This is a genomic window from Finegoldia sp. (genome assembly GCF_046991905.1).
Taxonomy (GTDB): Bacteria; Bacillota; Clostridia; order Tissierellales; family Peptoniphilaceae; genus Finegoldia.
This window is the reverse complement of record NZ_JBKWZF010000020.1, coordinates 1-43842: the sequence shown is the minus strand read 5'-3', so window position 1 is coordinate 43842 and position 43842 is coordinate 1. Positions and strand designations below refer to the sequence as shown.

47 protein-coding genes are annotated in these 43842 nt (G+C 32.9%); 43 read left to right on the top strand and 4 right to left on the bottom strand.

The window, feature by feature from the left end:
• Positions 1-135 precede the first annotated feature (135 nt).
• The 15 genes from ACLUJM_RS08665 (at position 136) to ACLUJM_RS08595 (ending at position 11230) form a co-directional block, all read left to right on the top strand.
• Complete coding sequence (locus ACLUJM_RS08665; protein WP_412412637.1) at positions 136-744, top strand: class I SAM-dependent methyltransferase; 609 nt, start codon at positions 136-138, stop codon at positions 742-744.
• Positions 745-771: 27 nt separating this feature from the next.
• A complete protein-coding gene (locus tag ACLUJM_RS08660; protein ID WP_094223797.1) occupies positions 772-1398 on the top strand; it encodes an L-2-amino-thiazoline-4-carboxylic acid hydrolase in 627 nt (208 codons plus the stop codon).
• A 68-nt stretch (positions 1399-1466) separates the two neighbouring features.
• Positions 1467-2405, top strand: coding sequence for an alpha/beta hydrolase (locus ACLUJM_RS08655; protein ID WP_094225121.1), 939 nt, complete (start codon positions 1467-1469; stop codon positions 2403-2405).
• 13 nt (positions 2406-2418) lie between these two features.
• Complete coding sequence (locus tag ACLUJM_RS08650) at positions 2419-2910, top strand: methyltransferase family protein (protein ID WP_412412636.1); 492 nt, start codon at positions 2419-2421, stop codon at positions 2908-2910.
• Positions 2911-3893: 983 nt separating this feature from the next.
• Positions 3894-5432, top strand: coding sequence for a HEPN domain-containing protein (locus ACLUJM_RS08645; protein ID WP_412412635.1), 1539 nt, complete (start codon positions 3894-3896; stop codon positions 5430-5432).
• Between the two features lie 196 nt (positions 5433-5628).
• Positions 5629-6018: an MgtC/SapB family protein gene (locus ACLUJM_RS08640; protein ID WP_412412634.1), complete on the top strand. Its 390-nt coding sequence runs from the start codon at positions 5629-5631 to the stop codon at positions 6016-6018.
• 4 nt (positions 6019-6022) lie between these two features.
• Positions 6023-6283 carry a hypothetical protein gene (locus tag ACLUJM_RS08635; RefSeq protein WP_242430164.1) on the top strand — a complete coding sequence of 87 codons (261 nt, stop codon included), beginning with the start codon at positions 6023-6025 and terminating at the stop codon, positions 6281-6283.
• A 5-nt stretch (positions 6284-6288) separates the two neighbouring features.
• Entirely contained in the window at positions 6289-6597 is a 309-nt protein-coding gene (locus tag ACLUJM_RS08630) for a hypothetical protein (protein ID WP_094206217.1), read from the top strand.
• A gap of 300 nt (positions 6598-6897) precedes the next feature.
• Positions 6898-7188, top strand: coding sequence for a hypothetical protein (locus ACLUJM_RS08625; RefSeq protein WP_242430163.1), 291 nt, complete (start codon positions 6898-6900; stop codon positions 7186-7188).
• On the top strand, positions 7185-7478 hold the full coding sequence (locus tag ACLUJM_RS08620; RefSeq protein ID WP_242430162.1) for a hypothetical protein: 294 nt from the start codon (positions 7185-7187) through the stop codon (positions 7476-7478). The genes ACLUJM_RS08625 and ACLUJM_RS08620 overlap by 4 nt, the downstream gene beginning before the upstream one ends.
• A 106-nt stretch (positions 7479-7584) precedes the next feature.
• A complete protein-coding gene (locus ACLUJM_RS08615; protein ID WP_412412633.1) occupies positions 7585-8568 on the top strand; it encodes an aromatic acid exporter family protein in 984 nt (327 codons plus the stop codon).
• A 4-nt stretch (positions 8569-8572) separates the two neighbouring features.
• Positions 8573-9052, top strand: a complete 480-nt coding sequence (locus tag ACLUJM_RS08610) for an NAD(P)H-dependent oxidoreductase subunit E (protein WP_412412632.1) — start codon at positions 8573-8575, stop codon at positions 9050-9052.
• Between the two features lie 118 nt (positions 9053-9170).
• Entirely contained in the window at positions 9171-10163 is a 993-nt protein-coding gene (locus ACLUJM_RS08605) for an NADH:flavin oxidoreductase (RefSeq protein ID WP_094206214.1), read from the top strand.
• Between the two features lie 9 nt (positions 10164-10172).
• Positions 10173-10586, top strand: coding sequence for a MarR family winged helix-turn-helix transcriptional regulator (locus ACLUJM_RS08600; RefSeq protein WP_094206213.1), 414 nt, complete (start codon positions 10173-10175; stop codon positions 10584-10586).
• A 20-nt stretch (positions 10587-10606) separates the two neighbouring features.
• Positions 10607-11230 (top strand): nitroreductase family protein, encoded by a 624-nt coding sequence (locus tag ACLUJM_RS08595; protein WP_094206212.1) that lies wholly within the window; start codon positions 10607-10609, stop codon positions 11228-11230.
• A gap of 85 nt (positions 11231-11315) precedes the next feature.
• Here ACLUJM_RS08595 and ACLUJM_RS08590 read toward each other — a convergent pair whose 3' ends face one another.
• A complete protein-coding gene (locus ACLUJM_RS08590; protein WP_094206211.1) occupies positions 11316-12323 on the bottom strand; it encodes a potassium channel family protein in 1008 nt (335 codons plus the stop codon).
• A 126-nt stretch (positions 12324-12449) separates the two neighbouring features.
• On the opposite strand from ACLUJM_RS08590, the gene proC reads away from it, so the two are divergent.
• The 8 genes from proC (at position 12450) to ACLUJM_RS08550 (ending at position 24785) form a co-directional block, all read left to right on the top strand.
• Positions 12450-13256, top strand: coding sequence for a pyrroline-5-carboxylate reductase (proC, locus tag ACLUJM_RS08585; protein ID WP_094206210.1), 807 nt, complete (start codon positions 12450-12452; stop codon positions 13254-13256).
• 323 nt (positions 13257-13579) lie between these two features.
• Positions 13580-14278, top strand: coding sequence for a phosphoribosylaminoimidazolesuccinocarboxamide synthase (gene purC, locus ACLUJM_RS08580; protein WP_094206209.1), 699 nt, complete (start codon positions 13580-13582; stop codon positions 14276-14278).
• A 1-nt stretch (position 14279) separates the two neighbouring features.
• Positions 14280-15626 (top strand): amidophosphoribosyltransferase, encoded by a 1347-nt coding sequence (gene purF / locus ACLUJM_RS08575; RefSeq protein ID WP_094206208.1) that lies wholly within the window; start codon positions 14280-14282, stop codon positions 15624-15626.
• An 8-nt stretch (positions 15627-15634) separates the two neighbouring features.
• The gene (locus tag ACLUJM_RS08570; RefSeq protein WP_094206207.1) at positions 15635-16189 is read left to right on the top strand and encodes a phosphoribosylglycinamide formyltransferase; all 555 of its coding nucleotides are present in this window, start codon (positions 15635-15637) and stop codon (positions 16187-16189) included.
• Complete coding sequence (gene purH / locus ACLUJM_RS08565) at positions 16177-17682, top strand: bifunctional phosphoribosylaminoimidazolecarboxamide formyltransferase/IMP cyclohydrolase (protein WP_094206206.1); 1506 nt, start codon at positions 16177-16179, stop codon at positions 17680-17682. Before ACLUJM_RS08570 ends, purH begins: the two co-directional genes overlap by 13 nt.
• A 15-nt stretch (positions 17683-17697) precedes the next feature.
• Positions 17698-22590: a phosphoribosylformylglycinamidine synthase gene (locus ACLUJM_RS08560; RefSeq protein ID WP_412412631.1), complete on the top strand. Its 4893-nt coding sequence runs from the start codon at positions 17698-17700 to the stop codon at positions 22588-22590.
• A complete protein-coding gene (gene purB, locus ACLUJM_RS08555) occupies positions 22590-24017 on the top strand; it encodes an adenylosuccinate lyase (protein WP_306479227.1) in 1428 nt (475 codons plus the stop codon). Before ACLUJM_RS08560 ends, purB begins: the two co-directional genes overlap by 1 nt.
• A gap of 105 nt (positions 24018-24122) precedes the next feature.
• On the top strand, positions 24123-24785 hold the full coding sequence (locus tag ACLUJM_RS08550) for a TVP38/TMEM64 family protein (protein ID WP_102164341.1): 663 nt from the start codon (positions 24123-24125) through the stop codon (positions 24783-24785).
• A 313-nt stretch (positions 24786-25098) separates the two neighbouring features.
• Here ACLUJM_RS08550 and ACLUJM_RS08545 read toward each other — a convergent pair whose 3' ends face one another.
• Positions 25099-25998 (bottom strand): selenium metabolism-associated LysR family transcriptional regulator, encoded by a 900-nt coding sequence (locus ACLUJM_RS08545; protein ID WP_304065756.1) that lies wholly within the window; start codon positions 25996-25998, stop codon positions 25099-25101.
• A 350-nt stretch (positions 25999-26348) separates the two neighbouring features.
• Between ACLUJM_RS08545 and ACLUJM_RS08540 the strand changes: the two genes are divergently transcribed.
• The 11 genes from ACLUJM_RS08540 to ACLUJM_RS08490 all read left to right on the top strand — a co-directional run bounded on the left by ACLUJM_RS08540 (position 26349) and on the right by ACLUJM_RS08490 (position 37876).
• A complete protein-coding gene (locus ACLUJM_RS08540) occupies positions 26349-27410 on the top strand; it encodes an ABC transporter substrate-binding protein (protein WP_294685946.1) in 1062 nt (353 codons plus the stop codon).
• 73 nt (positions 27411-27483) lie between these two features.
• A complete protein-coding gene (locus tag ACLUJM_RS08535; RefSeq protein WP_308580765.1) occupies positions 27484-28506 on the top strand; it encodes an ABC transporter permease in 1023 nt (340 codons plus the stop codon).
• Complete coding sequence (locus ACLUJM_RS08530; RefSeq protein WP_304065761.1) at positions 28485-29246, top strand: ABC transporter ATP-binding protein; 762 nt, start codon at positions 28485-28487, stop codon at positions 29244-29246. The genes ACLUJM_RS08535 and ACLUJM_RS08530 overlap by 22 nt, the downstream gene beginning before the upstream one ends.
• 11 nt (positions 29247-29257) lie before the next feature.
• A complete protein-coding gene (locus ACLUJM_RS08525) occupies positions 29258-29659 on the top strand; it encodes a DUF4418 family protein (RefSeq protein WP_316095040.1) in 402 nt (133 codons plus the stop codon).
• Entirely contained in the window at positions 29649-30836 is a 1188-nt protein-coding gene (locus ACLUJM_RS08520; RefSeq protein WP_304065767.1) for an ABC transporter permease, read from the top strand. Before ACLUJM_RS08525 ends, ACLUJM_RS08520 begins: the two co-directional genes overlap by 11 nt.
• Complete coding sequence (locus tag ACLUJM_RS08515; RefSeq protein WP_304065771.1) at positions 30837-31496, top strand: ABC transporter ATP-binding protein; 660 nt, start codon at positions 30837-30839, stop codon at positions 31494-31496.
• Between the two features lie 285 nt (positions 31497-31781).
• A complete protein-coding gene (locus tag ACLUJM_RS08510) occupies positions 31782-32024 on the top strand; it encodes a DUF2700 domain-containing protein (protein WP_294685954.1) in 243 nt (80 codons plus the stop codon).
• A gap of 178 nt (positions 32025-32202) precedes the next feature.
• Entirely contained in the window at positions 32203-33153 is a 951-nt protein-coding gene (locus tag ACLUJM_RS08505) for a DUF3137 domain-containing protein (protein ID WP_294685956.1), read from the top strand.
• A 9-nt stretch (positions 33154-33162) separates the two neighbouring features.
• Complete coding sequence (locus ACLUJM_RS08500) at positions 33163-33741, top strand: LemA family protein (RefSeq protein WP_412412630.1); 579 nt, start codon at positions 33163-33165, stop codon at positions 33739-33741.
• Between the two features lie 182 nt (positions 33742-33923).
• Positions 33924-35816 (top strand): cell wall-binding repeat-containing protein, encoded by a 1893-nt coding sequence (locus ACLUJM_RS08495; protein ID WP_412412629.1) that lies wholly within the window; start codon positions 33924-33926, stop codon positions 35814-35816.
• A 170-nt stretch (positions 35817-35986) separates the two neighbouring features.
• Positions 35987-37876, top strand: a complete 1890-nt coding sequence (locus tag ACLUJM_RS08490) for a cell wall-binding repeat-containing protein (protein WP_304067367.1) — start codon at positions 35987-35989, stop codon at positions 37874-37876.
• A 124-nt stretch (positions 37877-38000) separates the two neighbouring features.
• On the opposite strand, the gene ACLUJM_RS08485 is transcribed toward ACLUJM_RS08490, so the two are convergent.
• On the bottom strand, positions 38001-38909 hold the full coding sequence (locus ACLUJM_RS08485; protein ID WP_412412628.1) for a diacylglycerol/lipid kinase family protein: 909 nt from the start codon (positions 38907-38909) through the stop codon (positions 38001-38003).
• Between the two features lie 70 nt (positions 38910-38979).
• On the opposite strand from ACLUJM_RS08485, the gene ACLUJM_RS08480 reads away from it, so the two are divergent.
• From ACLUJM_RS08480 to ACLUJM_RS08445, 8 genes are all read left to right on the top strand, one after another.
• A complete protein-coding gene (locus ACLUJM_RS08480) occupies positions 38980-39285 on the top strand; it encodes a hypothetical protein (RefSeq protein ID WP_412412627.1) in 306 nt (101 codons plus the stop codon).
• Complete coding sequence (locus ACLUJM_RS08475) at positions 39272-39949, top strand: DNA alkylation repair protein (protein WP_002834739.1); 678 nt, start codon at positions 39272-39274, stop codon at positions 39947-39949. Before ACLUJM_RS08480 ends, ACLUJM_RS08475 begins: the two co-directional genes overlap by 14 nt.
• A gap of 1 nt (position 39950) precedes the next feature.
• Positions 39951-40430, top strand: a complete 480-nt coding sequence (locus ACLUJM_RS08470; RefSeq protein WP_294684977.1) for a pyridoxamine 5'-phosphate oxidase family protein — start codon at positions 39951-39953, stop codon at positions 40428-40430.
• A gap of 197 nt (positions 40431-40627) precedes the next feature.
• A complete protein-coding gene (locus ACLUJM_RS08465; RefSeq protein ID WP_035108999.1) occupies positions 40628-40828 on the top strand; it encodes a cold-shock protein in 201 nt (66 codons plus the stop codon).
• A 99-nt stretch (positions 40829-40927) separates the two neighbouring features.
• Positions 40928-41155, top strand: a complete 228-nt coding sequence (locus ACLUJM_RS08460) for a hypothetical protein (protein WP_294684970.1) — start codon at positions 40928-40930, stop codon at positions 41153-41155.
• Positions 41156-41269: 114 nt separating this feature from the next.
• Entirely contained in the window at positions 41270-41782 is a 513-nt protein-coding gene (locus ACLUJM_RS08455) for a nitroreductase family protein (protein WP_294684969.1), read from the top strand.
• 23 nt (positions 41783-41805) lie between these two features.
• A complete protein-coding gene (locus ACLUJM_RS08450) occupies positions 41806-42348 on the top strand; it encodes a GNAT family N-acetyltransferase (protein WP_294684968.1) in 543 nt (180 codons plus the stop codon).
• The gene (locus ACLUJM_RS08445; protein ID WP_094210347.1) at positions 42348-42890 is read left to right on the top strand and encodes a flavin reductase family protein; all 543 of its coding nucleotides are present in this window, start codon (positions 42348-42350) and stop codon (positions 42888-42890) included. The genes ACLUJM_RS08450 and ACLUJM_RS08445 overlap by 1 nt, the downstream gene beginning before the upstream one ends.
• A gap of 25 nt (positions 42891-42915) precedes the next feature.
• On the opposite strand, the gene ACLUJM_RS08440 is transcribed toward ACLUJM_RS08445, so the two are convergent.
• The gene (locus ACLUJM_RS08440) at positions 42916-43461 is read right to left on the bottom strand and encodes a TetR/AcrR family transcriptional regulator (protein WP_294684966.1); all 546 of its coding nucleotides are present in this window, start codon (positions 43459-43461) and stop codon (positions 42916-42918) included.
• Between the two features lie 111 nt (positions 43462-43572).
• On the opposite strand from ACLUJM_RS08440, the gene ACLUJM_RS08435 reads away from it, so the two are divergent.
• Positions 43573-43842, top strand: a 270-nt coding sequence (locus ACLUJM_RS08435; RefSeq protein ID WP_412412626.1) for an ATP-binding cassette domain-containing protein, incomplete at its 3' end; no start/stop codon positions are given.

Sequence of the window (43842 nt, the reverse complement as noted above, 5' to 3'; positions counted from 1 at the left end):
AAAAAAAGTAATATGAAATTTGTTGTGGAAGTCTTAATCTATCGTCAACACCAGTTTGTTTTGCATAAAATCTTAAATCAAAATGAGAAAAAGTGGTATAATATAGGTGAGAACAGATATCAATAGGAGGGAGAAATGTTTAAGCGTTTTTTTGAAAATTTTAGAAAACCGAAAGACAATTTTGGTGGCAGATTTATGTTAAAAAGCATGAATAAAGGACATGAAAAATTAGCAAGTTGGGGAAGGTCTTACATAAATATTGAAAACGATTATATTGTCCTAGATTTGGGCTGCGGCGGGGGTCGTAACATAGAATATTTTTTAACTAAAGCAAAAAAAGTTTACGGAATTGACCACTCAGAAACAAGTGTAAAGATGGCTAGTGAGATAAACAAAGAAGCGATTGAGGCTGGAAGATGCGAGATTTCGCTGAGAGACGTAAGAAGCCTTCCTTTTGAAGATGAATCCATAGATGTCGTAACAGCTTTTGAAACTATTTATTTTTGGAATGACATAAAAGAATGTTTCAAAGAAATTTATCGTGTGCTTAAAAAGGGCGGACAATTTTTAATATGCAATGAAGTATCATCTATGAAAAGAAGAGATGTAAAAAAATTAGCGCATATGATAGAAATGGAAGTATACACACCCGACGACTTAACAAAAATGCTTGGAAAATTGGGATTTAATTTTGAATATCATTTAGATAGAAAACAACAAGTCGTATTTATCGCAAGAAAATAGATAAGATAAAGAAAGGCAAGGATAAAAATGAAATATCACAGTTTTTATTTCTATCAGTTTCAACATCCTATGAAAAAAGTTTTGGTGGAAAAATATGGAAGAAAGTATGCAAGGGATATCCTCAAAAAAAGCAAAAAAATTTATCGAAAACTAGTAGAAGAAGCAGATGATATCGGAGATGATAATCCCATGGCATACAATGAGATGTTCGCTCTTGTATTTGTTGCACCATATTTAGCAAGCGAAAAAGAAATTCCGCCAGAGACTATCCAGGAAATGATGCGTCGCTCTCTGTATTTTGTCAAATGGTTTTTTTCATTAACTAATCTAAATACTAAGAGGGGGAAAGAAGCCAATAAGAAAAATATAGTTAAGTATTATAAATGGTATACAGAAGAAAAAGAAAAGCTCTATCCCACATCATTTAAGGTCGATTTTGAGGGAGAACCATATGAGGGCGCTTGTTATTATAGAATTACTCGCTGCCCTATTTGCACATACACTAAAAAGCTTGGGGTACATGAATTAATGCCGCTATTCTGTGAATTGGATGAGGTTATGATAAGTCTTCAACATGGAGTTTTACATAGAAAAGGCACGATAGCAAATGGGGCAGATTGTTGTGATTATTTTATCACAGGTGATAGAGAATGAACCAATGTTATATGAATAAGAAATTGGTAAAGTTTGTGATTAATTTATTATTATTGGAGTAGACTAAAATGAGCTTAACTTATAAAATTGCATCGACAATTGTAAGACTTATCGGAGTCAAAAAAATGTTTTTAAAGAACAAAGAAGAGATGCTTGAGTATGCAAAAGGTGAAAATGCAAAAATAGTATTTGATTTAGAAAAGGCAAAGAAAAGAGCCGAGAGAAAAAATTACTATCTTTATGACAGAGATGTTATGGGTTACAGACTGATTTCATATCAAAAAAATCAAATTCCTTCCGAAGGCGCAGTTCTTTATCTATTTGGCGGAGGAATGATAACACAACCGGACAAATTGGACTTTGCTTTGTCGGAAAGAATAATGCAACAAACCGGAAAAGATGTATGGTTTTTATTTTATCCTCTTTGTTCAGAAAATGTAAAGATAGATAAGACATATGAAGTATCATTTGAAGCCTATAGGCTGATGACCGAAAGTTACAAGTCAGAAAACATCAGCGTCCTTGGATTTTCATCAGGAGCTTGTCTATCACTAGGGATTTTTTTGCATAACAACGCCATAGGAAGACCACTTCCAATGCCAGGCAAGATTATTTCAGTTTCTCCAGGAGGAATTCCAGATGTAACTGTCGATGAAAATAAAGAAATTTGGGAGAAATTAAAAGAACTTAACCACAAGGATGTAATGATTGATCCGACGTACATTAAAACAGCAAGAGAAATCGCAAAAGGAGATGAAGACATACCTGAATATATGTTAGATGGAACTGTAGGAGATTTTACCGATTTTCCGAAAACATATTTTTATTACGGCGAAAATGAATGCCTCTATGCCTTTGCGCAAACCTTTAAAAAAGCAATGGAAAAATACCACGTACCATACGAAATTATTGTTGGAAAAGGAATGTGCCACTGCTATCCATTGGTGAGATTTTTTAAAGAAGGAAGAGAAGCACAAGATGAAATTATTGAATTGTTAGGACAATAATTGAGGACAGGCAATGAAATCAGAAGAATTTAAAATGCCGATATTCGGTGTCGGGCCAATATATGTAATAACATGTCTAATCCTTACAATAGCTGGGATATGGCTTCATCTCAATGGATGCATTTATCAAGGGAAAATCATTAAAGGCAAAATGTTTTTTATTATAGCAGCAATATTCATGATCCTTTTAGGAATATATTTATGGATACAAGCAGTAATAGTTCAGAAAATAAATAAAAAAGTTACAGAAAAAAAGTTGATAACAACAGGAGTATACAGTATAGTAAGAAATCCTATTTATTCAGCATTTATATTTATATTCACAGGTCTACTTTTATTTACAGCAAACTATATTTTATTAATACTTCCATTTGTATTTTGGGCTTTTTTAACAATATTAATGAAAAACACAGAAGAAAAATGGTTAAAAAATGAATTTGGAGAAGAATATGAAATATATTTAAAACAAGTAAATCGAGTAATTCCACGGATCAGAAGAAAATAAAATTAATCTTATGCAAGCATCTACAGTTGTAGGTGCTTTTTTATGGATAATTTTAGGAAGAGGTAGTAAATACAGAAAAATATAAAGCTGAATCGTCAAATACATGAATGAAAACACGTCAAATACTTGAATTAAAACACGTCAAATACATGAATGAAAAACCGTCAAATACATGAATAAAAAACCGCCAAATACATGAATAAAAAACCGCCAAATACATGAATGAATATCTACTAAAGCAATGTGCATGGGAATAAATTATTCAAAAGTATCCAATATTAGATAAAGATAATAAATAAAAGGTAAAAATATTACGCATAAATGTTGCCTTAAATTAACATAAATTGCTATTTATGGCGAAATACAAATTACCTTTAAGAAAACTAAGTGAATGCATCGAGAAAAAAGTAGACATAATCCTTGTTGAATTTAAGTCAGGAATAAAAATAGAAGTTGAATTGACTAAAGGCTCTGTGTGAGCTGAACACAAAAATCCGGAATGCGGATGGAAGTGGGGATGCCAAAATACACAAAAGTAGAATTTGAATTTTAATGTGATAATAACAAGCATAACCAACATATTTGGTATAATATTATCAAAAGTAATCGAAAATAATCGTGAGTTAACCGTGTGAAATCAAACTTTTCAATTAATACAAATGGCTTTAAATAGCTAAAAAACAATAATGATCGTGAACTAATCGTGCGAATCTAAAAATGGAGGATTAATATGAACTTAAATAAACTCCTTGAAATAAAAGAAGGAAGTAATATAGAACTTAAAAAAGCTAAAAATCATATTAATTAAATTCATAAATGCTAGGCAAATTATAAGGGTTTTATCTTCTCCATACAGTATTCTGAAAACATGTTAAATAAATGATTATTTTAAGAAATAAAAGAAGATTTAAATTTAGAATATTTATTATTTCAAAAAATGAAAAAATAATTTAAAAAGTTGTTTATATTTATCGAGGTTTTAAATGGGAAATATTAATAATTTTAGATTAAATAACAATTACAAGACTAATGGAATGTGGGCATTGAAATTAGAAGATTTATTTGAAAAGAACAGTATGAATATTTCAGACAAAGTAATACCAGGTACTATAGAAATTTCAGAAGGAAGAATTAATTTAGATTTAAATGGTAGCTTTAATAAATTTGGATCTAATTTTAGAACTAATATATATCGTATTTACGGATATTTAAGCTCAGGATTGTTTGTCATTTTAGAAAATTGCTTTATTTGTAACCATAATTTTAATGTTCCAGGTTATGTGGTAGAAAAATATTTTGCGAACATAGGTTATGTAATGGATAAGAACCCAGTACATAATAATTTTAAACTCGAAGAGAAAATTATGGCTACTAAAGTAAATTTTGGAATAGATTACTTGGATAGCTGGTACGATATTGATTTACCGTGGTGCGAAAAATCAGGTGATTTAAAGGATATCACTATACACTATAACAATGATTTTTTTGAGAATAATAAATATGAAATATTAGATGGGAAATTTATTTTAAGTTTAAAGAACGATCAAAATATAAATAGAAGAATTTATGAAGGAGCACAGGTAAATGTTAAACCTTATATATCAATTTACACAAAGAACTACAATGAAGTAGAAATTAAAAGTTTTTTTGAAATTGCAAATTGGGCACTAAGACTTATCGACTTTTTAACACAAACTTTTGGGAAATATACCTATTTTGAATTGTATTTAGAAGATGAAATTAACAGAATGAGAATAGAAAAACTCGAAAATGGGGATTATAAGTATCATAGTCCTATATATAATGGCAGGTTTTTATTCAAACAGGTATTAGAAGAAGCCCCTAAATTGAAAACTGATTCTCTAAGACTAAGCGATATTAAAGACGAATACGGAGATTTACTTAAAGAATGGTTTGAAGAAAAAGATAATTTACAGTATATCATAGATTTATATTATCAAAACATGAATTTGAGTTTAGGTATAGAAACAATTGTAGTAAATCAAATTAAAATGTTAGAGACTTATTATGATAATTTTTTACATGGTAAAGAAGAAAATATACAAAATAAAGATTTGAAATTCAAACAAGCAAAAGATAAAATAAAAAAATTTATGGATAACTCAGGAATCGAAGAATCTGTTAAAGAAAAAATAAATACGATTTTAAATAAAAACCAAAAAAATCATATTACATTAAGAGAAAAATTAGCTATAATTTTAGACGAATTTCCAGATGAACTTAAAATTGTGTTTTCTGAAATAACTCCAAATTGGGACGAAGATACCAATTTTATTTTTAATTTTTCTAAGAGATTAAAAGATACAAGAAATTTCTACACTCATGGAGCAAATAATCATAGAAATACAAGTAGATTTTCAAATATAGATGAGTTTTTAAAAGTGAATTCTGTTTTAAATTGTGTAATTTATTATCTCATTTTAAAAATTTTATATAGGGAAAATAAGGACAAAAGGATATTCCAATATCCATTTTTAAAAGCGAAGACAAGGTTAGTTTAGGGGAAGGGAATAAAATCATTTATTAAATATTATTAAATTTGAAAAATAAGCTAAATTCCAATTTGAATTATTTCCAATACGGAATTATTTCTAAATAGAGAGCGTAAGACGATAGAAATATCGTCTTTTTTATTTTAGTTTCCATAAATGACTTATTCACAATAATTATAGGGTATAAATATATAAGGAGGAATTTATGGATATTTTTTTGGTAGCAACTAGATTAATATTAGCAGCGATACTGGGAGCTGTAATTGGAATAGAGAGAGAAATCAAGAATAGGGCTGCGGGTTTTAGAACTCATATTATTGTAAGTGTTGGGGCGTGTTTGATTATGCTTATTGGAATTGACGGTATTGGTAAGTCTTCATCTGACACTGCCAGGGACACTGCGAGGATTGCAGGGCAAGTTATAAGTGGAATTGGGTTTTTTGGAGCTGGTACTATTCTTCAAAAAAGAATGGCGTATCAGGTCTTACTACAGCTGCAACTTTGTGGTTATCAGGAGCAATTTCGGATATTACGAGGGAGCAATCATCGCTACTGTGATATGCTTAATAACCTTAATTTCATTGAAAGGAATTAGTGATTTGGTTAATAAGAAAACTACAAAATCATATTCAATGATTTTCGATACTTATAATTTTAATCAGGAAAGTTTTTATGAATTTACTTCTAAACAAGGAGTTGAAGTGAGAAAACTAGACATTATTGACGAGGATATGGATGACAAATCAATGATTGAGGTGACTTTTTCTTTTAATAAAAACTATGATATTGACGGATTTTTCAAAAAATTAAAGTCAGAATATAGTTTGCAATCGCTAAAATCTGTTGATGATGAGGAATAGATATTATGAATAGAATTAAAAAACTTTTCCCGTATTTAATGGTCAATGTAATCTGTTTTTATTTGTTGCCATTACTAATGAAAGATACGGGTAGTGGAATGTTTATTTTATTATTTGTAATTCCTGTTATAACTTTTGTGAATGCTATAATGTGTGGCAGGAAGAATTCTTTTGACATTCTTTACCCTCTTTTAGTTATGGCGATTTTCGTGCCTTACGTACTTATTTATATGAATGAAAGTGCCACAATTTATATATTTATTTACGGCGCGATTTCGTTGATGGGATGCTTTGTGGGTAGCAGATTGAGATAAGAGTGGGGAAAATTATGAACTGGATTAATGGGTTCGAGGTTGTATGCTATTTTATCGATTTTTCTTATGATTATGACGTTGGCTTTTAGTTTTATCGATGTTGATTTGTAATATTTTATCATAAAATCAAATACAAAATTTACAAAACAATAATATGATATTTACAAGAAAAAGATAATAGAGAAGTAGAATATAATTATGAAAATATCAATAGTAATATTTTCGCTTGTAAAATAAAGAATAGTTTGATTTGAGCAACATACATTTCGGGAAATAACTGTTCGAAAAACGGAGAAAATAATGGAAAATAGAGCAAATATTCCTATTCTAAGAAAAATTATATTCGGTATTGTCGTTTCGATACTGCTATTGGCAACTATAGCGAGCATCTTTTTGATAGTAAATCATTCCGCAGGTTTTTTCGTTGAAGGAATGATGGGATTTGTCTGCGAAATTGTTTTTCGCGTTTTTTTCATCATTTTATTTTTCTTAGTATTGTTAATGAGTCATTTCATCAAAAAAAAAGAACATCTACAATTATTTGGCGGATTTGTGCAATTTGTTACGTTATTGGATCTTTTTATGCAATGAAAGCTCCGATTGAGGATTTATCATATATTCATTCACCATCTAATATTAAACTTAAATATGTGACTTTTGAAGAAGACAATAATTACGAATTTTCAACATTCTACAAACTTACTGGCTACACACAAAATGACGAGATCGAAATATTTGATTTGAATTGGCAAACCTACGAAAATGAAAAACAAAAATGGGATGACAATGGAAATGTATCGGCAGATATTACATTTCTTCCTCATACAAATGTTTTAATGAAGCTAAATACGCACGATCAACAATCATCAAAGGATAAATAAAATTTGTGAAGCATCTACAATGTAGGTGCTTTTATTGTGGCTAAAATTACCATTTGAAACACAAATTGGGTATAAATAATACAACGAAAGTATATAGGAGTTTATTATGAAAAAATCGATAGTATCTAGAACTATTAAAACTGCATTGGCTTCACTTTTGGCGATAATTGTCTCGCAAGAGTTATCTCTTGAATTTGCAGCTGCGGCAGGTATTATTGCAATACTGAATGTGTTTGATACTAGAAAAGCTACGATAGAAGGTGGATTGAAGAGGACTTTATCAGCAATAATTGCTCTTTTAATTGGAGGGTTCTTATTTGAAAAAATAGGATACAAAACTTGGGTTTTCGGATTGTATTTGCTTTTATTTGTGCCGGTGTCTTTTTTATTGAAGATAGAACTGGGACTTGGTCCTTCAAGTGTAATCGTGACTCATTTATTAGCTTTCGGAAAAATTGATGCATCGATTATTTTGAATGAAATGGCTCTTGTGTTTATAGGGACGGGATTTGCGATGTTGACCAATTTCTACGCTCCTACTAGACAAGACAAATTAAACAGGTTGATCGAAAGCATCGATGACGATATGAAGTTTATATTGAATTTGTTCGGGGAATCTCTTGTTCAAAACTTGGATGTGAAGTTGTATGAGGACAAGATTTCAGAGCTTGAAGCAGACATCGACAGGGCTATTGATATTGCGATTATTGAGAATGACAATTTGTTTGAAAACAGCAGGGATTTACTTCGTGATTTGCGTTTGAGAGAAAGGGAGATGGATTTGTTGCAAGAAATGTATGATGATTTGAGGACGATTCTGCCAGAATATTCAGATGGAAAATACATTTCGGATATTTTAATTGAAACTTCTGAAAATTTGACAGATGGTGAAGAGATGACGAAAGTAAAAAATAGAATTGATTTTCTCAAAAATCATTACCACATGATGAAGCTTCCAGATACCCACGAGGAATTTGCAATTCGTTCGGCGATTTTTCAAGTGTTTCGAAGTCTGGATCAATTTATAGATATTAGCAATCAAATTACAAACAAACCAAATAATAAAATTATGATAAAAACAAGAGGGTGATTATATGTGTGAAGAAAAAAATGAAGAACTGATTTTCAAAGAAAAACTCGACGAAACTGTGGAAAGTTTTGGCAAGGGTAGCCAAGAAGGAGCGAAGGTGTCAATCAGAAATTGCCAGGATTTTTTTGGGTGTGTGTCGATTAGTCACCAAAAACAAATCGCACAAGCTTTTGAAATTGACGAGAAATACATCAAGACGATTATAAAATTCATTCCATCTATCAAAGAATCCAAGGTTGAATACGAGATTGTATGCTGCTCGGGACCGAGATGTGCGAAGAATGGATCAATGGAAGTGTTGAAGACTGTGAAAAAAGAGCTTGGCATGGATTTTAATGAAACATCTGCTGATGGGAAAATTCGACTAAGAACGCAAAACTGTTTCAAGAAATGCAAAGATGGTCCCAATATTATGATTAATGGCAAGTTCTATCATCACATGAATGCGGATAAAACAAAAGAAGTGCTACGAAATCTTAAGTAAATTATTTAAAATGCGAGAATTAACAAAATACATTTGACAAAATATATTATTAGTATTATATTTAATACATCAATAATTGACGTATTAAATATTGACTAATCAACGAATGGAGGTAAACATGAAATTATCACAAGAATTGAAATCAAAGAATATTAATTTTAAAAACAGAGTCGTAATGCCGCCTATGGCTACTGCAAAGGCTGACGAAAACGGTCATATTACAGATGAAATCTTGAACTATTATGAAGAAAAGACTAAAAACAGATTATTTTCAACTGTAATTATTGAACACAGCTTTGTGGATGCTTTAGGAAAAGCCAGCAAAAATCAAACATCTATAGCAGATGATTCTACAATAGATGGAATGAGAAAACTTGCAAATTTAGTTAAAGCCAATGGTTCATCGGTAATATTGCAAATTTCTCACGCTGGTAGTTCTACTAGTGAAGAAGTTATCGGACAACAACCAGTAGCACCATCAGCTATCAAGAATCCATCGAAATCGACAGGAGAACTTCCAAGAGAACTGCATGTTGAAGAAATAGAACAAATTATTGATAAATTTGTCGATGCAGCAGTAAGATCAAAAGAAGCAGGATTTGATGGTGTGGAAATCCATTCTGCTCATGGATATTTATTGAACCAATTCTTATCTCCATTAACTAATAAAAGAACAGATGAATACGGTGGAGATATCGATGGGAGAATTAAAATTCATTTGGAAATTATAAGAAAAATCAGAGAAAAAGTAGGAAATGAGTATCCAATTTTTATAAGAGTGGGAGCTGGAGATTATTTAGATGGAGGACTTTCAACAGACGATAGCATACATGCATGTAAAGAGTTTATAAAAGCTGGAGTGGATGTTCTGGATATTTCTGGTGGAATGTGTATGTTCTCAATCGATGATAAAAGAGCAGGATTCTTCGATTTTTTAGCAAAGCCAATTTTTGAAAATGTAGATGTGCCAGTAATTTTGACTGGAGGAGTAAAAACAGGTGATGATATAGAGGACATATTGAACCGTGGAGTATGCGATTTGGTAGGAGTTGGAAGATCAGTGTTCAAGGATTCCAATTGGATGAATGAACAAATCAAACCAATTATGTAAAGGGAAAATATGGAACTTAAGCAATTTAGTAATGCTTTGCACAAACTTAGATGTGTGGAGCAAAATCTTACAAAAGAATTTGAAAATAGTACAGGATTTTCCTTAACCAGATACGAAATATTGTTATATCTGGATGAGAAAAAACAAAGCCTTCAAACAGAGATTGCTGAACATATAGGAATTGATCCTGCGGCGATTACTCGTCAACTCAAAATTTTAGAAAAAGAAGGATTTGTTACAAGAGATAGAAACGCTGACAATGCAAGAGAAATCATAGTTACACTCACGGATTATGCGAAATCTGAACTACAAATTTGCAAGCAAAATCACAAGGACAATCCGTGCAATGTTGCAGTGTCTATTTCAAAAAAAGAGATTGAAGATTTAATGGAGATTTTGGAATCTATTGAAGAAAAATTGTAATAACAAATAGGGGGTATTTAATGAATAATAATTTTGAAGATGTTGTATTTAATAGACATTCTGTAAAAGAATTTGATGTAAACAAAAAAATTGACAGAGAAGAAATGATACAAATTTTAGAAGAAGCAACACTTGCACCATCGTCAGTGAATCTTCAACCATGGAGATTTGTGGTTGTTGAATCTGATGAAGCAAAGGATAAGCTTCGTCCATTGATAAGATTTAATGTTAGACAGAATGATACTTCATCTGCGATGATTTTGATATTTGGAGATATGCAATGCTACGAAAAAGCAGATGAAATCTACAGTAAGGCAGTCGAAAAAGGTTATATGCCAGAAGATGTAAAAAAACAATTGATGGATTTGTTTATGCCAGTTTACAAGAACTATTCAAAATCAAAGATGAATGATGTAGTTAAAATCGATTCAAGTTTGATGGCTATGCAACTTATGCTAGTTGCAAGAGCTCATGGATACGACACAAATGCTATTGGTGGATTTGAAGAAGACCAACTTGCAGAGGCTTTCGGACTTGACCCGGAAAGATATGTTCCTGTGATTATAATCGCAATTGGTAAATCAAATTATGAACACCATGAATCAGTAAGGTTAGATATTAAAGATATTGCAAAATTTGAGTAAATTATAAGATGTATTGAAGTCATTATATTTTCAGGGATAATTTCATGGAAATATCACAAAAATAAGGCTAGCAATTTGCATAGCCTTATTTTGTTTCATCGCCCAAATGTTTTAATTTGTCCACTTGATCTTCTCTGCCGAGGACAATCAATACATCTCCAATTCGGAAAGTGTAGTTAACTGGTGGGTTGAAAATCATTTTATTATCTTCAATTGTTTTAATTGCAAGTACAATCAGACCTGTTTTATTTGGGATTTGGGCTTCAATTAAATTCTTATTTTCAAGATATGAGCCGCTTTTGACCACGACTTCTTCCAAATCCAATTCAACATCGCCAATTCTTGTAACCACATCTAAAAAAGAAATAATATTAGGCTTAGTCATCAACGAAGCCATTCTTTTGCCGCTGATTTCTACAGCGGACAAAGTTTTATTTGCTCCTACTTTCATCAACTTTTCGCTTCCCGATTTAGTAATTGCATTGGCGATTATGTAGATATTTTTGTTGAGATTTCTTGCAGTTAGCACAGTAACGATATTGTCTACTTCAGAATCCAACGTCGATACAAGACCCTTTGCTCTTTCGATTCCTGCGTGTTCCAATACTGCTTCTTCAGTTGACATGCCTTCAACAACTAAAATATCGTGGTGACTGTAATCATCAAGATCTTCACGTTTGTCCGTAATGACAACAAAATTCAAATTTTGATCGATAAAATTATTTATTATTACTTCTGCCAATTCACCAGAACCGCAAATAATGTAATGATCGTTGAGTGAGGCTATTTTCTTTTCCATTTTACTTCCCTTCCAAAAATCTTTAACTTTTCCTTCTACAAACATAGCAACAACCGTAGTAAATGCGTATCCGACGATGCCGACACCCACAAATATCATAATTATAGAGAAAACCTCTGACCAATTACTAGTAGTGCCTACCTCACCGAAGCCAACAGTCGAAATGGTTATAACCGTCATGTATAGTGCATCTATGAAGTCGACTTTTAGCAAAAACATATAGCCAATAACGCCCACGATTAATAAAAGTGCAAATGCATATAAAATAAATTTAAGCTTCCTTTTTTCTTCCATAACTTACTCCTTGATGTTTAAATTATAATATATTTAAAAAGAAAAAACTATACGATTGTAAGCAAAACAAGATAAATAAAATTGAAATCTGATAGAATATAGCTAAGGAAAATTTTGGAGGGGCTAATGAACAAATTATGTTTTATAGGAGCTGGGAACATGGGATCTGCCATGATTTCAGGAGTTGTGAATGCAAATATAATAGATGCGAATAAAATTTGCGTGTCAAATAAATCTGCGGGAAAATTAATAGATTTAAACCAAAAACTAAAAGTTAACACTACAACTGACAACAAAAAAGCGTCTGAAAATTCCGACGTTGTGATACTGGCTGTAAAACCACACATTATCCCTTTGGTTTTGGAAGAAATCAAGGATAATATTAATAAGGAAACTATCGTGATTTCTGTTGCAGCAGGGGTTACTATTTCAGATATTGAAAAAATCACAGGAACTGACAGAAAAATTCTTCGTGTGATGCCCAACACTCCTTGTCTTGTCGGCGAAGGAATGTCTGCGATTTGTCCGAATGAAAATATGAACGACAATGATTTGAAAATCGTGTCGGATATTTTCAATTCTTTTGGTAAAAGCGAAGTAATCGATGAAAGCTTGATGGATTGTGTGATTGGAGTTAGTGGGTCTTCTCCTGCATATGTGTTTATATTTATGGAAGCAATGGCAGATGCAGCTGTGCAAACGGGAATGAAAAGAGATATGGCGTATAAATTCGTTGCACAGTCGGTACTTGGCGCTTCGAAAATGCTTATAGAAACTGGTAAACATCCGGGAGAGTTGAAGGATATGGTGTGTTCTCCGGGTGGGACGACTATCAAAGCTGTGGAAGTTTTGGAGAAATACGGACTTAGAAATGCTGTTATTCAAGGACAATTGGCATGTGTAGAAAAGTCAAAGGAAATGAATGAGAAATAATTTACAATAATTTTACATTAATGTAGTGTGTGAAATTGTTTGTTATTTTTTTACATTTCATGGTGAAAATTATAGGTTGGTGTGATATAATATATTGTAAATTATTTTAATGGGGGCAAAATGATGAGCGTTATTGATATTTCAATAAATTTCATATGTAAGCTTTTTGATTTGAGATTTACAAATCACGATCTAAGCCTTATCAATAAATTGAGAGGCAAATTGATAGCTATTTTTGCGTCCAATAAAAAAGTGTATAATTGTCAAAAAATTTAGGAGAATTCTATCTAGAATTCTCTATTTTTTTATTTTAGGAGGGTATTATGGAAAAATTGTACGAAGGTAAGGCAAAGGAAGTTTATTTAACAGAAAAGGCTGATGAATATATCATCAGATACAAGGATGATGCAACAGCTGGTAACGGTGAAAAGAAAGCTACAATTGCTGGTAAGGGTGAACTAAACTTAGCAATCACTACAATGATTTTTGAAATGCTTGAAAAAAACGGCATCAAAACTCACTACATTGAAACAATCAACAATACTGATATGAGAGTTAAAAAAGTTACTATCATGCCACTTGAAGTTATCGTTAGAAACATCACTGCAGGTTCTTTTGCAAAAAGATACGGCGTTGAAGAAGGAAAAGTTTTAAATCAACCAACTTTTGAATTATCATATAAGAATGATGATTTAGGAGATCCATTGATGTGTGAAGACCACGCAATTGCTCTTGGAGTTATCACAAAAGAAGAATATGACTATTTAAGAGAAGAAACTTTGAAAATCAACGAATTACTTAAAGAATTTTTCTTGAAAATCAACTTAAAATTAGTTGACTTCAAAATCGAATTCGGTAAGACTGACGATGGACAAATCTTATTAGCTGACGAAATCAGCCCAGATACTTGCAGATTGTGGGATAAAGACACTAACCAAAAATTAGACAAAGATATTTTCAGAAGAGATTTAGGAGATTTGACAGAAGGCTACAAAGAAGTTCTAAATAGAATGAGAGGCTAGGATGTGTGGAGTTATAGGGATATATTCTAAGTCCGAAGTTAATAAGAAATTATTTTTCGGACTTAACTCCTTACAACACAGAGGACAAGAATCCTGTGGTATCACCGTTAGTAACGGTGAAAACCTACATAGAGAAAAAGGCATGGGACTTGTTATCGATGTGTTTAAGGAAGAAAATTTGAATAATTTAGTTGGTAATGTAGGAATTGGACATGTAAGATATTCGACAGCTGGTGGTTCTCACGATTACAACACTCAACCATTGATGGCTTTTGCCAAGGGAATTGAAATGAGCTTGGCGCACAATGGAAATCTTATCAATCACCAAATTTTAAGAACAAGACTTGAAGAAGACGGCGTTATGTTCCAAACAGCGATTGACAGTGAAGTTATTTTGTATTTGATTGCTAGATATTACAAAGGTGACATAGTTGAAGCTATCAAAAAAACAATGAAACTTATCAAAGGAGCTTACGCAGTTGTGTTGTGCTTGAAAGATAAGCTTGTAGCATTTCGTGATCCTTTGGGAATTAGACCTCTTGTTATGGGGAAAAATGATGAAGATGTCATGTTTGCATCAGAAAATGCGGCTGTAGAAATAGTTGGAGCAACTGAAATCAGAGATGTAAAACCTGGAGAAATTGTCGTTGTAGACAAAGAAGGAGCCAATTCTTCAATGTATTCTGATGGAAATGAACCACGCCATTGTTTCTTTGAATATGTTTATTTTGCAAGAGAAGATGCAACTTTGGATGGAACTAATGCGTACAATTTCAGAAGAAGATGCGGAGAATATTTGTCAGAAGAATCTCCATGTGATGTCGATTTGGTAGTTCCAGTTCCAGATTCTGGGATTCCATCAGCGATAGGTTTTGCACAAAAAACGGGCATTCCTTACGCACAAGGTTTGGTTAAAAACAGATACATGGGTAGAACTTTCATCAAGCCAACTCAAAAAGAAAGAGAAATGGCTGTTAAATTGAAACTAAATCCACTAAGACATGTATTAAAAGGAAAGAGAGTTGTACTTATAGATGATTCCATTGTAAGAGGAACTACAAGCGCTAATTTGATTCAAAGAATTAGAGAAGCTGGTGCGACAGAAGTTCACATGAGAATCACATCGCCACCTGTAAAATTCCCTTGCTATTACGGAATTGATACTCCTTCCAGAAAGCATTTGATTGCAGCGAACATGGATATCGAAGCTATCCGTGAAAAAATCGGGGCAGATAGCTTAGCGTTTATTTCTATGGAAGGAATGATAAAATCGAGCAGCGACAAAATGGACAAATTCTGTAAGGCTTGTTTTGATGGAGATTATCCAGTAGATCCGATAGTTATATAGGTGATTAAATGAATATTGCAGTTTTTATTTCAGGTACTGGTACCAATTTGAAAGCTCTGTTGGATGCAAAAAAAGACAATTATTTCAAAAGCGATATTGTTGTTGTGGTTAGTAACAAAAATGCAGCTGGTCTTGGTTTTGCGAGAGATTTCAACGTGGATACTTTGGTTTCAAAAGATGACGAAGAAATCATAAATTGTTTAAAATCAAAAAACGTAGATTTGATCGTGTTGGCAGGTTTCTTGCCTAAAATTTCAAAGAGAATTATAAATGAGTTTACAATTGTAAATATCCATCCATCATTGCTTCCAAAATACGGTGGTAAGGGATGTTATGGAATCCATGTTCACGAAAAAGTTTTTGCTAATAAGGAAAAAACTAGCGGTGCAACTGTGCATTTCGTGAATGAAAAATTAGACGATGGAGATATTTTACTTCAAAGGTCTGTGGATATTTCTGATTGTAAATCGGAAGATGAGATAGCAAAGAAAGTTTTGAGAATAGAACATGGCATTTTGAAAGATGCTATAAAAAAATTGGAGGAGAGTTCATGCGCGCATTAATTTCACTAACGGATAAGACAAATGTTGGTAAGTTAGCAAAAAGTTTACAAGAATTGGGATATGAAATCATATCTACAGGTGGTACTTACAAGGAAATCGAAAAATCTGGAGTAAATGTAATAGACATCTCCAAGGTTACAAATTTCCCTGAAATTTTGCAAGGCAGAGTGAAGACTTTGTCACCATACGTTCACGGTGGAATTTTGTACAAGAGAGATAATGATGAACACAAGAAAACTGTAGAAGAATTGAACATTCAACCAATCGACATTGTTGTGGTTAATTTGTACGATTTCCAAAACGCTTTAAAAACTGGTGACCACGACAACATCGTTGAAAACATCGATATCGGTGGTCCAACTTTGATAAGAAGTGCTGCGAAAAATTACAAGGATGTTTTGGTTGTAACAGATCCTTCTGATTACGACGAACTTATCGACAGATTGAAAAACGACAACGTGGAAAATTCATACAGAGAAAAACTAGCAATGAAGGCTTTTAGTTTGACAGCTTACTACGATTCTGTTATTTCAAGATATTTCCAAGAACAAGTTGGAGAACGCAGCAAATACAGAACTTTTGGTTTCAAAAAAGAAGACGAACTTAGATACGGAGAAAACTCACATCAAAGTGCAAATCTTTACATAGACCCATTTGTAAATGGCAAATTGACTGATTGCGAAGTTATTCATGGCAAAGCAATGAGCTTCAACAATTACAACGATTTGAATGTTGCAGTGGAATTAGCTGACGAATTGGGAGAAAATTCTTGTGTTGCATTGAAGCACCAATCACCATGCGGCGTTGCCATTGCAGACAGCGTTTCAGAAGCTTACCACAAGGCTTACTTGGCAGATTCAACTTCGATCTTCGGTGGAATTATCGCCATCAATGGAGTTGTAGACGAAAAATGTGCCGAAGAAATGAGCCAAATTTTCTTGGAAATTATAGCTGCCAAGGATTTCGACGAAAAAGCGCTTGAAATTTTAACTAAAAAGAAAAACATCAGACTTGTTAAGATAAAATTCGACAACGATTCAGTAAAAGAAGACATTAAGTATTTGAATGGAAAAGTTTTAATCCAAGACAAAGACTTCGGTGTTGACGAATACAACATAGTTACTAATGAAAAACCAAGTGATGAAGACAAAAAAGATTTGGAATTTGCTATGAAGGTGGTTAAATTCACAAAATCAAATGCAATTGTACTAGCAAAAGATTCTCACACTTTGGGAATTGGTGGAGGACAAACATCTAGGATTTGGGCGTTGGAAAACATAGCCAACAATCACCCGGACGTTGATTTTACTGGATGCGTATTGGCATCAGATGCTTTCTTCCCATTTTCTGATTGCGTAGAATTTGCACACAAATTAGGAGTAAAAGCTATTATTCAACCAGGTGGAAGCATCAAAGATCAAGATTCAATTGACAAATGCAATGAGTACGGAATTAGCATGGTGTTCACAAAAAACAGACATTTTAAACATTAAAAATTGGGAGGTTTTATGAAAATTTTAGTTGTAGGTTCAGGTGGCAGAGAGTTCGCGCTTGGACGTAAAATAAAATCTTTTGATGAAAATAGGAAAGTTTTCTTCGCACCAGGCAATGCTGGAACTGAAGATATCGGAGAAAACGTAGATATTCAAGCGGATGATTTGCAAGGTCTGCTTGAATTTGCAAAGAAAAATGAAATAGACTTCACAGTTGTTGGCCCTGAAAATCCATTGTGCGACGGAATTTCAGATTTGTTCGAAGAAAATGGTCTTAAAATATTTGGACCTGTAAAAAAAGCCGCTGAATTTGAAAACTCAAAATCATTTACGAAAAGATTCTTGGAAAAATACGACATCAATACAGCTAAGTATTTGGAGACCAAAGATTTTGATGAGTCTTATGATTTTGCAAATAAATTGTTGGAAGAAAATGGCAAAGTTGTCGTTAAAAGAGACGGACTTGCAGCTGGAAAAGGTGTCTACATTGTAGATAATTCTGATGATTTGAAGAAAATTTTAAAAGATGTACTAGAAAAAGACAACATGGTTGTCATCGAACAATTCCTCGATGGATTTGAAATGAGTTTGTTGTGCTTTACTGATTCTAAGACAATTCTTCCACTTCCAACTGCGAAGGATCACAAGAAAATTTTCGAAAGAGAAATGGGAGCAAACACTGGCGGCATGGGAACTTACGCTCCAAATGTCGAGGCAGAAGTATTTGTAGATAGAATCAAAAAAAGCGTATTGGATAAAATTCTCACAGGATTAAAAGAAGAAAACATTGATTTCAGAGGGTTGTTGTTCATTGGATTTATGATTACTGATGATGGAATTTACGTTTTGGAATTCAACGCGAGATTTGGAGATCCCGAAACTCAAGTTGTGCTTGAACTTATAGACAACGATTTGTTAGATATTATGATGAAAACAAGCGAAGGAAAGCTATCCGATGTCGATTTGAAAATAAATGACAACAAGGCGCTTTGCGTTGTTCTAAGTGCTGGTGGATATCCAGAAAGTTACGACAAGGGCGATGAGATTACAATTTCTGATATGGACAGTGTTGTTTTCCATGCAGGAACGAAAAAAGTCGACGGAAAAATCGTTACAAATGGCGGCCGTGTGTTAAATATTGTAAATTCTAAAAAGAATTTCGATGATGTTATTAAGGCTTGTTATGAAGATATAGAAAAGGTGGATTTTAAAAACATGTATCACAGAACTGATATTGGTCCTAGAGTTAAAAGAGTTTATGTCAGAAAAAAAGACGAATACGATTATGAATCTAAGGAAAAGAAAAAGCAAATTGAAAACTTACTTGGAATTGATTTGGATAAATTCGTAATTTACAAGAGATACGATTTGGAAATTAGTGATGATAATTTGGGAAAAATTGTCGACACAGTCCTTAGCGAAAAATCTGTAGACGATGTGTTCTACGGAGAAGATGCGTTGAAATTACAAGCTGATATGAAAAACGCAATCGCTGTGGAATATTTGCCAGGACAATTCGACCAAAGAAAACAAGGTGTGCTTGATACATTGAGTTTGATTTTGGATGAAGATGTCGACTGCAAGACATCGACAGTTTACGAAATCGAAGGCGCCAGCAAACAAGATTTGGAAAAAATCGAAAAATATTTGGTAAATCCTGTTGACAGCCACAAGGTTAGTTTGCTTGGAATTCCAACAACTTTGAAACAAGAAAATCCTAAGAATTTGGAAAACGAAACATACAATGGTTTCAGAGATATGAAAGATGATGAGCTTCAAAAATTCGTCGACGATCACTCATTGGCGATGAATGACGAAGATTTGAAATACATCAGAGATTACTTCAAATCAGAAGACCGTGATCCAAACGAAACAGAAATCAAGATTTTGGATACCTACTGGTCAGATCACTGTAGACACACAACTTTTAACACTTTCTTGGATATCGACTTTGACTGTAAGACTAAGTTAGACGAAGCAATTCACAACAGTTTTGAAGAATATTTGAAAGTTAGAGAAGAATTAAACATAGAAAAACCAATCAATCTTATGAGTTTTGGAACGATTTTGTCCAAATACATGAGAAGCAAAAACGAATTTGATGATTTGGAAATTTCATCTGAAATCAACGCTTGTTCTGTAAAAATCAAAGTTCGCGTAGAAGTAAATGGCGCCTATGAAACTAGAGATTATTTGCTGATGTTCAAAAACGAAACACACAATCACCCAACAGAAATCGAACCATTCGGTGGCGCAAGTACATGCTTGGGTGGAGCAATCAGAGACCCACTAAGCGGTAGAGCATTCGTTTACCAAGCTATGAGAATCACAGGAGCAGGAAATCCTCTTACTTCATTGGAAGACACGATGGATGGTAAACTTCCTCAAATAAAAATTACACAAGAAGCTGCGAAGGGATATTCTTCTTACGGAAACCAAATTGGTTTGGCAACTGGATTTGTAGATGAAATTTACCATGACGGATATGTTGCTAAGAGATTGGAATGTGGAGCTGTTATGGCTGCAGCACCAATTGAAAATGTCAAGAGAATTGAACCTGAAAAAGGAGACATCGTAATTTTACTTGGCGGAAGAACTGGACGTGACGGAATTGGTGGAGCGACAGGTTCATCAAAAAGCCACAAAGTTACAAGTATCAAAACAGAATCCGCACAAGTTCAAAAAGGTAACGCACCTGAAGAAAGAAAAATCCAAAGACTTTTCAGAATTCCTGAACTTGCAAGTTTGATCAAAAAATGTAACGACTTCGGAGCCGGTGGAGTGAGCGTTGCGATTGGTGAGCTTCACGATGGTGTAGATATTTATTTGGACAGAGTTCCATTGAAATATAAAGGTCTTAAACCATTTGAAATTGCAATCAGTGAATCACAAGAAAGAATGGCATGTGTAATAGCTAAGAAAGATTTGGAAGAATTTGTAAAATATGCAGACGCAGAGAACATCGAAACAACTGTTGTTGCAGACATCACAGACACTAACAGAATGAGAATGTTCTACGATAAAGATTTAATTGCAGACATCAGCTACGATTTTATCAATACAAATGGTTCAGATAGAAACGCAGAAGTTGAAGTGGTTTCAGAAGATGTTCCAGAAATTTTGACTGGAAAATCAGACGATGCCGACAAGTTCTACGACAAAGTTAAAATGCTTAACATAACATCCAAGAGAGATTTGATAGAAATGTTCGACTCAACGATTGGAAGAAACACAGTTATCAATCCAATGGGAGGTAAATTGCAATTGAATCCTTCTCAAGCGATGGTTGCAAAAATCCCTACTATGGATGGAATTATGAAAACTGTATCCATGATGAGTTACGGATTTGACGCTGATTTGTCCGAACAATCTCAATACTTGGGAGGATACTACGCAGTTATAGAATCAATCAGTAAACTAATCGCTTTGGGTTCTGACAAAAACTTAATCAGATTGACATTCCAAGAATATTACGAAAAAATGCTAGACAAAAAAATCTGGTCCAAACCATTGAAAGCATTACTTGGTGCATTCACTGTCTCCAAACATTTCAAAGCAATGCCAATCGGTGGAAAAGACAGTATGAGTGGAAACTTCGAAGACATCAAGGTTCCACCAACTATGATTTCATTTGCAGTTACACACGAAGATGTTGACAATATCATTACGAATGATTTGAAAGGCAAGGGCAAAATCGGTCTTATCAGAACTCATTACGAAGAAGATGGAACATTGAACCTTGAAAAATTGGAAGAAAACTTCGGTTTTATCACTGAACAAATCAGAAACAAAAATATTATTTCCGCGATTGCCTTGGATAAAAAAGGCTTGTTGGCAAATGTTTTTGAACAATCTGTAGGAAACACTGGTTTTAATATCAAATACGATAATTTGTACAACCCAATGTACGGAAGTTTCATAGTTGAATATATTGAAGACGACGAAAATATCGAACACATCGGTGATTTTGCAGATGAAATTATCGTAAATGATGTTAAATTAGATTCAGAAAAATTACTAGAAGGCTACACTACAGTTTTAAATAAAGTATTCACACCAAAAGAAAAAATTGAATACAAATCAATAGAAAACAAAAAAATCGAACAACGTAGAATGAAATCCAAGAAACCAACCGATACACCTCACGTTGTAATCTTGGCAGCTCCTGGAACAAACTGTGAATGGGATACATTGAATGCATTCAAAGAAAATGGAGCAGATGGGGAAATTGTTCTATTCAAAAACAGAAACCAAGAAGATATATTGAGTTCGATAGATGTTTTGGCAGAAAAAATCAGAAAATCGCAAATATTTGCCATTCCTGGAGGTTTTTCACTAGGGGATGAGCCAGATGGATCAGCTAAGTTCTTGGCAAATATTCTAAGAAATGAGAAAATAAGTAGTGCGATAGATTATTTGTTGAACGAAAACGACGGATTGGTAATTGGAATTTGTAACGGATTCCAAGCTTTGGTGAAGACTGGACTTCTTCCTTATGGAAAAGTTACATCACCACAAGAAGACGATCCAAACTTGACATTCAACACAAACAGAAGACACATTGCAACTTTTGTAGATACATTGTGCTTGACTAATAACAGCCCTTGGACAAATGGAATTGACTTGAACAAAACTTACAAAATGCCGATTTCACACGGTGAAGGAAGATTTGTAATTAAAGAAGACAAACTCAAAGAACTTTTGGATAATGAGCAAGTTTTCTCTGCTTACAAAATCTCTCCAAACGGATCAGACTACAATATCGAAGGAATTTTGTCCAGAGATGGTAAGATTTTGGGAAGAATGTGTCACACTGAAAGAATCGCAGATGATTTGTACAAAAATATTTACGATATCGACAAGCAAAATATTTTTAGAAATGCAGTAGAATACTTCAAGGAGAAATAATGAACAACGATATTTACCAAAGTCCATTAAACACGAGATACGCAAGCCACGAAATGAGCCACAATTTTAGTTCACAAGTTAAGTTTGAAACTTTCAGAAGATTGTGGTTGGCATTGGCGAAATCTGAAAAAGAATTGGGACTTAATATTACAGACGAACAAATAGAAGAATTGCAAACTCACATTTCAGACATTGACTTTGACAAGGCAGCTGAATACGAAAAAGTTCTTCGACATGATGTAATGGCTCACGTGAAAACATACGGAGAAGTGTGTCCAAACGCAGCTGGAATTATCCACTTGGGAGCGACAAGCTGCTATGTAACTGATAACACGGACATTATCGTGATGAGAAATGCTCTTGAAATCGTAGAGAAAAAGTTAGCGATTTTGATTAAACACTTGTCTGATTTTGCGATTAAATACAAAGATTTGCCAACACTTGGCTACACTCATTATCAACCAGCACAATTAGTGACTGTTGGAAAGCGTGCTACTTTGTGGATTCAAGATTTCCTTATGGATTTGGAAGAAGTCATTTACAGAAAAGAAAATTTGAAATTGAGAGGGGTAAAGGGAACTACTGGAACTCAAGCATCATTTTTGAAACTTTTCGACAATGACCACGACAAAGTAAAACAATTGGAAAAGAAAATCGTAAAAGAAATGGGATTTGACAGCGCAGTTAGCGTGAGTGGCCAAACATACACAAGAAAAATCGACTACCACGTGCTTCAAGTTCTATCTTCAATTGCACAATCAGCTCACAAAATGACAAACGACATCAGACTTTTGCAAAACAGAAAAGAATTGGAAGAACCATTTGAAAAAACACAAATAGGTTCATCAGCAATGGCTTACAAGAGAAATCCAATGAGATGCGAAAGAATTTCATCGCTTTCAAAATACGTGATGAGTTTGGTTCAAAACCCACAATTTGTGGCTAGTACTCAATGGCTTGAAAGAACGTTGGACGATTCTGCAAACAAGAGAATGAGCGTTCCAGAAAGCTTCATGGCTGTGGATAGTATTTTGGAAATTGCAATCAACGTTACAGACGGACTTGTTGTTTACGAAAACCAAATCAAAGCTCACGTGAATGAAGAATTACCATTCATGGCGACTGAAAACATATTGATGGAAGCTGTAAAACGTGGCGGCGACAGACAAGAACTTCACGAAAAAATCAGAGAATATTCTATGGTTGCAGGTAGAAGAGTAAAAGAAGAAGGGCTGGACAACAATTTATTAGAATTATTGGAAAAAGACGAAGCGTTTAACTTAAACAAAGACGATTTGAATTCACTTTTAGATGGCAAACTTTACATTGGAAGATGCCCAGAACAAGTGGTTGAATTCATTGAAGAAGACGTCAAACCAGTTATTTCAAAATACGACACAGAATACTCTGTTGATTTGAAAGTTTAAAAATATTAGGAATGCACATGGCTTAGTAGGCTGTGTGCATTTTTTTAGTTGATTATATTAAATTTATACGATACAATGAATTCAAATATAATTAGTAGGTGAAATATGGAAAAATTTAAAAAAATATTTTTGATAGTCCTATTGATAGCATTGACAGTCGGATTAATGGTATTTGTTCCGTACGATTCAATCAGAAATTTGGTACAAAAATCCGGCCCATGGGGAGCGGTTGTGTATATTTTATTGTTCACAATACTTCCAATTGGTTTCTTCCCAGTGCCAGCATTAGCGTTAATCGGAGGAGTTAGCTTCGGACTTGTTAAGGGAAGTATTTACACAGTTATTGGAGCAGCTATGAATTGCTTGCTTATGTTTGAACTTTCTAGAAAAATCGGACACGATTATGTTGTTAAGATGATTAATGAAAAATTCTCCGAAAAAAATAGGGACAGAATACTAAATGCACCAGATTCAAAACTGTTTACTTTGTTGTTTATCTTCAGACTTATTCCACTTATTCCATATAATCTTATAAATTACGGATTTGGACTTACAAATATAAGTTTATCGAAGTACATGCTAGCATCGGTTTTGGGAATAATTCCTGGAACACTTGTGTATTTGAATTTGGGGGATAAAGTGTTAAATGTAGGATCCAAGGAATTCTACCAAGCGATTATTTTGGTAGTAGGACTTACTGTTGTGAGCTTGATAATGGCTAAAATAATCGACAAAAAAGACAAGGAAAAGCAAAAAAATTTGAAGTAATTGATAATGAGGGTGTATAAAGGATTTAAATTGAGTGCCTGAAAAAGTAAAGTGAGTAACTCCTCTGGAAAAAATTGTAGAAAATTCAATTGAAAAAATTCGTAAAAATTCAACTGTTTGAGCGTAAGCGAGTTTTGAATTTTAGAATTTTAAGATTAGAATTTTCCAATTTTTGTAATCGAGACGAAATGAACTTTACTTTTTTAGCGAACGGATTTTTTCAAGAGGACTCACTCGTTATACTTTGATATAAAAACATACACAAGAAAACCGCAATGCTTACAGTATGAGCTATTGCGGTTATTTTTATGAATCAAAAATTTTCTTCCAAATATTTCTTTGTGAATTTTACAAAATCTATCACAGGCTCTGACAACAACGAATTGGAACGATACACTAGATAGAAATGCCTTACAGATTCAAAATCGTCAATCTTAAAAGAAATCAATTGATTATTGGCAACTTCTTCTTCAACGGAAAGTTTACTCATGATGGATATTCCCATACCGTTTCTAATACATTGTTTTAATGTTTCGGTGCTATTTGCTGTTCCAATCAAATTCAGTGAATTTTTGCTGATTCCTAAAGCGTCTATCATCTTCATAGATTCTTTAAGCGTTCCAGAACCTTGTTCACGGAAAATAATCGGCTCTTTCAAAATGGAGCTGATCTTCACGTTGTTCTTCTTCAATGCGTTGTAATAATCATTGTAAGGCGTGACCACTACCAGTTTATCACTAAGAACTTTTTCGAATGTGAGATCCTTATCCATTGTAGTCATACCTACAATTCCTATATTGATTGAACCATTTATAACTCCATCTATAGTAGTCAAACTGTCAGATTGAATTATATTCACCAAAGTTTTGATGTGAGACTTGTGATATTTCGTTAAAAGAGAAGGTAGAATATAAGTCGCAGGCACAGAACTTGCTCCGATATTGAAAGTTGTGAGACTTTTTTTCGAAAAAGAATCTTGCATACTTTCCATGATTCTTGAAATAGCCTTGGCGTAATTGTAAAATTCTCTTCCTTCTGGTGTAAGCTCCAACTTTTTAGTTGTTCTTTTCAATAATTCTGCATTAAGTTCATTTTCGATTTGTTTGATATGGGTACTTATCGTAGGTTGCGTCAGATAAAGTCTCTTCGCAGCCTCAGAAAAACTATCCCATTCCACAACAGTTATGAACGTTTCTAATTGTTTTAAATCCATAATATTCTCTCTCTTCATGGTAGTCAATATATCTATATTTTACCATAAACGCCTTATTTTACAAAACAGACAAATATTTTATTTTAATATATCCATTTGTAAATAAATTTAACAATTGAGGATTTATTTATAGAAAAAACCTATAAATGAAATAAAACAATGCAATACTAATAAATCAACATTTAATTGAATTTTTCAAAAATTCAAATGATAAAAACTTGCAAAAACACGATAAAAAGACGTTATTTATAGAAAATTTCAATTAATCTAAATAGTTATTGTATGTTAGAATTATTTAGGTATGAGAAATCATATTAAATTATCAAAAAATTAAGATGTAGGAGGATTACATGAAAAAAGGACTAAAAATATTCTTGTTAGCTATTTGTTTATCAGTATTATTCACAGGATGCGTGAAAAATGGTGAAATTAAAACAGAAGATAAGAAAACAGAAGAAAAAGCCAGCACAGAAAAAACAAAAACGACTGGCAAGATTGAAGACGAACCAATGTATGGAAAAGAAATTCTAATCGGTTACAATGGTGGATTGTGTACAGGAACACCAGGAATTGCTGCTGTAAACAAAGAATTTGAAAAAGAAGGATTGAAAGTTAAAGTTATCAACGTTCAATCAGGACTTGATGCAGTTGGAACTAATAAAGTTCAAGTTTTCTCTGACCACTTGGCAACAGTATTGGTACCATCAATTAACGGAATCAATGTTCAATTAGTAGCTGGAGCCCAAACTGGCTGTAAATCATTGTATGTACTTAACGACGACAAAATCAACAAAACAAGTGATTTGTTAGGAAAGACAATCGCAGTTCCAGACGGAATTGGTAACTCTGACCACAACATTGCTTTGAGATTTTTAGAACACGACAAAGTTGATGCAAAACAAATCAAATTCAAACCAGTTGAAACATCAGCAGTTATCCAAGCGTTAGAAAAAGGAGAAATCCAAGCAACACTTCTAAGTGATCAATTTGCAGAAAAATTTGTCAACGAAGGAAAAATCAAGTCTATCAGATCACTTACAACTGATCCGGATTTCCAAAAAGAACCATGCTGTGTACACGTTCTTAACGCTGACTTCATCAGAGATAACCCACAAACAGCAAAAAAAGTTGTTACAGCAATTATGAGAACTAAACATTGGGTTGAAGACAACAAAGAAGAAGCAACAAAAATTTTGTTCGACAATCACTGGGCAAGTGGAGACTTCGATCAAGCATTGAGAATGATGAATACTTATGATTTCAAAATTTCTCAAAAAGATACCGAAACTGCTATCAGAAGTACAATTGACGATTACAAAAAGTTCGGACTTATTTCAAACGAAAAATCAACTGACGATTTAATGAAGAAATTCTGGAATCCAATGGGTGTAGATGAATCAGTAGTAAAATAAAAAATAAAGTAAGGTTTTTGCGGATTATTAATTTAGTCCGCAAAATTTATCTTTAATAAAGAAAGGGGTAATGATGGAAAACGAAAAGTTAGATGAGTTAACTAGGGAACAACTTATTGAACTAGAATCCAGACCTAAAACAAAGGCTCAGAAAATATTAGACGTTGTTAAATTGATTCTCCCAATAATCATGGGAGTTATTTGTGTTTTTGAATACGTTCTATATCCAAACTTAAAACCTGATTCCATGCAAACTAATACTTATGTGGTGTTTATTTGGTCATTTGTTGCACTTTATGGAGTGTTTTTCATAGCATCATTTTTCAAAAAGAACGTTAGAGCAAAATTAGTCTACAAAGCGCCTTTTTATGCTTTTGTATTCTTCTTGTTGACATTGTATGATTTTTTGACATTAAAAACAGGAATACTAACACTACCATATTTCCCATGGGTGGATAAAATCTTAAACGCAATAATAACTGACCAAGCATTACTTATAAAATCGGTAAAAAGTTCATTGAAGTTGCTATTTACTGGGTATTTCATCGGAGCGATTTTGGGACTTATAACTGGAATTTTGTGTGGATATTCTAAAAAAGTAAACTATTGGATATCTCCATTTATGAAACTTTTAGGACCAATTCCTACAACTACATGGTTGCCATTAGTAATGGTATTGGCTACAAGTTTGTTCTATGGATCGGTATTCATAATAGCTTTGGGTGTATGGTATGCGGTGACAATCTCTACAATCACAGGTATTTTGAACGTGGACAAATCAAACTACGAAGCGGCAAAAACACTTGGAGCAACAAGCAATCAATTGATTACCAAAATTGCCATTCCATCAGCTATGCCAAATATTTTCGGTGGACTTACAATAGGAATGAGTTCTGCTTGTACAGCTCTTTTGATAGCAGAAATGCTTGGTGTAGAATCGGGACTTGGTTGGTATATCACATGGAAGAAATCTTGGGCAGAATACGCCAGCATGTACGGAGCGATTATCATAATATGTCTTACATTTATCGCTGTTAATTTTGTTTTGTCGTTAATTAAAAAGAGAGTCCTTAAATGGCAAGAAGGGATGGAATAATGAATAATTTGATTTTTGAAAATGTATCTAAAAGCTTTTTAAGAACTGATTCAGACGGATTAACTCATGCCCTTACTGATATCAATATGACAATCGAAGATGGAGAATTTGTGTGCATCGTAGGACCATCAGGCTGTGGTAAATCCACTCTTTTAAGATTAATTGCAGGACTTATCGTTCCAACTACAGGATCCATTACTTTAAGCGGCAAAAAAGTTGAAGGAACAGACAGCGATAGAGGAATGGTATTTCAAAAACCGACACTATTTCCTTGGTTAACAGTCGGAGAAAATGTTGGGTTCTCAGCAAATTTGAAAAAACAAAACAACGAAAAGGAAGTAGACAGACTTCTTGAAAAAGTTGGCTTAATGGAATTCAAAAACTCATATCCACATCAATTATCTGGAGGGATGGCGCAAAGAGTTGCATTAATCAGAACGATGATTAACAAACCTAACGTGTTCTTGTTGGACGAGCCACTAGGAGCGTTGGATGCATTCACTAGAATGAACATGCAAGATGAACTCATTAGATTGTGGCAAGAAAACAAACACATAATGATAATGGTAACACACGATGTCGATGAGGCCATTTACTTATCTAACAAAGTTGTTATAATGGAACCAAGACCAGGTAGAATAAAGAAAATCTTGGAAATCGAAATGGATTACCCAAGAAATAGAACTAGCAAACAGTTCACAGATTACAGAAATGAAATTTTAGAAACGTTAAACATTTAAGGAGAAAAACTATGAAGAAGATTTTAAAAATTTTGCAATTGGTAGCGGCAGTTATTCTAGCATTAATACCAAAAGTTATCGCAAAACCATGCGAAGTAATGCCAGGCAAAATGCCAATGAAATGCTTCCACATGTCAAATGCAGTATTTGTTATAGCTGTAAGCATAGTGATTTTATTGGTAATTGCATATATCATTAAAGACGAAAAAATCGAATGGGGAATTAATATTGCAGTTCCAATTTTAGCTATTGATTCATTCCTATTAGCAAAGGTTGTAATAGGCGGTTGTAAACACGCGGGTGCCGCTTGTCAAATGAAGACAATTCCAGCGATTAGTATTTGTTCAATCATATTAACTATAATTTCAATAGCATACCTTGTTGTATTGAAGAAGAGTATAGATGAAAGATAAATTGTACCTGAAAAACTGGATATCATCAAATCCTGTCAGAACATTTATAATAGTTTTGATTATGGCGATAGTGTCCGCACTTTTGTTTGTAAGCATGTATTTTTCAATTGGACTTAACAATTCAATCGACAATATGAAACAAAGATTGGGCGCAGATATGATGATTGTTCCAGAAAAAAGCGGAAAAGAACAGGAAGCATTATTCGTATCTGGTAAGCCTTCTGAGTTCTACATGCAAAATGATGTACTTGATAAAGTACAAAAAGTCGAAGGAGTAAAACAAGCAGCTCCACAATTGTACATTGCGACTCTTCAAGAATCTTGTTGTTCATTCCCTGTCCAAGCTATAGGAATTGATTTTGAAAAGGACTTTACAATAAAACCTTGGATGAAACAAGATGTGAAGGAATTGAAAGACGGAGAAATTTTAATCGGAAATAATGTGAGTGTAGTTGATGCAAACACATTGACTTTTTTTGGCAAAAAATACAAAGTAAAATCAAAATTAATGAAAACTGGTCTTGGATTTGATAATGCAATATTCATGAATTTTGATACGGCGAAGAAAATGCTACAAGATTCTATTAAAGTTCATCCGCAAAAATACGTTCCAAATTCTGAAATATCTTCAATTTTAATAAAAAAACAAGATAATGCAGATAGTGAGCAATTAACAGTTAACCTTATGAAATCACTTAGAGGTACACACACTATGGTTGTCATGAACAAAAACTTCGTAGACAATCTATCCAAAGAAATGTTCTCTCTTATGAAATATTTGAAAATACTACTAACATTTACATTGATAATGGCAATAATCGTATTAATTTCGATATTTACAGTTGATTTCAAAGACAAAGAAAAACAAATGGCAACTCTAAGAATACTTGGTATAACAAAGAGTAAACTCAAAACCATAATCCTAAAATACTCTGTAATATTATCATTTATCGGAGCAGTTTTAGGAATTGGATTATCCATACTCACAGTCAAGTTGTTCTCCGGACAGATAGAAAAATCTTTGGATTTGTCGTTTATGAGCGTAAATGCAAAGGAAATTTTGATGATATCCTTAATTACATTAGCCGTTGTAATCGTAATAGCATTGATAACACAAATTTTCAACGTAATCAAAATATCCAAAGAAGAATTAGCACTAAAATTGAGAGGTAATTAAATGGAAATATTAAAAATTGAAAATTTGACAAAAAGTTACATCATCAATAAAGATAGAAAAAACGAAGTACTAAAAGATTTGAACCTAACGGTTGATGAAAATGACTACATCGCTATAGTTGGAGCCAGCGGTGCAGGAAAAAGTACGCTATTAAATGTGATCTTGGGATTTTTGAATTACGACGAAGGAAGCGTAAAGCTTTTCTCCAAAGAAGTCAAAGATTTTACGGACGCTGAAATATCAGATCTTCGTTCGAAAAAAGTATCATTCGTACCACAAGATTTAATCGTGTTTCCAGCCTTAACTGTAAGAGAAAACCTAGAAATGAAAGCGGAAATCTCAGGCGTATCAAATTTTGATTATGAAAAATTCATCAAAAAATACGACATGGAAGAACTTCTTCAACTAAACAGTGCGAAGAATTTATCCGGTGGAGAAATCAAAAAGCTAATGATTTTAAGAGCGTTGATAAATGAACCTGAGCTTTTAATATTAGACGAACCAACAGCTAACTTGGATGAAGAATACGTCGACAAATTCTTGGACTTGCTCGATGAATTGAATAAGAAAATGACACTTATATGTGTAACTCACGATTCAAGACTCAAAAACAGAGCGAAAAAAGTGTACAAATTATCGGGGAAAAATTTAACAGAATAATATAGAATGACCTTTAAAAGTTTAATGACTTTGGAGGTCATTTTTTTTATGCAATCATTGACAAGTTAATTTACTAAGAATAAAATCTAATTGAGAGAAGAAGGTAAAATAAATTAAAGTATTAGAAGCTACAATGAAAGAGACACGTATACTCATTAAAATGGCTACAAAAATATGTGATAACGAAATGTTTACGAATTAGAAGAATTTAAAGAAATTCTACAGTCAGATGAAGAATCAAACAGGATTATTTGTTTCAAGAAAGGTTTATAAATTTGAGAAGACATGGAAATATTTAAAATACTTTTACCTTTGATTATAACGGTGATATTAGTCCTAATCGTCATCAAAAAATCGAAAACACAATCAAAAAATTCGCCTGAAAATTATATGTCATTTGGGATGGCATTGGGAATGATGCTAGGCGCGGGTTTAGGAACTATCTCCGATAAATTCGACATTGCGACTTCGATATCAATCGGTATGCTTTTGGGTATGGTTATAGGAATGAGCATAACAAAAAAATAAATTTATACGAGTATGGCACCAGTAAGAAGGTGTCTTTTTTATGTTATATGCACAATAAATCTTTGTAAAATATTTGTAAAAATATCAAGAATTGGTATAAATAGCTTATTTTTCGCGAATAATCGGGTATAAATATAAATGAAAGCATGTACAAAAATAGTGAGTGAAAGGAAAAGCAGTGAGGAAAAAATACAGGGATAAATTCACCAATCCCGAAATAGTAAAGCGAATTGAACAAATAGAAAATTCTCCACAAATGCAATCAAAACTACATTCAGTAAAAAATGGAATGAAGGACAACATCATTAATCCATTTTTAGTTATAGGTGCTATGGTTGGATTTATTGCATTAAGAGCGATGCTAGGAATTTATTCAATTCTTGTCATGGCGGCTTTAGTATATTTTTGGAACAAATATTCAAAACAACGAAGAACTGAACTTGCAACATCCTACACTGATAATTTCCTATTACCAGTGTTGAATGAAATCTTGCCGGATACAACAATTGATTATTCTAAGAAAGTTGATGTGAAAGTGATGCAAAGGTTGGTTCCTAATTCTGAGTATTATTTTGGAAACTGCCACATAGTATTTGGTGATGATTACAAAACAGAGTTTTCTAATATGCAAGCATACACAGAAACTGAAGATAGTGAAGGACACACACGACAAACTATTGATTTTTGTGGACAGGTTTTGATGGCGAAATTTGACACTAAAATAAATGGACACATAAGAGTAGTTCCCATAAAAAAAGGGAAAGTGCTTGGGTTTAGAAATCATGGAAGCTACGGAAGGAAAACCAAAATAGAAAAAGAAATTGAGACGGAATCCATTGAATTTAACAACTCATACGCAATATATTCAACAGATGATTTCTACACAAGACTAATTTTAGATCCTAAAATTATAGAGTTATTGAACGATTGGAAAGAAAAAATGAGAGTGTGCTTGTACATGAACGAACAATACATCTCCGTATCATTTGAATCAAATGCGTTTTTATTTGCATTACCACAAACGAAAAAACAAGTTGATGAATTGTCGCTTTCAACAGAATACGAAAAAGTTAGAGAAAAATTATCAGGATTTTACTCTCTAATAGATATAATAGGTGAAAAATTATAAGGAGAAATTATGGACAGATTTTTAAATTCGGAATTCACAGCAATTGGAATAATTGCATTAATCATTTTAATAGTATTAATTTGGTGGGTAAAAACATCGAATAGATTTAACCGATACAAAGTCGTAATAGACGAATCCAAGAAAAACGTAGACATTGCACTAGCCAAAAGATACGACACAATTTGTGAAATGATAAAAGTTGCCAAATCATACGCGAAACATGAAACATCAACTTTTTCGGATGTAATTAAACTTCGACAAAATGCAAATATCAAAGAATTTAACGCAGCAATACAAAACCAAGACCGTGAAATCAGCAAAATATTTGCACTTGCTGAAAGCTACCCAGACCTTAAATCATCACAAGAATTCATCAATCTTCAAGACGAAATCAGCGACGAAAACGAACAATTAGCAGCTGCAAAGAGAATAGTAAACAACAATATCAGCATAATAAATCAAGAAATCGTGTCATTTCCTAAATCTGTTGTCGCAAAATCTAAAGGGTTGAAAGAAATGGAATTTCTTAAAGAACAAAACATAGACAGCAAAAGGTCGATAAGTGAATTCGACTACGACGTTAAATAATTAGAATATTTAAAAATAAAGGGGATAACTTCTGGGATTGTAACGATCTTGGAAGTTTTTTGATAGGAGAAAAATAATTCATAAAAATATTGCAAAAAAAATATATAAGGAATACAATATAGTTAACCAAAAGACTTTTGTAAATAGGAAATCACAAAAGTTAATAAAAACGGAGGGAAATTATGAAAAAAACAAGTAAGTTAATCAAAGTAATCCTTGCATTTGCATTGATTATAGGAGCGTTTTCATTTAACTCATCATTTGCTGCTGGGCAAGATGTTGAAATCAATGAAACAAACTTTCCTGATGCTAAGTTCAGGGAATATGTAAAAGAATTTGATGAAAATCGAGACGAAAAATTAAGCAAAGAAGAAATTAAATCGGTAACAAGTATTAATACAATTGTAAATACACCAAAAAACTTTAAAGGTATTGAGTATTTTACTGAGATAAAATCATTTTCTGCTTCTGATAATGTAAAAAATATTGATTTATCTAAAAATACAAAACTTGAGAAAATCTATTGCACTCTTAACAAAAATTTAAAAGAGTTGGATTTAAGTAAAAACACAGAGTTAAAAGAATTAGACTTATCAGATAATGCTCTTACAAAATTAGATTTGAGTAATAATAGTAAACTTGAAGAAGTTAATTTATGGCATAACAAAATAAAAGAAATTAATCTTACAAATTGTGTGAACTTAAAAAAAATAATCTTAACTTATAACGAGTTAAAGGAATTAGATTTGTCAGATTGCGTAAATCTTAAGGATCTTGATTGTGAAAATAACAATCTAGAAACAATAGATATTAGTAAGAATAAACAATTACAAAGCATAAATGCTAGAAGTAATAGATTACAAGCGATAGACACTACTAAAAATAGAGAATTAAGTTTTTTTGTAGTGGATTTGCAAACATTTGATTATTATACAGATATTAATCACAAGGTTATTTATTTAGAAAAACTTCCTGGTAATCCTAATCCAAAAAGAATAAAGGAACTAGAAAATGGAGAATTAGTAGGAAATAAAATAGTGTTGGATAAAGGTAAAGAATCTGTAAGATATTCTTACGAAAGTAGACCTGGAGAAATTCAACGTGAATTTGGAGATTTATTGAGGATACAAATAAATGTAAAAACAGGATTTACAGACGATGAAGACCAACCATCTGAGAAACCGCAACCAAACGAAGAAAATAGAATTTCAGGTAGAAATAGAATATCTACAGCAATCGAAGTATCCAAAAAATACTATGAAAAAGCAAACACAGTAATAATTGCCAGAAGTGATGAATATCCTGACTCATTAACAGCATCACCATTAGCTAAAAAATTAAATGCACCTATATTATTGACATCCAAAAATGAATTAGAAGAACCAGTAAAAGCAGAAATTAAAAGATTAAAAGCAACCAATATAATCATAGTAGGTGGAGTAAATTCTATATCAACTAACGTAGAAAAAGCATTGAGACAATATGATAAAGATGTAGAAAGAATAGCTGGACATAGTAGATATCAAACATCAGCCGCAATAGCAGAAAGCCTTTTAAACCAATCTGCAAGAAAAACAGCAATAATAGCAAGTGGAGAAAACTTTGCGGATGCATTAACAGCAGGTGCCTATGCGGCAAAACAAGAGTATCCAATACTACTAGTACAAAAAACAACAGTTGATACACAAATTACAAAAGTTCTAAACAAATACATCAACAAAACAATAATAGCAGGAGGAGTAAACTCCGTATCAGAAAAAGTAAAAAAAGATCTACCAAAGAACACAGAAAGAATTGCAGGAAGAAGTAGATACGATACAGCAGCACAAATTGCAGAAAGATTATTCAAGTCAGAAAAAGCATTTGTAGCAAGTGGAGAAGTATTTGCAGATGCGTTAGTAGTATCGCCAGTAGCAGGAAGATTATCATCACCAATATTATTGGTAAATAGAAAAGAATCACCAAAAACAATTAAAGAATACGTAAAAGAAAAAATAACAGAAATTACTGTAATAGGTGGAAAGAAATTCGTTCCAAGCTCAATAGTAACAGACTTAGAAGCAGCAATAAAATAATAACATATAAAAATCAGAGTTTTATACAGCTCTGGTTTTTTAGAATGGAATAATAGAAAAAAGATTTATAAAAACATTGCAAAAAATATATATAAGGAATACAATATAGTTAACCAAAAGACTTTTGCAATTATAAAATTGCGAAAGTCAATAAAAAACGGAGGGAAATTATGAAAAAATCTAGTATGTTGACCAAAGTAATCCTTGCATTTGCATTGATTATAGGAGCGTTTTCATTCAACTCATCATTTGCTGCAGGGCAAGACGTTGAAATCAATGAAACAAACTTTCCTGATGCTAAGTTCAGAAAGAATATTAAAGAGTTTGATAAAAACAAAGATGGAAAATTTAGCAAAGATGAAATTAATTATGTAACATCTATTTTTGCGGAAAGTGGTGAAAAAAATTTAAAAGGGCTAGAATATTTTACAGAAATCAAATCTCTATTTTTGGGATATTCAGTTAATTATGTTGATACATCAAAAAATACTAAGCTAGAAAAGATTCATTTTTCTGGAAATGATAGTTTAAGAGAGCTAGATTTAAGCCATAATAATGAGCTTATTGTATTAAGACTTGAATTTACAAATATAGAAAAATTAAATTTAAGCAATAATACAAAACTTGAATATGGTGAACTATGGTATAATAAATTAAAAGAAATAAACCTAAAAAATTGTAAAAATTTAGCGAATCTTAACGTTGATTCAAATAAGCTAAAAAGCATAGACTTGAAAGATTGTGTAAATCTTGATAAATTTAGTTGCTCAGATAATGAATTAGAAAAATTAGATATCAATAATAATAAAAAATTGAATTATTTAAATCTAAGAAACAATAGATTGCAATCATTGGATACCACTAAAAATAGAGAATTAGACAGGTTAGTAGCAGATATGCAATCATTTAATTATTACACAGATATTAACCATAGATTTATTGATTTGGCAAAACTTCCAGGCAAGCCTAATCCAAAAAGAATAAAGAATTTAAAAAATGGTAAACTCGTAGGAAACAAAATTGTGTTGGATAAGGATAAGGAATCTATTACTTATGATTACGAAAGCAGACCAGGAGAAATTCAACGCCATAATGGTGATATAGTAGAGGTAAGAATCAACGTAAAAACAGGATTTACAGACGATGAAGACCAACCATCTGAGAAACCACAACCAACAGAAGAAAATAGAATTTCAGGTAGAAATAGAATAGATACAGCAATAGAAGTATCCAAAAAATACTACGAAAAAGCAAACACAGTAATAATTGCTAGAAGTGATGAATATCCAGATTCATTAACGGCGTCACCATTAGCTAAAAAATTGAATGCACCTATATTATTGACATCTAAAAATGAATTAGAAGAACCAGTAAAAGCAGAAATAAAAAGATTAAAAGCAACAAATATAATCATAGTAGGTGGAGTAAATTCTATATCAACTAAAGTAGAAAAAGAATTAAGACAATATGATAAAGAAATAGAAAGAATAGCTGGACATAGTAGGTATGAAACATCAGCAGCTATAGCAGAAAGACTTTTAAAACTATCTGCAAAACAAACTGCAATAATTGCAAGCGGCGAAAACTTTGCGGATGCATTAACGGCAGGAGCATATGCAGCACAACAAGAATATCCAATACTACTAGTACAAAAAACAACTATTGATACACAAATTACAAAAGTTCTAAACAAATACATCAACAAAACAGTAATAGCAGGAGGAGTAAACTCCGTATCAGAAAAAGTAAAAAAAGATCTACCAAAGAACACAGAAAGAATCGCAGGAAGAAGTAGATACGATACAGCAGCACAAATTGCTAAAAAACTATTTAAGTCTGAAAAAGCATTCGTAGCAAGTGGAGAAGTATTTGCAGATGCATTAGTAGTATCACCAGTAGCAGGAAGATTATCATCACCTATATTATTAGTAAATAGAAAAAAATCACCAGAAACAATTAGAGAGTATGTTAAAGAAACAATAACAGAAATCACAGTAATAGGTGGAAAGAAATTCGTTCCAAGCCCAATTGTAACAGACTTGGAAAGCGTAATTAAGTAAATAGCAATTAACACACAAAAATCAGAGCTGTATAACAGCTCTGATTTTTTGATGAGTAATGTTAAGATTTGTTATGTTTTGTTTGTCACGAATATTGTACAATATCCGTGACAAAATTCTATTTCTACTTCATCCTATAATCGCAAACTTTAGCGAATCGCAATGCTTTTGGCACCACTTTGAAATCCAAGTAATTCGTTGTGAAGATTTCGCCGTCGACATTTACTATCAATTCTTTTTCGAATTTGATACATCCTTTAGTCAATTTTTGAAAATGTATCATAGGATGTGACAGATGAGCGCCTTTTTTGTATTTGAAAATCAACGGGATTATTTTGTACAAAGGCATTGTTTCTGCCAAGCACAATTCCAACACGCCATCAGTAAGTTTAGCATAAGGAGAAGGGTTGAATCCTCCGCCGTAGAAACCACCGTTGCAAATCGCGCCAAGCAGATAATATCCTTTCAAGTTAACTTCTCCATTTTCTCCGTTACTTGTCGTGGATTCCAACTTGTATTTAGGAATTTTAAATAAATTCTGCAACACTGCGATAGGATATGCATTTGCCCTGAGTTTTGGATTCTTCTTCAACAAATTATATGCAGAATTCAAAATCACCGTATCAAATCCAAAGCTAAGCACATTCACGCAATATCTGTCGTTGACTTTGATCAAATCAATGTCGTCAATAACAGGTTTGATTGTGTTTTCGATTTTGAAATTTGAGTAATCGAAATTCTTGGAGAAATCATTCGCCGTTCCAGAAGGAATAAGTCCGACGCTGAACTTTGCGTTTGTTTTCTTCATTTCATTTATGACTTCGTTTAACGTTCCATCACCTGAACACACATACAACAAAACATCTGAACAATCGCAGTATTTTCGAACGATTTCAGATGCGTGGTTTTTGTGTTCTGTTTTTATTATTGTATATTTCAAATTGTTGCTTGAGTAGCACTTCACGATTGAGTGTTCTAACTCCGAAAAAGAGCCTGCTCCAGCCTTGCTACTCAACAAAAATACGTATTTCATTTAATCACCATTCATATTATAATATAAACATAAATTGCTGTACATAGAATTTTACACAAAGGATGATATCATGAATAAATTTGTTTATAATATAATTTACGTGCTGATAGTTGTAGGACTTATCGCGTTATTCGAAAGAATTTTCAGAAATAGAAAAGGCAATCCGACACTCAACAAAATTTACAAAATATTAGTGGTGATTTTTTGGATAATCGTTACTATCGTCACAGTCTTGCTGTACTGGGCAGGTTACGGATATTTCAAACAAGGAAACTCATCTGTTGCAGTAAAACTTTTTGTGTTTGGAATATTGATGACGGTAAGCGTTGGATACAAGATTTATACTTTGATTGGAAATAAAAATGGAAATAATTAATGAACTTCAGTCCCTACAAGATTTGAAATACCGTGATTTTCAAGCGAAACTAATCCCTACAATCGACCAATCCACAATTATTGGAGTTAGAATGCCTGATTTGAGAAAATTAGCGAAAAAAATAGACGAAAAACATTCGCAAATTTTCATGGAAGATTTGCCACACACTTACTACGAAGAAAATATGCTTCATTCTATTTTGATTTCTAATATGAAAAGTTACGATGATTGTATCAATCACTTGGAAAAATTTCTTCCATTTGTAGATAATTGGGCGGTTTGTGACTGTATTTCGCCAAAAATTTTCACGAAAAACACCGACAAATTAATCGAAAAAATAAAATTATGGGCACAATCTTCCCACACATACACCGTGAGGGTCGCGATTTGTTTGTTGATGAAATATTTCTTGGATGATGAATTCAAGGTTGAATATTTGAACATTGCGGCTCAGATCAAAAGCGAAGAATACTATGTCAACATGATGATTGCGTGGTTTTTCGCGACGGCGTTGGCAAAACAGTGGGACGATGTTATATTCGTTTTGGAAGATAATTTGCTAGAAGATTGGACGCACAACAAAACTATACAAAAATCCAGGGAAAGTTTCAGAATAACACCTGAACAAAAACAATATCTAAAATCATTAAAGAAAAGGAGATAAAATGCGAAGAAAAGATCGTGAAATCACAAGTTTTGATGAACAATTGAAGATAATAGATCAGTGTGATGTAGTAAGGCTAGGGCTTGTTGATGACGAAGGCTATCCGTATATTTTGCCACTGAATTTTGGATATGAAGTGGTGGATAATCAATTGGTTTTGTATTTTCATGGCGCACTGGAAGGCTACAAATACCAACTCATCGACAAGAACAACAAGGCTTCTTTTGAGATGGACACAGACCACGATTTGTATTCCGACAGAGAAAAGGGATACTGCACGATGAATTACTCAAGCATCATGGGAAAAGGAATCGTGGAATATGTGACAGATGCTGAGGAAAAATTCAGAGCATTGACCGTGATGACGGACAAATATCACGTAGAACATTTTGAGTTCAACCCGAAAGCAATTCCAAGAACTAGGGTTTTCAAATTAACAGTTACATCAATGACTGCGAAACACAAAACTATGAAAAAATAAACTTATAAAACACAAAAATTATTATTCAAAAATGCTTGACAGTATAACTTATCAGCTGTATACTGAAAAGGTAGTAAGTAATTAAGGTAGTGAATCAAAGTTTTGTAAAATATTTTATTCTCTTAAATTAATTAGTTATCACAAAAATAAAAATGTACAGTGGTACGGTTATTCTACGGAATAACGAGGAGGATATTATGAGTAACGGAACAGTTAAATGGTTTAATTCTACTAAAGGATTTGGATTTATAACAGGAGAAGACAACAAGGACATTTTTGTTCACCAAAGCGCAATCCAACAAGAAGGATTCAGAACATTAGAAGAAGGACAAAAAGTTTCATACGATGTTGAAGCTTCTGAAAAAGGCGACAGAGCAGTTAACGTAGTTAAATTATAATATAACAAGGTTCAATCATTTTGGTTGGACCTTTTTAATTTGTTCAAATGTGGGTATAAATATATTGCCCAAAATATTAATAAAAAGAAAGGATTAACAATGGCAAACACAGAACAAAAAATTATGGAATTAATTCCAGATGAATTGAAGAACAAATTACCGGGATTTTTACAAGGAAATGTACTATCAGGAGTTGTCGACAAAATCAAACAACAATATCCAGATCTTTACAAAAAAGTTGAAGAATCAGAAGGTCAAATCCCTGAAGATGTAAAACAAAAATTGACAGAAGTAATCAATAACTTTGTCCAACAAAAATTAGGATAAAATCAGACCAGTATGCGTGAAAATGTGTACTGGTTTTTTGTTTGTCAAAATATTACAAAATCTCATAAATGTGATATATTAGTATTAGATTTTAAAAATTATGGGAGGAATAATATGGATTTTGAAGAAGTGATTAAAAATCGATATTCTTGCAAAAAATATAGCGACAAAAAGGTAGAAAAGGAAAAACTAGACAAGATATTGGAAGCTGGAAGATTAGCGCCAACAGCGAAGAACTTGCAAGAACATCACATTTATGTAATACAATCAGAAAAAAACTTGAAAAGAGTCGACGAAGTGACACCTTGTAGATACGGCGCAAGTACAGTTTTGCTTGTAACTTTTGATAAGACAAACGTGTTTACATATCCTGGCGATAGAAGAAATTCTGGAATAGAAGATGCATCCATCGTCGCTACTCATTTGATGTTAGCAGCGAAAAACCAAGGATTGGAAAGTTGTTGGATTAATTTCTTGGATCCAGACATCACACATAAAAAGTTCCGTCTACCTGCAAAAGAAGAAGTGCTAATGATGCTAGACATCGGCTATCCTGCTGAAGATTCTGAAATCAATCCACTTCACGACAAAAGAAAAGATTTGTCAGAAACAGTAACATTTATTTAAACAATAATTAATCTGGAGATTTAATGAATTTAAAATATAACGAAATATTAGTTAGAAATGCCTCTTTGGAAGATGTACCTAATTTATTAAAATGGTGGAATGATGGCAGGGTAATGGAACATGCAGGATTTCCTCTTGGACTAAACACTACCGATAACAGAGTTATACAAAATATTAAAAATCACGACATGATAAATAATGCTCTCTTGATAATTGAATATAACAAATTTCCAATTGGAGAAATGAATTACAAGAAACTTGTTCATAAATCGGTGGAGATTGGAATTAAAATTTGTGAAGAAGAATATCAAAATAAAGGTCTGGGAAAAATTATTTTAAGTTTATTAATCAGTGAGTTGTTTTCAAAAGGATTTGAGAAAATAGTATTGTCAACAACTGTTGAGAATAAAAGGGCACGTCATGTTTATGAAGAACTAGGATTTTTCAATACCGAAATTAAAGAAAATTCGTGGACAGATCAATTGGGAAACATTCGCTCCTCTGTAATGTATGAGCTAATTGAAGAAAATTTTAATAACCAATTAACAAAACGAAAGGAAAATTAATGAACAAAAGAAAAATCGACGTAATGGACTACGCATCAGACATTGTAAAAGAACTTCCGAAAGGAATATTTTTGAACACGAAAGCAAACGGCAAATTCAACAGCATGGCGATTGCGTGGGGAACAATAGGCTACAATTGGAACAAGCCTGTGTTCGTGTGCTACGTTAGAGAAGGAAGATTTACCAGAGAATTGTTGGACGAAAATCCGGAATTCACAATCAGCGTCCCAATCGGCTCCTACGACAAAAAAATCATGAAAGTTTGTGGCAGCCAAAGTGGAAGAGATGTTGATAAAGTAGAAGAAGCGAACCTCACACTCGTTGAGCCAGAAACAATTTCTGTGAATGGAATCAAAGAACTTCCTTTAACGATTGAATGCAAACTAATTTATCGTCAAGAACAGGATTTGTCATTACTTCCAGACGATATTTTGAACAGAAATTACCCACAAGATGTCGATAGCTCCAATCCTCGCTCCAACAAGGATTTTCACATCACATATTTTGGAGAAATCGTCGACAGTTATATAATTGAAGATTAATCGCAAAACGACTCAGTCACATTGACTAAGTCGTTTTTAAATTGCTCACTTGATAGAAATAATTCGCTAATTCATCAGTGCTTTCCACGCCGCCTTTTCTAATCCAATGCAAAATAATTCCCGAATTCAAGGACAAGAACACCTCCGTCGAATAATCCTTCGGCAAAAACGGGTGATTGTCAATCGAATACTTCAACTCTGGAAGCGTATCAATCAACGCCAACAAAAACTTTCTCAACATATCGTTGATATAGTTGTAGCTGTTCATCGTCAAAGCGTAAATAAAATCGAAATCATCCTTCACATAATCGATAACTTTTTTGATGATATCGTATGAATATTTTCTGCCAATCTTTTCCGACGTCAAAATCTCCTTCAATTCCTCGAAAATTTCCTCCACCAAATTATCCACCAAATCCATTTTATCGTCGTAGTGCAAATAAAATGTCCCGCGATTGATGTTGGCCTGTTTCGTCAATTCGCTCACCGAAATATCGTTCAAACTTTTCTCGTTCAACAAAATCGTCAACGCTTTTTTTAATTTGTCCCTCGTATCCGTTTCTCTAATCATAAAATCTCCTTAAATGAACAAACTGTTCAATTGTGTTTTGTTACAATTCTACTTTTAATATAAAATAATTTATAAGATAAATCAACACATTGTTCATATAAGAGGTGAAACATGGCATACATTGAAATGAAAAACAGCTACAAACGCTACAAATCAGGACAATCCGAAATAATTGCAAACAACGACATATCATTTGAAATAGAAAAAGGAGAATTGGCGATCATTCTCGGCTCATCAGGGGCGGGCAAATCCACCGTTTTAAATATTCTCGGTGGAATGGACACCAACGACGAGGGAAATGTGCTCATAGATGGCAAGGACATCAGCACATTCAACGAAAAGGAGCTGACGAATTACAGAAGAAATGACGTAGGATTTGTG

Bases quoted from the DNA above. Each gene is read 5' to 3' on its own strand.
- ACLUJM_RS08605 (WP_094206214.1), top strand. From the start codon at position 9,171: ATGAAATTATCACAAGAATTGAAATCAAAGAATATTAATTTTAAAAAC.
- ACLUJM_RS08500 (WP_412412630.1), top strand. From the start codon at position 33,163: ATGGACAGATTTTTAAATTCGGAATTCACAGCAATTGGAATAATTGCA.
- ACLUJM_RS08560 (WP_412412631.1), top strand. From the start codon at position 17,698: ATGAAAATTTTAGTTGTAGGTTCAGGTGGCAGAGAGTTCGCGCTTGGA.
- ACLUJM_RS08470 (WP_294684977.1), top strand. From the start codon at position 39,951: ATGCGAAGAAAAGATCGTGAAATCACAAGTTTTGATGAACAATTGAAG.
- ACLUJM_RS08570 (WP_094206207.1), top strand. From the start codon at position 15,635: ATGAATATTGCAGTTTTTATTTCAGGTACTGGTACCAATTTGAAAGCT.
- ACLUJM_RS08460 (WP_294684970.1), top strand. From the start codon at position 40,928: ATGGCAAACACAGAACAAAAAATTATGGAATTAATTCCAGATGAATTG.
- ACLUJM_RS08450 (WP_294684968.1), top strand. From the start codon at position 41,806: ATGAATTTAAAATATAACGAAATATTAGTTAGAAATGCCTCTTTGGAA.
- ACLUJM_RS08660 (WP_094223797.1), top strand. From the start codon at position 772: ATGAAATATCACAGTTTTTATTTCTATCAGTTTCAACATCCTATGAAA.
- ACLUJM_RS08445 (WP_094210347.1), top strand. From the start codon at position 42,348: ATGAACAAAAGAAAAATCGACGTAATGGACTACGCATCAGACATTGTA.
- ACLUJM_RS08620 (WP_242430162.1), top strand. From the start codon at position 7,185: ATGAAAGCTCCGATTGAGGATTTATCATATATTCATTCACCATCTAAT.
- ACLUJM_RS08535 (WP_308580765.1), top strand. From the start codon at position 27,484: ATGGAAAACGAAAAGTTAGATGAGTTAACTAGGGAACAACTTATTGAA.
- ACLUJM_RS08640 (WP_412412634.1), top strand. From the start codon at position 5,629: ATGGATATTTTTTTGGTAGCAACTAGATTAATATTAGCAGCGATACTG.
- ACLUJM_RS08610 (WP_412412632.1), top strand. From the start codon at position 8,573: ATGTGTGAAGAAAAAAATGAAGAACTGATTTTCAAAGAAAAACTCGAC.
- ACLUJM_RS08665 (WP_412412637.1), top strand. From the start codon at position 136: ATGTTTAAGCGTTTTTTTGAAAATTTTAGAAAACCGAAAGACAATTTT.
- ACLUJM_RS08480 (WP_412412627.1), top strand. From the start codon at position 38,980: ATGAATAAATTTGTTTATAATATAATTTACGTGCTGATAGTTGTAGGA.
- ACLUJM_RS08520 (WP_304065767.1), top strand. From the start codon at position 29,649: ATGAAAGATAAATTGTACCTGAAAAACTGGATATCATCAAATCCTGTC.
- purF (WP_094206208.1), top strand. From the start codon at position 14,280: ATGTGTGGAGTTATAGGGATATATTCTAAGTCCGAAGTTAATAAGAAA.
- ACLUJM_RS08510 (WP_294685954.1), top strand. From the start codon at position 31,782: ATGGAAATATTTAAAATACTTTTACCTTTGATTATAACGGTGATATTA.
- ACLUJM_RS08655 (WP_094225121.1), top strand. From the start codon at position 1,467: ATGAGCTTAACTTATAAAATTGCATCGACAATTGTAAGACTTATCGGA.
- ACLUJM_RS08540 (WP_294685946.1), top strand. From the start codon at position 26,349: ATGAAAAAAGGACTAAAAATATTCTTGTTAGCTATTTGTTTATCAGTA.
- ACLUJM_RS08615 (WP_412412633.1), top strand. From the start codon at position 7,585: ATGAAAAAATCGATAGTATCTAGAACTATTAAAACTGCATTGGCTTCA.
- ACLUJM_RS08495 (WP_412412629.1), top strand. From the start codon at position 33,924: ATGAAAAAAACAAGTAAGTTAATCAAAGTAATCCTTGCATTTGCATTG.
- ACLUJM_RS08475 (WP_002834739.1), top strand. From the start codon at position 39,272: ATGGAAATAATTAATGAACTTCAGTCCCTACAAGATTTGAAATACCGT.
- ACLUJM_RS08490 (WP_304067367.1), top strand. From the start codon at position 35,987: ATGAAAAAATCTAGTATGTTGACCAAAGTAATCCTTGCATTTGCATTG.
- ACLUJM_RS08515 (WP_304065771.1), top strand. From the start codon at position 30,837: ATGGAAATATTAAAAATTGAAAATTTGACAAAAAGTTACATCATCAAT.
- ACLUJM_RS08595 (WP_094206212.1), top strand. From the start codon at position 10,607: ATGAATAATAATTTTGAAGATGTTGTATTTAATAGACATTCTGTAAAA.
- ACLUJM_RS08590 (WP_094206211.1), bottom strand. From the start codon at position 12,323: ATGGAAGAAAAAAGGAAGCTTAAATTTATTTTATATGCATTTGCACTT.
- ACLUJM_RS08550 (WP_102164341.1), top strand. From the start codon at position 24,123: ATGGAAAAATTTAAAAAAATATTTTTGATAGTCCTATTGATAGCATTG.
- proC (WP_094206210.1), top strand. From the start codon at position 12,450: ATGAACAAATTATGTTTTATAGGAGCTGGGAACATGGGATCTGCCATG.
- ACLUJM_RS08650 (WP_412412636.1), top strand. From the start codon at position 2,419: ATGAAATCAGAAGAATTTAAAATGCCGATATTCGGTGTCGGGCCAATA.
- purH (WP_094206206.1), top strand. From the start codon at position 16,177: ATGCGCGCATTAATTTCACTAACGGATAAGACAAATGTTGGTAAGTTA.
- ACLUJM_RS08465 (WP_035108999.1), top strand. From the start codon at position 40,628: ATGAGTAACGGAACAGTTAAATGGTTTAATTCTACTAAAGGATTTGGA.
- ACLUJM_RS08625 (WP_242430163.1), top strand. From the start codon at position 6,898: ATGGAAAATAGAGCAAATATTCCTATTCTAAGAAAAATTATATTCGGT.
- ACLUJM_RS08530 (WP_304065761.1), top strand. From the start codon at position 28,485: ATGGCAAGAAGGGATGGAATAATGAATAATTTGATTTTTGAAAATGTA.
- ACLUJM_RS08645 (WP_412412635.1), top strand. From the start codon at position 3,894: ATGGGAAATATTAATAATTTTAGATTAAATAACAATTACAAGACTAAT.
- ACLUJM_RS08440 (WP_294684966.1), bottom strand. From the start codon at position 43,461: ATGATTAGAGAAACGGATACGAGGGACAAATTAAAAAAAGCGTTGACG.
- ACLUJM_RS08525 (WP_316095040.1), top strand. From the start codon at position 29,258: ATGAAGAAGATTTTAAAAATTTTGCAATTGGTAGCGGCAGTTATTCTA.
- ACLUJM_RS08630 (WP_094206217.1), top strand. From the start codon at position 6,289: ATGAATAGAATTAAAAAACTTTTCCCGTATTTAATGGTCAATGTAATC.
- purB (WP_306479227.1), top strand. From the start codon at position 22,590: ATGAACAACGATATTTACCAAAGTCCATTAAACACGAGATACGCAAGC.
- purC (WP_094206209.1), top strand. From the start codon at position 13,580: ATGGAAAAATTGTACGAAGGTAAGGCAAAGGAAGTTTATTTAACAGAA.
- ACLUJM_RS08600 (WP_094206213.1), top strand. From the start codon at position 10,173: ATGGAACTTAAGCAATTTAGTAATGCTTTGCACAAACTTAGATGTGTG.
- ACLUJM_RS08545 (WP_304065756.1), bottom strand. From the start codon at position 25,998: ATGGATTTAAAACAATTAGAAACGTTCATAACTGTTGTGGAATGGGAT.
- ACLUJM_RS08485 (WP_412412628.1), bottom strand. From the start codon at position 38,909: ATGAAATACGTATTTTTGTTGAGTAGCAAGGCTGGAGCAGGCTCTTTT.
- ACLUJM_RS08455 (WP_294684969.1), top strand. From the start codon at position 41,270: ATGGATTTTGAAGAAGTGATTAAAAATCGATATTCTTGCAAAAAATAT.